At 41.9% G+C, this 57,671-nt stretch carries 54 protein-coding genes, 3 pseudogenes, 1 CRISPR repeat array and 1 riboswitch (2 of these 59 cut by a window edge); of the genes and pseudogenes, 16 read left to right on the plus strand and 41 right to left on the minus strand.

Going from position 1 to position 57,671, the window contains the following annotated elements:
* The 18 genes from NST20_RS13080 to NST20_RS13165 all read right to left on the minus strand — a co-directional run.
* On the minus strand, positions 1 to 12 hold the beginning of the coding sequence (locus NST20_RS13080; RefSeq protein WP_342399602.1) for a terminase small subunit. 414 nt of this gene lie to the left of the window's left edge; the window shows 12 of its 426 coding nt (coding positions 1-12); the start codon lies at positions 10 to 12; its stop codon lies off the left edge, out of view.
* A 75-nt stretch (positions 13 to 87) separates the two neighbouring features.
* Complete coding sequence (locus tag NST20_RS13085) at positions 88 to 510, minus strand: hypothetical protein (RefSeq protein WP_342399603.1); 423 nt, start codon at positions 508 to 510, stop codon at positions 88 to 90.
* A 181-nt stretch (positions 511 to 691) separates the two neighbouring features.
* Entirely contained in the window at positions 692 to 1,123 is a 432-nt protein-coding gene (locus NST20_RS13090) for a LuxR C-terminal-related transcriptional regulator (RefSeq protein WP_342399604.1), read from the minus strand.
* Between the two features lie 15 nt (positions 1,124 to 1,138).
* Positions 1,139 to 1,342 carry a hypothetical protein gene (locus NST20_RS13095; protein WP_342400428.1) on the minus strand — a complete coding sequence of 68 codons (204 nt, stop codon included), beginning with the start codon at positions 1,340 to 1,342 and terminating at the stop codon, positions 1,139 to 1,141.
* Between the two features lie 96 nt (positions 1,343 to 1,438).
* Positions 1,439 to 1,636, minus strand: coding sequence for a hypothetical protein (locus NST20_RS13100; RefSeq protein ID WP_265115054.1), 198 nt, complete (start codon positions 1,634 to 1,636; stop codon positions 1,439 to 1,441).
* 31 nt (positions 1,637 to 1,667) lie between these two features.
* Positions 1,668 to 1,847, minus strand: coding sequence for a DUF3954 domain-containing protein (locus tag NST20_RS13105; RefSeq protein WP_342399605.1), 180 nt, complete (start codon positions 1,845 to 1,847; stop codon positions 1,668 to 1,670).
* Positions 1,848 to 1,919: 72 nt separating this feature from the next.
* On the minus strand, positions 1,920 to 2,444 hold the full coding sequence (locus NST20_RS13110; RefSeq protein WP_342399606.1) for a Holliday junction resolvase RecU: 525 nt from the start codon (positions 2,442 to 2,444) through the stop codon (positions 1,920 to 1,922).
* 41 nt (positions 2,445 to 2,485) lie between these two features.
* The gene (locus tag NST20_RS13115) at positions 2,486 to 3,343 is read right to left on the minus strand and encodes a DnaD domain protein (protein ID WP_342399607.1); all 858 of its coding nucleotides are present in this window, start codon (positions 3,341 to 3,343) and stop codon (positions 2,486 to 2,488) included.
* Between the two features lie 13 nt (positions 3,344 to 3,356).
* A complete protein-coding gene (locus NST20_RS13120) occupies positions 3,357 to 4,163 on the minus strand; it encodes a PD-(D/E)XK nuclease-like domain-containing protein (protein WP_342399608.1) in 807 nt (268 codons plus the stop codon).
* Positions 4,132 to 4,998 (minus strand): hypothetical protein, encoded by an 867-nt coding sequence (locus NST20_RS13125; RefSeq protein ID WP_342399609.1) that lies wholly within the window; start codon positions 4,996 to 4,998, stop codon positions 4,132 to 4,134. The genes NST20_RS13120 and NST20_RS13125 overlap by 32 nt, the downstream gene beginning before the upstream one ends.
* Before the next feature lie 95 nt (positions 4,999 to 5,093).
* Positions 5,094 to 5,315, minus strand: a complete 222-nt coding sequence (locus NST20_RS13130) for a hypothetical protein (protein ID WP_342399610.1) — start codon at positions 5,313 to 5,315, stop codon at positions 5,094 to 5,096.
* Positions 5,312 to 5,572 carry a hypothetical protein gene (locus NST20_RS13135; protein ID WP_265115048.1) on the minus strand — a complete coding sequence of 87 codons (261 nt, stop codon included), beginning with the start codon at positions 5,570 to 5,572 and terminating at the stop codon, positions 5,312 to 5,314. Before NST20_RS13135 ends, NST20_RS13130 begins: the two co-directional genes overlap by 4 nt.
* Positions 5,573 to 5,740: 168 nt before the next feature.
* Positions 5,741 to 5,884 carry a hypothetical protein gene (locus NST20_RS13140; protein WP_342399611.1) on the minus strand — a complete coding sequence of 48 codons (144 nt, stop codon included), beginning with the start codon at positions 5,882 to 5,884 and terminating at the stop codon, positions 5,741 to 5,743.
* 78 nt (positions 5,885 to 5,962) lie between these two features.
* Entirely contained in the window at positions 5,963 to 6,226 is a 264-nt protein-coding gene (locus NST20_RS13145; protein WP_342399612.1) for a hypothetical protein, read from the minus strand.
* Complete coding sequence (locus NST20_RS13150) at positions 6,223 to 6,747, minus strand: XRE family transcriptional regulator (RefSeq protein ID WP_342399613.1); 525 nt, start codon at positions 6,745 to 6,747, stop codon at positions 6,223 to 6,225. The genes NST20_RS13145 and NST20_RS13150 overlap by 4 nt, the downstream gene beginning before the upstream one ends.
* A 65-nt stretch (positions 6,748 to 6,812) precedes the next feature.
* Positions 6,813 to 7,115 carry a DNA-binding protein gene (locus tag NST20_RS13155; protein ID WP_342399614.1) on the minus strand — a complete coding sequence of 101 codons (303 nt, stop codon included), beginning with the start codon at positions 7,113 to 7,115 and terminating at the stop codon, positions 6,813 to 6,815.
* Positions 7,115 to 7,813 carry a Rha family transcriptional regulator gene (locus NST20_RS13160; protein WP_342399615.1) on the minus strand — a complete coding sequence of 233 codons (699 nt, stop codon included), beginning with the start codon at positions 7,811 to 7,813 and terminating at the stop codon, positions 7,115 to 7,117. Before NST20_RS13160 ends, NST20_RS13155 begins: the two co-directional genes overlap by 1 nt.
* Positions 7,813 to 8,040 (minus strand): helix-turn-helix transcriptional regulator, encoded by a 228-nt coding sequence (locus NST20_RS13165; RefSeq protein WP_061574395.1) that lies wholly within the window; start codon positions 8,038 to 8,040, stop codon positions 7,813 to 7,815. The genes NST20_RS13160 and NST20_RS13165 overlap by 1 nt, the downstream gene beginning before the upstream one ends.
* Before the next feature lie 162 nt (positions 8,041 to 8,202).
* Between NST20_RS13165 and NST20_RS13170 the strand changes: the two genes are divergently transcribed.
* From NST20_RS13170 to NST20_RS13195, 6 genes are all read left to right on the plus strand, one after another.
* Entirely contained in the window at positions 8,203 to 8,628 is a 426-nt protein-coding gene (locus NST20_RS13170) for a helix-turn-helix domain-containing protein (RefSeq protein ID WP_342400429.1), read from the plus strand.
* A 12-nt stretch (positions 8,629 to 8,640) separates the two neighbouring features.
* Positions 8,641 to 9,057 carry an ImmA/IrrE family metallo-endopeptidase gene (locus tag NST20_RS13175; RefSeq protein ID WP_342399616.1) on the plus strand — a complete coding sequence of 139 codons (417 nt, stop codon included), beginning with the start codon at positions 8,641 to 8,643 and terminating at the stop codon, positions 9,055 to 9,057.
* A gap of 103 nt (positions 9,058 to 9,160) precedes the next feature.
* Positions 9,161 to 9,916 carry a hypothetical protein gene (locus tag NST20_RS13180; protein ID WP_342399617.1) on the plus strand — a complete coding sequence of 252 codons (756 nt, stop codon included), beginning with the start codon at positions 9,161 to 9,163 and terminating at the stop codon, positions 9,914 to 9,916.
* A 214-nt stretch (positions 9,917 to 10,130) separates the two neighbouring features.
* Positions 10,131 to 10,397, plus strand: a complete 267-nt coding sequence (locus tag NST20_RS13185) for an excalibur calcium-binding domain-containing protein (protein ID WP_342399618.1) — start codon at positions 10,131 to 10,133, stop codon at positions 10,395 to 10,397.
* 88 nt (positions 10,398 to 10,485) lie between these two features.
* Positions 10,486 to 10,626 (plus strand): hypothetical protein, encoded by a 141-nt coding sequence (locus NST20_RS13190; protein WP_328196970.1) that lies wholly within the window; start codon positions 10,486 to 10,488, stop codon positions 10,624 to 10,626.
* Positions 10,627 to 10,699: 73 nt separating this feature from the next.
* Positions 10,700 to 11,857, plus strand: coding sequence for a tyrosine-type recombinase/integrase (locus NST20_RS13195; RefSeq protein WP_342399619.1), 1,158 nt, complete (start codon positions 10,700 to 10,702; stop codon positions 11,855 to 11,857).
* A 306-nt stretch (positions 11,858 to 12,163) separates the two neighbouring features.
* Here NST20_RS13195 and NST20_RS13200 read toward each other — a convergent pair whose 3' ends face one another.
* The gene (locus NST20_RS13200) at positions 12,164 to 13,699 is read right to left on the minus strand and encodes a response regulator transcription factor (RefSeq protein ID WP_342399620.1); all 1,536 of its coding nucleotides are present in this window, start codon (positions 13,697 to 13,699) and stop codon (positions 12,164 to 12,166) included.
* Between the two features lie 288 nt (positions 13,700 to 13,987).
* Between NST20_RS13200 and NST20_RS13205 the strand changes: the two genes are divergently transcribed.
* The 3 genes from NST20_RS13205 to NST20_RS13215 are packed head-to-tail and all read left to right on the plus strand — an operon-like array spanning position 13,988 to position 15,955.
* Positions 13,988 to 14,590, plus strand: a complete 603-nt coding sequence (locus tag NST20_RS13205) for a DUF6230 family protein (protein ID WP_029142364.1) — start codon at positions 13,988 to 13,990, stop codon at positions 14,588 to 14,590.
* Between the two features lie 24 nt (positions 14,591 to 14,614).
* Entirely contained in the window at positions 14,615 to 15,037 is a 423-nt protein-coding gene (locus NST20_RS13210; protein WP_342399621.1) for a DUF6114 domain-containing protein, read from the plus strand.
* A 27-nt stretch (positions 15,038 to 15,064) separates the two neighbouring features.
* Entirely contained in the window at positions 15,065 to 15,955 is an 891-nt protein-coding gene (locus NST20_RS13215; RefSeq protein ID WP_342399622.1) for a hypothetical protein, read from the plus strand.
* A 22-nt stretch (positions 15,956 to 15,977) separates the two neighbouring features.
* Here NST20_RS13215 and NST20_RS13220 read toward each other — a convergent pair whose 3' ends face one another.
* The gene (locus NST20_RS13220; RefSeq protein ID WP_328013379.1) at positions 15,978 to 16,892 is read right to left on the minus strand and encodes a DUF1002 domain-containing protein; all 915 of its coding nucleotides are present in this window, start codon (positions 16,890 to 16,892) and stop codon (positions 15,978 to 15,980) included.
* Entirely contained in the window at positions 16,804 to 17,118 is a 315-nt protein-coding gene (locus tag NST20_RS13225) for a hypothetical protein (protein WP_265114816.1), read from the minus strand. The genes NST20_RS13220 and NST20_RS13225 overlap by 89 nt, the downstream gene beginning before the upstream one ends.
* Before the next feature lie 109 nt (positions 17,119 to 17,227).
* Between NST20_RS13225 and NST20_RS13230 the strand changes: the two genes are divergently transcribed.
* Positions 17,228 to 18,079 carry a MurR/RpiR family transcriptional regulator gene (locus NST20_RS13230; RefSeq protein WP_342399623.1) on the plus strand — a complete coding sequence of 284 codons (852 nt, stop codon included), beginning with the start codon at positions 17,228 to 17,230 and terminating at the stop codon, positions 18,077 to 18,079.
* 155 nt (positions 18,080 to 18,234) lie between these two features.
* Here the strand turns inward: NST20_RS13230 and NST20_RS13235 are convergent, their stop codons facing one another.
* A complete protein-coding gene (locus NST20_RS13235; RefSeq protein ID WP_342399624.1) occupies positions 18,235 to 19,380 on the minus strand; it encodes a metallophosphoesterase in 1,146 nt (381 codons plus the stop codon).
* A gap of 227 nt (positions 19,381 to 19,607) precedes the next feature.
* Positions 19,608 to 20,909 carry a cation:dicarboxylase symporter family transporter gene (locus NST20_RS13240; RefSeq protein ID WP_061566115.1) on the minus strand — a complete coding sequence of 434 codons (1,302 nt, stop codon included), beginning with the start codon at positions 20,907 to 20,909 and terminating at the stop codon, positions 19,608 to 19,610.
* Between the two features lie 204 nt (positions 20,910 to 21,113).
* Positions 21,114 to 21,261, minus strand: a riboswitch (cyclic di-AMP (ydaO/yuaA leader).
* Positions 21,262 to 21,489: 228 nt separating this feature from the next.
* Here NST20_RS13240 and NST20_RS13245 point away from each other — a divergent pair.
* Positions 21,490 to 22,110, plus strand: a complete 621-nt coding sequence (locus tag NST20_RS13245) for a histidine phosphatase family protein (protein ID WP_013860391.1) — start codon at positions 21,490 to 21,492, stop codon at positions 22,108 to 22,110.
* 681 nt (positions 22,111 to 22,791) lie between these two features.
* Positions 22,792 to 23,211: a helix-turn-helix transcriptional regulator gene (locus NST20_RS13250; protein ID WP_013860392.1), complete on the plus strand. Its 420-nt coding sequence runs from the start codon at positions 22,792 to 22,794 to the stop codon at positions 23,209 to 23,211.
* A 338-nt stretch (positions 23,212 to 23,549) separates the two neighbouring features.
* Here NST20_RS13250 and NST20_RS13255 read toward each other — a convergent pair.
* Positions 23,550 to 24,107: pseudogene (locus NST20_RS13255) on the minus strand (transposase); the annotation flags it as partial.
* Positions 24,108 to 24,306: 199 nt separating this feature from the next.
* On the opposite strand from NST20_RS13255, the gene NST20_RS13260 reads away from it, so the two are divergent.
* The gene (locus NST20_RS13260; RefSeq protein WP_013858128.1) at positions 24,307 to 25,617 is read left to right on the plus strand and encodes a transposase family protein; all 1,311 of its coding nucleotides are present in this window, start codon (positions 24,307 to 24,309) and stop codon (positions 25,615 to 25,617) included.
* Between the two features lie 194 nt (positions 25,618 to 25,811).
* Here NST20_RS13260 and NST20_RS13265 read toward each other — a convergent pair.
* The 11 genes and pseudogenes from NST20_RS13265 to NST20_RS13315 form a co-directional block, all read right to left on the minus strand.
* Positions 25,812 to 26,819, minus strand: a pseudogene (locus tag NST20_RS13265) (transposase); the annotation flags it as partial.
* Between the two features lie 386 nt (positions 26,820 to 27,205).
* Positions 27,206 to 28,648, minus strand: a pseudogene (locus NST20_RS13270) (IS5 family transposase).
* A gap of 118 nt (positions 28,649 to 28,766) precedes the next feature.
* Positions 28,767 to 35,305: direct repeats of the CRISPR family, unit length 30 nt; unit sequence ATTTAAATACATCCAATGTTAAAGTTCAAC.
* Between the two features lie 180 nt (positions 35,306 to 35,485).
* The gene (gene cas2, locus NST20_RS13275; RefSeq protein ID WP_017554269.1) at positions 35,486 to 35,779 is read right to left on the minus strand and encodes a CRISPR-associated endonuclease Cas2; all 294 of its coding nucleotides are present in this window, start codon (positions 35,777 to 35,779) and stop codon (positions 35,486 to 35,488) included.
* Positions 35,779 to 36,780, minus strand: a complete 1,002-nt coding sequence (gene cas1b / locus NST20_RS13280; RefSeq protein WP_026104851.1) for a type I-B CRISPR-associated endonuclease Cas1b — start codon at positions 36,778 to 36,780, stop codon at positions 35,779 to 35,781. The genes cas2 and cas1b overlap by 1 nt, the downstream gene beginning before the upstream one ends.
* Positions 36,781 to 37,216: 436 nt before the next feature.
* Entirely contained in the window at positions 37,217 to 37,711 is a 495-nt protein-coding gene (cas4, locus tag NST20_RS13285; protein ID WP_017554267.1) for a CRISPR-associated protein Cas4, read from the minus strand.
* The gene (locus NST20_RS13290; RefSeq protein WP_013860397.1) at positions 37,708 to 40,254 is read right to left on the minus strand and encodes a CRISPR-associated helicase/endonuclease Cas3; all 2,547 of its coding nucleotides are present in this window, start codon (positions 40,252 to 40,254) and stop codon (positions 37,708 to 37,710) included. The genes cas4 and NST20_RS13290 overlap by 4 nt, the downstream gene beginning before the upstream one ends.
* 18 nt (positions 40,255 to 40,272) lie before the next feature.
* Complete coding sequence (cas5b, locus tag NST20_RS13295; RefSeq protein WP_013860398.1) at positions 40,273 to 41,022, minus strand: type I-B CRISPR-associated protein Cas5b; 750 nt, start codon at positions 41,020 to 41,022, stop codon at positions 40,273 to 40,275.
* Between the two features lie 14 nt (positions 41,023 to 41,036).
* Complete coding sequence (locus NST20_RS13300) at positions 41,037 to 41,984, minus strand: type I CRISPR-associated protein Cas7 (RefSeq protein ID WP_342399625.1); 948 nt, start codon at positions 41,982 to 41,984, stop codon at positions 41,037 to 41,039.
* Complete coding sequence (locus tag NST20_RS13305; RefSeq protein WP_342399626.1) at positions 41,971 to 43,866, minus strand: hypothetical protein; 1,896 nt, start codon at positions 43,864 to 43,866, stop codon at positions 41,971 to 41,973. The genes NST20_RS13300 and NST20_RS13305 overlap by 14 nt, the downstream gene beginning before the upstream one ends.
* 162 nt (positions 43,867 to 44,028) lie before the next feature.
* Complete coding sequence (locus NST20_RS13310; RefSeq protein WP_342399627.1) at positions 44,029 to 44,736, minus strand: CRISPR-associated protein Cas6; 708 nt, start codon at positions 44,734 to 44,736, stop codon at positions 44,029 to 44,031.
* A gap of 663 nt (positions 44,737 to 45,399) precedes the next feature.
* Complete coding sequence (locus NST20_RS13315) at positions 45,400 to 48,645, minus strand: DEAD/DEAH box helicase (protein ID WP_342399628.1); 3,246 nt, start codon at positions 48,643 to 48,645, stop codon at positions 45,400 to 45,402.
* A gap of 149 nt (positions 48,646 to 48,794) precedes the next feature.
* On the opposite strand from NST20_RS13315, the gene NST20_RS13320 reads away from it, so the two are divergent.
* The 3 genes from NST20_RS13320 to NST20_RS13330 all read left to right on the plus strand — a co-directional run bounded on the left by NST20_RS13320 (position 48,795) and on the right by NST20_RS13330 (position 50,397).
* Positions 48,795 to 49,382, plus strand: a complete 588-nt coding sequence (locus tag NST20_RS13320; RefSeq protein ID WP_342399629.1) for a nitroreductase family protein — start codon at positions 48,795 to 48,797, stop codon at positions 49,380 to 49,382.
* 279 nt (positions 49,383 to 49,661) lie between these two features.
* Positions 49,662 to 50,156 (plus strand): DoxX family protein, encoded by a 495-nt coding sequence (locus NST20_RS13325; RefSeq protein WP_017554259.1) that lies wholly within the window; start codon positions 49,662 to 49,664, stop codon positions 50,154 to 50,156.
* Positions 50,157 to 50,274: 118 nt separating this feature from the next.
* On the plus strand, positions 50,275 to 50,397 hold the full coding sequence (locus NST20_RS13330; protein ID WP_013860405.1) for a hypothetical protein: 123 nt from the start codon (positions 50,275 to 50,277) through the stop codon (positions 50,395 to 50,397).
* A 54-nt stretch (positions 50,398 to 50,451) separates the two neighbouring features.
* Here the strand turns inward: NST20_RS13330 and fni are convergent, their stop codons facing one another.
* From fni to NST20_RS13360, 6 genes are all read right to left on the minus strand, one after another.
* Positions 50,452 to 51,483, minus strand: a complete 1,032-nt coding sequence (gene fni / locus NST20_RS13335; protein WP_026104850.1) for a type 2 isopentenyl-diphosphate Delta-isomerase — start codon at positions 51,481 to 51,483, stop codon at positions 50,452 to 50,454.
* Between the two features lie 93 nt (positions 51,484 to 51,576).
* The gene (locus NST20_RS13340; protein ID WP_342400430.1) at positions 51,577 to 52,200 is read right to left on the minus strand and encodes an N-acetylmannosamine-6-phosphate 2-epimerase; all 624 of its coding nucleotides are present in this window, start codon (positions 52,198 to 52,200) and stop codon (positions 51,577 to 51,579) included.
* Between the two features lie 66 nt (positions 52,201 to 52,266).
* A complete protein-coding gene (locus NST20_RS13345) occupies positions 52,267 to 52,497 on the minus strand; it encodes an excisionase family DNA-binding protein (RefSeq protein ID WP_013860408.1) in 231 nt (76 codons plus the stop codon).
* 223 nt (positions 52,498 to 52,720) lie between these two features.
* Positions 52,721 to 54,760 carry a Na+/H+ antiporter gene (locus NST20_RS13350; RefSeq protein WP_342399630.1) on the minus strand — a complete coding sequence of 680 codons (2,040 nt, stop codon included), beginning with the start codon at positions 54,758 to 54,760 and terminating at the stop codon, positions 52,721 to 52,723.
* A 296-nt stretch (positions 54,761 to 55,056) separates the two neighbouring features.
* Entirely contained in the window at positions 55,057 to 56,955 is a 1,899-nt protein-coding gene (locus NST20_RS13355; protein WP_342399631.1) for a fructose-specific PTS transporter subunit EIIC, read from the minus strand.
* Positions 56,956 to 57,083: 128 nt separating this feature from the next.
* On the minus strand, positions 57,084 to 57,671 hold the 3' portion of the coding sequence (locus NST20_RS13360) for a DeoR/GlpR family DNA-binding transcription regulator (protein WP_017554287.1). Its footprint extends 171 nt past the window's final position; the window shows 588 of its 759 coding nt (coding positions 172-759); its start codon lies off the right edge, out of view; its stop codon occupies positions 57,084 to 57,086.

The raw sequence follows: 57,671 nt of genomic DNA on the forward strand, positions 1-57,671 counted from the left end.
TAATTTCTCCATTTTACATCACTCCTCCACCCCCAATTTGAATTTTTAAGCAAAAGAAAAAGCACCCCGAAGGATGCTAATAAAATATTATTGATTCGCTTTACCTGGTAAAATCCCAATAATTTGGTCTGTAAATAGAACAAAAAGATCTGTCTTAATAACTCCATTAGATCCTATAATAGTTACATCTTCTAATGGAATTATTGCATCTTGAATTATTGTATCTTCTCGATAAGTTTCTTCTTTGTTACTGATTTTTCCATATACTGAGTTAGCAATTGAAATAATATCTATACCTTCTGAATCACCCATATATTTCGCTAAATCTTCTTTAAAACTCTCTATTGATGAAAAATCTAATTTTTTTGTATTAAAAATCCTTCCGCTTACTAAACCAAAAGCCGTTACATATGTCAAATAACCTATTTCTCCTTGTTTTCCTTTATACTCATCATGTGCATCTTTAGCTATTTGTAAAGACTGTGCATACAAATTTTTGGATAAACTCATTTCCTCACCTCCCTTCGTCATCACACTTCGACAAAAGGAGTCTATTTTCCTACAACTTTAGTTCGACAAAGTTCAACAAAAAAACACCACCGAAAGGTGGCGCTTTGATCAATTAGATGGCTTACCAACCTGGTGGAGATTTTTCCGCTCCGTCCCGCCCCCCATTATAAACAAATGGAATTTATGAGCGCATCTTTCCGGACATCCCGGACAAACCGGACATTTCGGACATTTTATCCACTATGCTGTTTTTGATCCTTTGCACATGCCTTACTGATAGCCCCATGTGCTTAGAAATGGCAATCATACTCATTCCATCAAGCAAACATTCCAGAACAACCTTTTCACGCTCATTCGTAATACAATCCATATGCTCTTGAATGAACATAACCTTCTTCTCAAGCTTCTCGATCCACCTTGACTTCTTCTCTCTGCGAATAACTTCACGAAAGATGGGATCTCCATTTTGCCCTTTTGGTAAAGATGCTTCAATGCCATATTGTGCAGTGAAGTTGCCGTTAACTTCGTCCGATAACATTTTCCGCTGCCGTTGAATTTCATTGATCATCCAATGATAGTCACGTAAAATGCTAGCAATCTCTTTTTTATTCATACCAATCACCCCGAACTAATATTTTCGTCTGATTGCCCCTCTACGGCGCTCATATACAGGTCGATTCATCCCCATAAGGTCTTTTATCTCACGTTCACTTAACTGCTCTAATTTGCCCTTCTCCGCCTTCTTACGGCGTTTCTTTTTCTTTCCAAATCCGGTCACTTCCCGGTGCTCCCGTTTCCACTCTTTAATCTGGTCTTTTAGGTCTGGCCGCATCTCCTCATCTCCCTTTTTACAAAATAAAAAGGGCACCGAATAACCGCCATAATAGCGATTAATCAGTGCCCCGGTTGTTCCGGTAGCGTATTAAATTTAGTCGTTATTGCACTCGCAACTTTCCGCAATGTTGCGCCAAAACTCCACTTCCTGTTGTAATCTTTTAATTTCATCTACCAGCTCTCCAAAAGCTCCGCCAATAGTAGCTGCTGCACCGTAATCCATACGCATATGATATTCTTCCATGACGCGTTTTACACGTTTCCAAATTTTGTCAATATCTTTATCTGTCATTTACAAATTCCCCCATTCCACCAATTATCCCCTACTTTTCTGTAAAACTGATCTCGCAGTGCGACGGTTTTCCCGCCTGCCATGTGATAATTTGCTTTCCATATCCAATCCCCGGCGTTGTGACTTTAATCAGCCGGCCGTCAACAACTCTGTACACCGCATTTTCCATCAAATCTATTTCAGCTGTCATTTTTTCGACATTCACTGCCATCAGGATTCCCCCTATGGTAAAATATTCTTGTCGAGATATTACCACGCCGGGGGAACCCGGTTTTTTTATTTTCTACTCAGCTAACATTCCCGGTCTTTCACGAATACTTTCAATCATCTGGTCCACACATGCTAGGTAATCCATTGGCGCCCGGCCTGTGTCTTTTACAAGCAATGCTTCGTATTCAAATGCCTCTCTAGGTATTGATTTCCGCCCTCCTGTAGCGCTTAGTTTTACGTATTTCCGCACCATGCTCATCGGGCAAAGGAAAACATCCTTGCTGTCTTTAAACTCAATGAGAACGAACGCCAAGGCCCCATTTTGTTCCACCAGATTCAAATATTCGTATTGGTGTTGGTGCAGATTACTTAAATCGAATCTGGTAACGGTTTGAACTGATTTTGCTTCAAAGTAAATCGGCCGGCCGCGGTAGACGCCGTCATAATCGACCGTGCTCTTTTCTTCGTAATATCCACTTAAAACCTTAGTGCCTTTCGATTTCAAAACCTTTACAGGTGTCGGACGCTTGTTTATTAACGCGATTTTTCTGCTTTTGTACAGCTGATTGACGAGGTTGATGGTTGCTTCAAATGCCATTCCTCGATTCCCCGTATACACCATGTCAATGCTCCCTTTTTTCAAGATCCTGATTTTTTATACTGCTCTCGAATTTTTTCGAGGCGTCTTCGCTTTTCTTCCAACGTTTCCCCGTCTTCAGATGCGGTTTCAGGAGTGTGGTCTTCGGGCTCCTTTTTAAACCAGTCAGGTAGTTTTTCAACCCTTCCCTGCTTACCACGCCTATATTGTTTAGGCTTGTTTTGTTGCCGCTGTTCAAATTCTTGCTGCTCACGCTCAACATCCGCAGCTGTCTTAATACCAGCGTCGGCCCATGCATTTAAGATTGACCTAGCATACGGATATTTCGCTCCAACCTCAGCTGCTTTTTTAAACGCGATACAGACAACCTCTCCGCTGAGGCCTTTAGTGTCTATCAGGTAATTAATCTCTTGAATCTGTATCGCACTTGGTTGCCCGCCAAAGCAAAGCATGTACGCATCAAAGTAATTTGCGCGCTGATCAGCAGCAGGAGATTTAGTTTTAGTTTCTGTTTTGTTTTGTTTATGTTTAGGTATGGTCAAGCTTTCGTCAGCTGATTGGTATTGATATTGGTATTGCGATTGGTCACCAGATTGGTATGGATATTGGTCAAGTGAGTTGACCAATGAGACAATTTTATAAATAGGGGCTTTCCCCTTTTTACCTTTCTCATATTCAATCAGACCATTTTCAATAAGCTTTCTTCGAGCATCGACCAGTCCTTGTTTAGACAACCCAGTCAATTTCTCTACTGTGGAATTTGGCGCATTAAATCGTTCTTTCCAGCCAGCCATATTGTTTATGGCCATCAGAGTATGCCATAACGCAATTGCGCTTGTGGGAAGATCGTTTAGTAGCAGCCAATCCCTGAAAGCTTTTAATTCTTTTAAATAATTCATGCGGTCACCGCCATCAAATATAAATCAGCTCGCCAACCTCAATTGTATTGTCAAGACGTTTAGTTGCTCGGCAATAGTCGCATTTCTCGCACCTGGTTGGCTTCGCTTTTTCGTTCTTCACTTCAAGTACACGCTCCATTTTCATTTCAATGTACTCATATTCAAAATCAAACCGGCTTTCATCAAAATGGATGACTGCTTTATTTGGCGGATTTTCCTTGGTTACAGCCACGATATATGGCGTGAAGGTAAATCCCAAGCACTCCTGCAAAACACGCCGGTAAACGGCCATCTGCAACACATAGTCCCATGATTCAACGAACGAAACCCAACCATCGTATTTGTCTGACCAGTAACGCTTGTGCAGGTCCTGAGTTGTTTTGATGTCGCTGAAGAACTTACGATCATGGTTAATGTTGTCCACTTTGATTTTCCACTTAGCGCCGAATAGATCGGCCGTATAAATTTGTTCTTTGTCACCTTCGAGAGCAAAATTTACAAATGGATCAGATTTCAGCGTTTCAATCATCCTGTCGGCCGTTTCAAAATCTGAATATTTTCCGCCCCGGGCTTTAAAAATGGAACCGTTATGCTCTTCAATAAAATTTTCAAATGCTTCTTTACCCTCAAAATAAGAATGCAGATAGGATCCAACCAACAGAGCGTTGGAGTCGGGCCTTTTATAAGACCCGTCCAACTCCGCCATCGTTCGTGCTTCGCAGTCCATGAAGCTTTTAAATTGGCTGACCGACATATACTGCAGGTTCATTTCTTTAGAGTAGTAATTCTCATTGCTCAGCTTGTCCTGCGCCAGCTGCATCTTGTTTCACTTCCTCTTTTTCTTTTTCTTTTTCAAACGATTTGACAAGATCGCTTTGTTTTGATTCTTTTTCTTTTTGCTCAAACCAATCTTCCGGCTTGCTCATTCCATCTTTAAGAGAATTAAAGATTTTAATAAGCTCCAAATAATCATACTCAGTAAAGGATTCAGCATTATATCCAAACCTTGCTTCAATCATTTCTTGCGTTACTCGGTACTTGTCCTTAAATGCTTTTAGAGCGTTTCCTACACGGTCTTTTAAAGGACCCTTGCTGTTACCCTTTAACGTTTCCTCACACTGTTTTACTGCCGATTCAACAATGTCACCCGGGATGATACCAAGGATGCAAGCGCGGAGCCTGCGGGCCCCATCATTCGCAACTTTTTCATAAATGTCGCGTGGATCATCAAGCTTTTTTAATTTTCCTTTTGCTTTCATTGAATGCTTAACAGTGAAAGTCTTTTCTTGGCGTGTATTGGTTTCAAGGTCCCAAGCATAGGCCATGGCAACTGATTCACCTTCACGCTGTTCCAATTCCTTCACGCCAAAGCTGATGTTTCCCCAGTTCTGTGCCAATACTTCTGCAAGCCGGATAGATGGGCCTGTTACCTTCGTTCCTCCGCGTGGATATTGATACATTGCCGTTTCCGCCAAACTTGGCCGTTTGCAAGCGTCCAGAATACGTTGTTCTGCTTGGAACACGTTCCGTGGGAATTGCTTAGCCATAAAGATTTGGCCCTTCACTTCCTCTATTTCGCGGCTGCTGGATGCTTGAGCCATTACCATTGGCTGCGCCTGCTGTTGATATTGTTCGGATAAACTGTTCATTGCCATCAATTGTCACCTCTTGATAAAATTTTCAAAGATCAGTACAATAAGATTAAAAGTAATGTTCGTAACTACCCAACTCCCTCGGCAAAGGGAGTTTTTTATTGTGCTGTGAAAAATCGGGCCTGCAGTACTTCGTCAACGTATCGATCCCAATTTTCTTGTAAAATAATTTCTCCATCGACCTCAACGACATCATCACCGACCAGGATCTCATCACCGAAATAGTCATAGCCCCAATGTTCCATCTGGCTGACCACATTCGGGTAGCCTGTACGAATTGCCCGTGTAATTTCAGGGTGTTCCAGCCCATAATTGATCATGAGATAAACTCCTTTCTGATTTCATTTCGCGAATCCAGGTATGCGAGAACGCCTTCTTTTTTCAAATCCAGACATACTGGATTTGAAGAATATTCACCATTAAATTCTTCTTCTGCGATAAACCCTTTTTGGAAAATAGGCTTATACTTGTTCCCAATTCTGATTACGACAGAAGTCACATCCCCATTTCTGTCATCGAAGCTGATTTCAGCAATAGGGAAAAGCTGTCCTTTAAACTGAAGAAATGGCTGTTTCATCCTACTCCCTCCCTTCCGATGGATAATGTCCATCATCATGGCCAGGATCCGGATGGGGAAACGAGGGGGATAGTTTGGATCCTGACCATGATGACAGGCACTAGGCCTATCATTTTCTGTGTGGTATAATAGAGGTAATTCCAACATTGCAGTGAATTAAGTGCCAGCTTAGTTCGCTGCTTTTTCTTTTTTGGCGATCTTTATAAGAGCCTTGTCGATTGCCTTAAAATAAATATCTTTAAAAGCCCAATCAATTTGGATGAATTCTTCCAAGCTTTCCAAGATGATTTCTGCTTTTTGTCTATTCGTCATCTCCAAGCCACCACCCTAATAGAATTCTGCCTGCCAGTAGTGCTGGTAAATATAACGCCATAAACACCAACTCGCCCATTACCGCATCACTACCTTTTCAACATCAATCCCTCGGTCTATCAAGGCCGTTATGATTGCATCCATCTCAGCCTTCTGCTTCTTCCTCTGCTTTAATCGATACAGGACATTTAAGCTGCGTTTAAAATCTTCCATTCGTTTTTCCGCAATTTCGAGGTTATCAGTCACAAGTGCTTGCTCAGCTTTTGCTAAGCACGTATAGCAGCATTTGTAGTGCTCGATAGCCGTGTCTAGGTCGTCCGGAAGAAAATCCGTGTTATTCATTTCACCCACCCTTTCGCTTTTAAAGTGGCTTGCCTTGATCGTTTTTCTTTTATCAGGCTGACGTGGTATTCTTTGGCCAGAATCATTTTGAAGTTTGCAATGGCAATCTCAGCGTCATCTAGTTCCCAGATCAACTGCTTGATCTGTTCAATGTCGTTTTTGTCAGCCTGGCTCGGAGACTTCAAAAGATTGATCTCTTTCAACTTTTGAAAAGCTTCCTTTGCCTCGTTCGCTAAAAACTCTTTGAACGCCAACCGATGTTGCTCGATTGCATTTCCATCCAATACCGGCGAGGTCAGCCCGTCGCTGAATTCGTAAAGAACCTGCATTTGGAAAATTGGATTGTCGTACATCTTAAGCGACTCCCGTGCCACTTCTTGATGCATCGTTCTTCTGTTGTTTTTATAGTGGCTTATCATTCCCGGGGACACATTCAAATCAAAAGCAAGCTGTTCCTGGTTAAGCTCCTCCTGTTCCTGTAGTGTTTTGATCGCATCCCCTACATAAGCCTTCTCTTTCACCTTTTCTCCCCCGTTCTGTATTCAGTTGTGGATTTTTAAATACTTGTAAATCTATTAAGCTTAAGTCAGATGGCCTGATTGAAATATTTTGAGTTATCCTCAAGCCATCGCGTGTTTTTCTCGATCCACTTAAACAGCAAGTGGGTCGGGATCAAGACACCTGCTTCACGAAAAACTGGGAAATCAGGACGGTTGAGCAGCTCTGAAGCTTTCGTGTCTTTAATCCGGAGAAGTTCCATGAATTCTTTCTTGGTTAGCATTGGCGGAAGCTCGTTTTTTCGGATCACATCAGCCATCGCCTTATCAATTTCCTGGCGAAGGATCTCACGGAACTGCTCGTCAGCAAAATCGACATTGATTTGAATCATTATCCGACCCTCCTTGGAATCCAGTTTTCAACATAATTGATGGCAGACTGGAGTTCTTTGCGTTTGACGTCTTTGTAACTAGCAACTGCAAAACGGTCTTTGATTTCCCGGTAGATTTCGCGGAACAGTTTAGATCGTGCGGCCGGATCACTCTCAAGCTCGTACACTTTAGAGGCGATCGCTTTTTGCAAACGGCGCTGTTCGCCGTGGTCCAGGGTAATCTGTTCTTCGACTTTTTGCTCGATTTCGTAAATTTTTTGGCCATGTTGTGTAATGACTTTTTGCATTTCGTCCTGACGTTCTGCAGTTTCAACTGTTAATTTCATTGATTGTATGAGTGCCGTGCGGTCATCTAGGACATGGACCCTTGATTTTTCCAATTGTTCTCGCATACGCTTGAACTCTTGAATAAACATGACTTTCATCTTCATGGCTTCTGGTGTGATATAAGCCATAACGACGAGCGTGAAGGCATCCTCAGTTAAATTGAATTTTCGATACTCCCGGCCGCGTTCGTTGGTGTAAGTTGACTCCTCAAAGTTGTGGAGTGAAAATTCTTGTTCACCTGCTTCCTGGAGCTTGGTTATTTGATTTTCAATATCCCGTAATACAATGTCATGACGTTTTTCAAAGACTTCAGCAACAGTCAAGCTGTCAGTTACCGGTTGATTGTTATGAAGAAAAACCAGTTTTCCCATTAACAGACCTCCTTCTTTGTTTGAGAATCTTGTACCTTTTTGCCGAATAAATAATCGACATCTCTGTCAAGAATCTCAGATATTTTTAACGCCATTTTTAAAGGTGGGTTAGAATATCCAGTTTCCCAATTGCTAACGGCTTGCTTGCTGCATCCAAGCTTCTCAGCTAATTCGCTTTGGCTTAGATTCTTCTGATGGCGGGCCTTAGCAAGATGATCATTTCTCAAATTGTTTCACCCCCTTTGTATGAGTTCCTTGAACTCTATGTCTTTATTATAGTACAAGATTCTTGTATGTCAATAGAAAAATATGATTTTCTTGTACTTTTATTTAAATATCCCGTTTTTGCTGTACAATAAACTTGTACATAAATGGAAGTGGTGATTAAGGTGCTAGCGAAACGGCTCCGTCAGGCGCGAAAAAATAAAAAGCTTACCCAAGAACAACTTGCCCACCTGGTTAAGACAACCAAGGGAACCATAAGCAACTATGAAAATGAATACAGTACACCATCTAATGAAATGCTTAAAGATCTTGCAAAAGCATTAGACGTTACCACTGATTATTTATTAGGTCGGTCTAGTGATCTCCCGAAACTGACAGAAAAAGACGAAAAAGACATTGCAAAAAAAATGGAAAGCATCCTGGAAGAAATGGACTCCGACACGGCGCTTGCATTTGACGGCGAACCAATGGACGAGGAAACAAGAGAACTTGTGCGAGCCGCGATCGAAAGCAATCTACGCCTTGCAAAACAAATTGCAAAGAAAAAATTCACTCCTAAAAAATACCGGGACCAAGATGATGGGCAATAGGGGTGAATTCCTGTGGATTGGATTAAGAATGCAATACATAAAGAGGTAAAAAAACATAAATCAAACGATCCATTCAAAATTGCTTCGAGTAAAAACATCCTGATCAGATACCTTCCATTGGGAAGCACACTCGGCTTTTACGAAAAGGTTTATCGACAAAAGATCATTACACTAAACCATGATTTAAATGACTATCTGATGAGATATGTATGCGCTCACGAATTAGGCCATGCTGTTCTCCATGCAGACGCGAACACCCCTTTTCTGAGAAAAAACACGCTTTTTTCAACGGATAGAATTGAGTGTGAGGCCAATTTTTTTGCAACGCAATTATTGCTCTATGATAAGGTTTTAGAAGATTACGAAACTAAGTTCGATGCACTCCGAGAAAATGGCATTCCTTATGAAATGGAAAGGTTTGTCAACTGAATACTATTTTTTTACCGATGCATAGGTACTTTTGCCTGTGAATTTTAGTCTATGGTGTTAACTCACTTTGAGTTTACATAAAAATAAAAAATGGGGGATACTTATGGTACTTTTTTGGAATTTTCTTCAGTTCGTTTCCTTCGTTGCATTGATTATCGGTCTATTTTATTTGTTGTCTAAAAAGAGAAGAGCTGATCCTGATAAAAAGAAAAGAGGTACTTACTTTACAATTGGTGGTTTAGTAGCAATGATCGTTTTTGGCATGATCGGATCGAATTATAGCAAAAGCCAGGCTCAAACAGCTAAAGTTAATGGTGTCAAGGTTAGTTATAATCAGTTAAAACAAAAGGTATCAGATCTTAAGAGTGAGAAAAGTGATTTGGCAAGTCAGATAAGTGAAAAACAATCCAAACTTGACGATTTGAAAGCTCAAAATAAAGATGTACTGAGCGCAGTTAAAAATAAGAATGAACTTAATCAGCAAATCAAAGATGAGCAAGATAAGTTGGCCGATATAAAAAGTGACATTAGTAACGCTAATGATGAGTTAAAATCGGTAAATTCTAAAATCAGCTCAGCAAAAAACGAATTAGCCAGCGTGAAGGGTGAGGTTACAGCTGCTAAAGGAGCTCCAAAAACATTAAATGCCGGCCATTACACAGTCGGTAAAGATATACCCGCAAGCCGATATAAAGCTGTTCCTGTTGGAAGTGGAAGTAATTTTATTGTCTATGATAGTGGTGACCCGGTTGTTAATACAATTCTTGGTTCAAATGGACAATCTTCATATGTATTTGAAGCTACAGAAGGCGAAGAAATACAAACAGAAGCAACAGTAAAATTGATCCCGATAAAATGATAATCAAAACGACTTGAAAAGAGATTGATAATGGACTAAAGCTGGACCTTATCCTTAATCTGGCCAAAAAGTTTTTGGACAAGTTGTCAGAGCAATTCATGATCGGCAGGAAGAAATATGACATCAAAAATTACGATATGCCAATTAAATTCTAAGAAAATTTCCCAAAAGACCTTTTCTTAGAACATACCAGTGAACTTGGAGGAGAATTGTAGTGAGAAAAATCATTTCAGTTGCAGTTGCTTTCGGCCTAATTTTCGGGTTATCCTTTGCAAAGTCTCAGGATGCAGATGCTGCATCCGTAAAGCACTACGCCAACTGTAAAGCTTTAAATAAGGTTTACAAAGGCGGCGTTGCCAAGAATTCCAAGGTAAAAAACAAGGGCGGAAAAACACATTATAAGCCGTATGTATCAACTGCTTTGTACAATGCACACCATAAACTTGACCGCGATAAAGATGGAATTGCATGTGAAAGATAAGGAAGGGCCCCTCGGGGCTTTTTCTTAGATCATCAAACAGAACTTATATTCTAAGAACAAGCATTCTAATAATTAAGGAGCGATTTACATGGACAAGAACTATCAAGAAAAACAGGAACAAAAGACTGTACCGATTCCCGTATTATCCAAAATACACATCGTTAACGGCCGGATGATCGCCCTAGTGGAGGGTGTGATCGACACGCCTATTGAATGGGTGAAAGACTAAAAGTAATTGTATTATTCAACCCCTACCAAACTACAAACTTATACACCTATGATTAGGCAAGGAGGTATGTACCATGAGAGAACCGAAAATATACGAAACTGCTGGTGGATATGGATTTAGGTTAGATATAGGAACGGATCCAGTAACCGGAAAAAGACTTCAGCGCCGCTTCGGCCCGTATAAAAAAAAGACAGAGGCACGCCGGGCATTAAGCCAAAAACAGTATGAAATTTCGTCAGGGCGCTATGTTGACTCCCAAGATATTAAACTCGGTGATTTTTTAAAACGCTGGTTGGATCACAAAAGCAAGAATGTATCCAGTGGAACAATGGCTAACTACCGCCCATTCGTAATGAATCATCTAATCCCCAACTTAGGAAATATTAAAATGGACCAATTAAAGCCTGGGCAAATACAGGAGCTTTATGACGAATATGTCGAGGAAGAAACCCTGTCTAATCAATCCATTGTCCATATGCACAGGATTTTGAACAACGCTTATAAAAAAGCCATTGAATGGGAGATCGTTACTAAAAATCCTTGCGTGGCCGTAAAACCTCCAAAGCCCGAGAAGCATAGGTTACAGGTTTGGGATGAAACGGAAGTACAATTTTTCTTGGATATGGCCAAAGAAGACAGATTTTACATAGCGTACCTTCTCGCCCTGTCTACCGGGATGCGTAAAGGAGAAATACTCGGCTTGCGGTGGCAGGATATTGATTTTACCAATCAAATTCTTTCTGTAAACCAGGCAGTAACAAGAAAAAAAGGAGGCGGACACGAGATTGGCCCGCTAAAAACCGAAAAGAGTTACCGTAATATTTCTCTGTTTGATTATGTTGTAACTGAGTTAAAAAAATACCGGCATGAACAAATGAAATTCAAGATGGAAAATAGAAAAACATACAAAGACCAAGACCTTGTGCTTGCGAGTTCCACAGGCTCTTTCATCTTGCCGAGAAATTTAGACCGAAATTGGCTGGATCTGATCGAGAAATCAGCCTTAAAACCAATCCGTTTTCATGATATGCGCCATACACATGCGACCATCCTGCTTAAGCAGGGAGTACACCCAAAAGTCGTTCAGGAGAGATTAGGACACTCCTCAATTACGGTTACACTTGATACTTATTCGCACGTTTTGCCAAACATCCAAAAGGCAGCAGCTGAAAAATTTGGAGAACAGATTTTCGGAAATAAGCCGGATAGTAAACATGATATCCTTGGTTAATCCCGTCACGAATTTGGCACGAAAAAAATAAAAGGATATAAATTTTTGTGAATATTTTTCAGCTGTACATTTTGTAAAATGCTTTTAAAATCACGATTGCGAATGGGTGTGAATATACCTGAATGCTTCCAAACGGTTTCCTAAACCGTGCGTCGGAGGTTCGAGTCCTCTCGGGGCCGCTAAAAGAAGCGCCCGCAAGCCTTTAATAATAAGGGGTTGCGGGCGTTTTGCATTTTTTTCGTGCAAAATGAGTGCATCATTACTTTTCCCTTAAAAAAGTGCGGAGCGGAGGAAAATGAACAAAATTCAATGAATCAGTCCGAGCCGCATTGCTTTTACGGCGGCTTCCGTCCGGTTTCTGGCGTGAAGACGTTTCATCAGGCTTGAGACATAATCCCGGACCGTATACTCGCTCAAATGCAGCATTTCCGCTGCTTCCGTCGTCGAGGCCCCGTCCGCCAAGAGCTGCAGAATATGGATTTCCCGGGCGGACAACTGGACAAGTTCCGGCTGCTTTTCGTCCCACTGGTTCGCTTTTAAAAACTTGGCCAGCAGTTCACCTGCGCTCTGGCCGAACTTCAACAGCGCTGTAAATGTGCTGCTGTCCACTTCAAAAAACTTTCCAGGCCCCTGGTCCAAAATGGCACCGCCAATTAACACCCCTTCTGACGGCACATAAATCGGGGCGACCACGACCGATTCCAGCTCAAACTCCTTCACATACTGCATCGGAAACTCTTCTGAAGCTTTTGGGATATACAGCGGCTGGAAATGCTGTACCATATTCACCTGCTGCCCCTTTCCTAGCAATATTTTAGAAATGGACGGAAAACGGTCGATCGTCTCCTTTATATTCCGAATTGCCGTATTGTTAAAATGGTAGCCGAACAGGCCGAATCCCGCCGCATCGCTCTGCGAATAACGGAACAGGGCACAGCGCTCGAACGGCAAATATTGTGCGTAACCGAAAGCGATGTTTTGGATCGCTTCATTTAAATCCTGGGAGCGCATAATCCATTCGTTAAACAAAATGACTGCGTCTTTCCACTGGTCGCCCGCATATACTTTTCCGTTCCGTTCCTCCTCCATCTGCAACAAATGCATCGCATATGTCAAAAACGGGATGGTGGCCGAAACATCCTGGTCGCTCATACAAAAAATCAACGTCTCATTTTTCCACGGCACCGGAAACACATCCCGCCTTTCATCCGGTTTCCGCCGCGGCGTCCGCTTCAGCAGCGCTTCCGACAGCCAGAACCATGAAGGATCCACCCGTTCAAAAAGCCCGCTGTCAATCGCGTCCTCCTCCATCCCGATCACTTTCTTCAGCCGGTATCCCCCGTCCACATGGCTGACCCTTGCAATCCACTCAATCCGGAGCTGTTCGGATTTGGTGAGCTGCTCACAAAATGAATCCATATGAAAAGTTTCCTGTTTGGAAATGAGCAGCATTTCTTCACAAATTTTTGAAAACAGGTACTGGACGGAAGGATGCAAGTGAAAAGACCGGGTCGTGCTTTCTTTTATGGCTTTATGAACAGAGTTTTCAATTAGGGTTAAAATAAAAATGAGAACATGCGGTTCCGGCGGGCGGCGGAATTCCTTCACCCATTGCGACCGGATATCGTCAATCAGCGTTTCAACCGATTGCTGGCCGGAACGGAAAAAGGCGACAAAACAATTGAAAGCGAATTCAAAAGCATCCGCGCTGCCTTTATGTGTTTCTCTCAAATACTGCAAAATTTCCGTGCATTCCGCAATAATTTGCGGCTGGTGCGACCGCAAAAGATCTACCCCGTGTTTCATGACCATGTTCATATGCGCATTTAATGACAGCGACACCTTTCTCCCTCCTTCGTCTAAACCCCCTTGCCAGTCTTTTTTCCTATAATATTATCATAATCGGGCCGGGTTTTCGCGTTAAAAATCAAACCGGTTTTCCGATACGATATTTGTAGGCCATAAGCCGTTGAATTCCCTACAATAATAGGAATATATTTTTTTGTCTAAAATGAATAAAATAAAGAAAAATGTAAGCGATACCATTCGGAGAGGAGGAACTTTTCCCACCAAAACATTTTGCATGCCATCTTTTTTAAATGATCAAGTATTAAAGGGGAGGATTGTTACATGAACGAAGGGGCATTAGTCTTACAAGGGAGAACTTCAAAAAAATGGTTTTTTACCGCTCTGCTTTCAGGCCTTATTTTTCTGGGGGGACTTTTAGCGGTACTCGGCATTAACGGGGTTGCCGTTGCAGCAACTGTCGGCGGCATCGGCAAATTCAATGTTTCATTCAAGGAAATGCAAGGTACCGGGTTTAAATTATACGGGAGTTTATATGGGGACCCTTCCAAAGGGCAGGACCATGTCAAGCCGGTCTTTGTCAATGAAATTGATAAAGTGACGATTCAAGACTTGGTTATTAAAAAAGATGTTAAGATTCCGGTTCTCGGCGATTACCAGGTAAGAATTACGGCAGGCGACGGAAGCACACCTGTACACCTTGACGGGGTAATTCAAAAAGCTGCGCTTGTCCAGGGGGATGCAGTCTTCACCAATATGAATATTTCAGAAAATTATGTCACTGCCGATGACCCTCAAGCTGCTTCAAAGGCATTTACACAAGGGGCAGATACTTTAACGATCAAAGACGGCAGCCTGGATACACATTATCTTTTCCAAAAAGTCGCAAATCTGCCGAACCTCAAAGTGCAGTTTGTCAAAAAATAGGCTTTTCCTCAAGGAGTGATCATAATGGGCAAGTTCCATATGTTTCGCATGAATTTTAGAAACTGGAGAAGAAGCCGGCCATTCTGGGGGGCAACGTTTACGTTGCTCTCCGGGATGATCATTTTATATGTGCCGGTCCAACTTCTTGAAATTGCAGCCGCGCCCGGTAGCATGGTGTCGATCGGCCTTATTTTCGGCGGCTTGATTTTTCTGATCGGCGGAATGGGTTATTTTTTCCCGAAGTTTAATATGGTGTTCGGCATTTTGGCCATTTTCCTGTCTGTCCTTTCCATCATGGGGGCGATGGGCGGATTTTTCATTGGAACCCTGCTCGGTATCATCGGCGGGTCTTTATCTGTTTCATGGCGGGTGATCAGGCAGGAGGAAGTGCCGGCTGGTGTTGGCCCGATGGAAGAAATTGCCGCAGGGAGCGCAGATGAAAGATAAAGACTATATACAGAAATGGTGAGACAAGTGAAGAAAACAAAATCTTTCCTATTGACAGCCGCATTTATTGCATTTAATTTTTGCTTTTTTACAAACATTTCAGTGGCTGAATCCCCCGCAACAGACGGCTTCATCATTGAAGCAGACCGCGTGGAAGGCGTGATGCTTCCGCCCGGGATTACAGCAGGCAATACAGCAACAAAACAAAATCAGGTCATGCTCCGCCTGCAGTATGCGGATGTTACCATTTACGGCCTGAAAATCACAAAAGTGCTGCAAACGCCCGAGGGACCGGTGACGATCCATATGAATGCACCCGGCCCGATCCAATTGAAAAATATGAAGGACGATGCTACAAAGGTGGACTTTGGCAGCATTTACGTCCCGGAAAAAGCCGGACAAATCGGCATGAAAAACGTCCGCCTTGTTGCCCATCAACAGCTTGCCGACAATGCGGATCTGCCGGGCCTTGACCTTTCGATGGAAACCGGCGCAGCCAATATTGACACTTCCGGTTCCGATGAAGAAACGTTGCGAAAACAGGCCGATCAGCTGACACAACTGCTTAAGGGCGGGACTTCTGATCAAAACAAGGAAGAAAAAAACGGCAAGCCTGTTACGGCTGATAAAGCAAAGGCTGGCACGCAGGATAAAGCGAAAACAGAAACACAGGGTACAGAAAAACATCACGATGCGAAAACGGATGGCAAGGTTACGGATCAAAATAAAAATAAAAAACCAGAAAACGCGGATGATACAAAAACAAAGAATGCTGAGGGAACAGAATCGGACAACACTGGCACAAAACCTGCTTCCGGCCAGGAGACGGAAAAGAATGGCACCCCTGCAAAGACTGCTCCCAGCCAGAGCACAGATAAAAATGTTCAACAAAAAGAAGGCAGCAACGCCGGAAATTAGGGGCGCACTGCCTTCTTTGCCATTATTGGAATAATCCCCGGATCGCGTCAAAGATGTTTTGGAAAAAGTCTTTTACGCTTTGCCAAAAATCTTTGTCTCCGGCTGCTTTATTGATCTTATCGCTCAGTTTGTCCGACAAGGAACTCAACTCGCTTTTGACCGAGTCAAAATTGATGTTAAGCTTGCGCATCTGGTCAAATAAATCATACAGCAGCTGGCGGTCGGAATCGCTCAAATTGATGTTTAAATCTTTTAATTTATCATCGACGATTTTTTCAATATCTTCTTTTGTGGCCGGATGCTGGTCCGCAATTTCCTGCTTAATTTCCGTAAGAAGCTGGGTCACTTTTTCATTGCTTAACCCTTCCTTTTTCGCCAGATCCGTTGCGACACTCAGTTCCTGGCTGGCGACTTCCGTCCGGTCTGAATCAAGTTTATCCCCGGATTTACTTGAATCGTCGTAAGCTTTATAAATACCGACAAGCGCTGAATGGCCGGTTACTTTGAGCGGAGAAGCCACTTCCACTTCCGCATTTTTAATCCCGGCAGTGAGCAGCGCATTTTTATACATATCCGCTGTCACTTCTGTAATATTCTCCGGTGTGACAATATTCACCTGGACACCGCCGGAATCCGTTCTTGTAATTTTTGCGGATGAGTACATATTCGAATTGCGGTTGCCGTCAGGAATGTAATGGACAAGATCATCACCGGTTACGGTAATCTCTTCCACATTGTTTGCATCGTCCACGCCAAGTTCCTTTTCCACCTCTGCTTTTTGCGAGGCAGAAAGGGCCGCACCGGTTACAACGATCGGTTTCCCGTATTTTTCATCGATCACTGTACTATTATCGCCAGATGCTTTTGCCACCCCGTTCATGCTGAATCCAAGCGCAATCATAGCGATGAACCAAATCAAGCCCAATCTTTTTAGCATTCTTTTTACGCCTCCTTTTTTGAAATGTTGCGGGCTTGCCGCCTGCCATTTCAAAAGATGCCTGCAAATCAGCCCATCGTGATGCATCATTTTTATTATACACGATTGCACCGTCCGTTTTCCCTAAAAATATGATGAGAAAACCCGGGCCTGGTGCGGGGGGATGCAACTGGATTGATTTTTCAGCGGCAGCAAAAGTATCGCCGGTTGCCCCGTTTGCTGGCAAGAGCGAAGAAAACTTGACCCATTCCTTTTATGGCAGCGGTTTCAAAAAAGGAAGATTTTATACTAAAATAAAAACAGAAGGTACGACACAACAAGAAAGGTGTTTGAAGATGGGCACACAATTGCAGTCATTCCCGTGTCTTCATAGAATTCAAACGATGTACAGCGAATTTAGCGCAAAAGAACGGAAAATTGCAGACTACATCCTTGAGAACCCGCAGCGTTTGGTCCACAGCACGATCAACCAGGTGGCGGATCAGTTGCTTGTTGCCGATGCGACGGTCTTCCGGTTTTGCAAGCGCATCGGTTTCAGCGGATTTCAGGCGTTGAAGATTGCGCTCGCTGCGGAAGCCGCCCGCCCCTGGAAAAATATGGACGAAGCAGTGAAAGATACCGACAATGAAAAAGCAGTTGCCATAAAAGTGTTTGAATCCAATATCGAGACCTTGCGTGATACGATCCATACATTGAACCAAAAACATTTGCATGAGGCCGTTGAATGGATTTGCCGTGCGAAGCATATTGTGTTTTACGGCTGCGGAAGTGCGTCCGTTATTGCCCTTGACGCCCTCGAAAAATTTTTGCAGATGGATTTGGCTGTCACGGCTTATACAGACCCCCATCTGCAGCTGTTGAGCGCGGCAAGATGCACCAAAGAAGATGTGGCGGTTTTCATTTCTCACGCGGGCGCGGACAAAGAAGTATTGAAGTTGCTCCAGGCCGTTCAGAAAACCGGGGCGAAAACGATCGCGATCACGCAATTTGCAAAATCGCCGCTAAGCCAGAAAGCCGATGTCCCTTTATTTACAGTTTCACAAGAAGCAGATTTCCGCTTTTCTTCCTTTTCCGCGCGGATCGTACAGCTTAGCCTCATCGACACCCTGTATGTCAATGTCATGCTGAGATATAAAGATACGAACGAAGAAATTTTACAAAAAGGAAAAGAAACGTACACCGTATGACAGCGCCCCGTTTCCCGGCAAACGGAGCCTGCACGCCCGTTATAATTTTCGCCGCAAATTGTAGAACGCCACGGCTGGAACCCGGTGATGTTAAAATTTGCCCCCTTTTTCCTTCACTTAAATACCCATGCCGCAACAATGGCAGCATGGGCAAATTAGTTTCGGCTATATAAAGTAAACTTGGATCCCAGTACGTTTTTTTGCAGTTCGGCGGTCATCCGGACAATATCCGGATCCGGCTTGACAATGGATTTTGCCTGCTGATTGTGGGTGGCATATACCGGTTTCGCCTCGGATTGCGCCTCCGTCATTTCCCACTTCTCTCCCTTTTTTTCCAAAGTGAGACTGATCACACCGAGATGGCTCCCCCACTTGCCGGGCATCACCGCAGGCACGCCATTGATCGTCCCTTTCCGGATATCGACACCGGGAACGCCTGCAAAAAATTTGCTCGGGAACACCCTGTGCTGATGCCCGAACAGAATGGCATCAATCCCTTTTACCTCGCTTAATAAATATACGGCATCCCCTGTATAAAACGGTTGTTTTGCAGCCGGATCCACACCGCAATGGGCGAGCGCAATGATCAGGTCGGCTCCTTCCGCCTTCATTCTCGGGACAAACCAGGCAGCCGTATGCAGGATGTCCTTTGCTTTGACTTTGCCGCCAAGGCTCGGTTTTTCCCATTCAATGACAGAAGGCGTGACAAACCCGATGACCCCGATTTTCAAATGATGAGAATGCCCGTGCCGGTCTTCCACTTTTTTATTCAAAATCACATAGGGTTTAAAAAAATTTTGGTCATCTGTATCATTTTTTTCGAAATTATAGTATATATTGGCATTCACAAACGGAAACTTTGCTCCGCTGATCGTCTGTTTCAAAAAATCAAGCCCGTAATGAAAATCATGATTGCCCACGGTCGCCGCATCGTAATTTAAATGGTTCATCACACGAATAAACGGGTGAATTTCCCCCTTTTTTAACGGGCGCCGGGCAACATAAGCAGCCATTTCATTCCCTTCGAGCAAGTCCCCGTCATCAAACAGCATCGTATTTTTTGCCGCTTTCCTCTCCGCCGCAATGAGTGAAGCCGTGAGGGCAAGCCCGTAAGTCTCCGCCTCAGTGCGCGCGGCATAATCGTAATTCAGCATATAGCCGTGCAAATCCGATGTCTCCAGCAAACGCAAATCGACAGTGGCCCGTTTCGGCTGAAACCAAAAAGCCGCATCCGCATGTTCCGTCCGGGGAAAAAGAGCGAGGGACAGTACCGCTGCCCACAGCAGCATTTTTTTGCCCATCTTTATCCCTCCAAAAATCAATACATGCTGTGAATAGTTTGTGCTCCGGGGTGCTCATTATTGCAGCCCGGCCGGTAACAATCCTTGGAAACAGAGGCACAATTTTTTCGGGCCCATGCAAAAAGGGGACACTGCCGATGATCTTTCAACGGACAGAACATTCGCAAACAAAAAAGGCACCCCGCCCCTGTTCCGGCAGTGCACCTTCTTTAACTTCATAGCTGATTTTAAGATTCCGTTACATATTTGTGATCTTTGGAATCGTGCCCGCCGCCGCTGATTTCAGCAAGGTACGCTTCCCCTTTTTCTTTGTCATATTTTCCTTCCCATTTTGACACAATAATGGTTGCCAGTGTATTCCCAACGACATTGCAGACTGTTCTTGCCATATCCAGAATACGGTCAATCCCGGCAATAAATGCAAGGCCTTCAATCGGAATGCCGACCGTTCCCAGCGTCGCCAAAAGCACGACGAATGAAACCCCCGGAACACCGGCAATGCCTTTTGACGTGACCATAAGCACGAGCACCAGAGAAATTTGCGCACCGATGGACATATGAATCCCATACATTTGCGCAATAAACAGCGCCGCCAGCGACTGGTACAAGGTCGAGCCGTCCAGGTTGAAAGAATATCCGGTCGGAATAACCAGTGTGGTGATCGATTTCGGGCAACCGAATTTTTCCATTTTCTCCATGAGCCTTGGCAGTACCGCTTCTGAGCTTGCAGTGGAATAGGCAAGGATCAATTCGTCTTTCAGGATCTTGAAGAGATTGAAAATATTTACACGGAAAAGCCAGCCAATCAGGCCAAGCACGACAACCACAAAGAAAATAATCGTGCCGTAAACCGTGAAAACAAGCTTGCTCAGCGGGATCAATGACTTGAGGCCGAATTGCGCAACCGTTACGCCAATAAGGCCGAATACACCGATCGGGGCCACTTTCATGACCAAATTGGTGACATAAAACATCGCTTCACTGACACCCTGGAAAAAGCGGAGCACCGGTTTTCCTTTTTCCCCGATGGCTGCCACCCCGATCCCGAACATGACAGAGAAGAAAATGATTGGAAGCATGTTCCCTTGTGAAAGGGATTCAAACAAGTTCGTCGGCACAATATTTAAGATCGTATCGACTATGCCATTGTGCTGCGTCTCTTTCGTTGTTTCCACATAACTGCTGATCGATGTTTTTGCCAGCGAACCCATATCCACCCCTGTACCCGGATGGAACAAGTTTCCGGCCAGCAACCCGACTACAATTGCAATGGTCGTGACAATTTCAAAATAGATTAATGCTTTCAGGCCGAGCTTTCCAACCTGCTTCATATCTCCTGCACCGGCAACACCGACAATCAGGCTTGAAACGACAATCGGGATCACAATCATTTTAATCAAGCGCAAAAAGAAATCGCCAAACGGCTGGAGAATATGGGCCACGGTGTCATTTCCGTGAAAAATGCCGCCGATCGCAATACCGAGAATCAGGCCGATAAAAATCTGCCAGGCTAAACTCACTCTTTTCATGTAGGTCCCTCCCAGATGCCAATATTTTTTCAAAAAGCGCAGTACGCAAGCTGCATACCGGATTGTTTGTAAAACTCAAATTGCAGATACCACCGGTTTCCGGATTTCCATGCGGAAACCGAATTTGCGGATGAAAAAAAACCACGAAAGAGAGAAATTCCTTCGCAGCATTTTTGCTTAAAAGGCGTGTCCAAAAAACACACGCAGTTCTCTCCAGACGCTTACGAGGTTAGCTGACGGATTAGGGAATAAAGAGTTTCCCTACCTTTCAATGAAAGGTTTCACCCCTGGTGCCCAAAGCACCCGTTGGTTCCCCCGTTTACATAAACATGTAATTGAGCGATGATATGAAGTTTTTAAAAAATAAAAAACAACTCATCCTTCTCCAATGTTTTAGCGTCCTTTGCCATTATATAATATTTTAATATAATATAGCAAATAAATTTTTTTATAGCGAGAGGCCGGACGCATTCGCGTTGCATAGCCGGCATCAATTTGCTGGTCATCCGCGGGAGATAGCATTCCACGCTTCAATTTGCTAAAATAAAACCAGTTGATACTTTGTGAAAAGAGGTACATTATGACACTTTTTTATTTTGTGCGCCATGGCCAGACAGAATGGAACGCCGACCGGAACAGATATTGCGGGAGAAGCGATATCGGTTTGTCTGAGACCGGCGTGCGGCAGGCGAAACTGGCGGCAGGATTTTTAAAGGACATTCCGTTTGATGCGGTTTACGCATCAACATTGGGCCGTGCTGTCCGTACGGCAGAAATTCTCGTGAAGGGGCGGAATTTGGAAATACACCAGGATCCGCGTCTTGTCGAAACGGACTTCGGTGCCTGGGAAGGAGAACGGCAGGAAGACTTTTCCGTAAACTATGCGGATAATTGGGAGGCATGGCTACAAGATCCGGGCGCGACACATGCGGGTTATACGGGGGAAACGGCCGTCCAAGTCTATAACCGTGTCCGTGCCTGTATCAATGAGCTGGTGGAAAAACATCCGGAGGAAACCGTCCTTGTTGTGGCCCACAGCATGGCAATCCGCTTTTTCGTCGCCGGAACACTGGAAGTCCCGTTTAAAAATTACCGGATGATCCCGCAAGACAACACGGGCATTACAATTTACAAAGAGGCACCGGAAAACGCCGGATTTCTGGCCATTAATCTCAATACGCATTTATATGCAATAAAATGAGGGTTAGACATTTTCAGAATAACGATTGCCCATTGCTACAGGAACCCAGCCCATGCCGGTTGAATAACGGAACCGGCATGGGCTGGGTTATTTGAAAATGAACGTAAGCCATGATGCGTTTTTATAATTTGTTTCATCAAAAATCCGGGACAAGATTGGTGCATGAACCTGGGGAAATGGCAATTTTACAAAGGCATGCAGCTGCCTTGCCTGCTTGAGGGGTTGCGATCTCTGGTCTCGGCAAGAACTGGCCCCTTTGCCCGGACTCCTCTTTGCACGCGAAAGCTGGTTCATTGGCAAGCCAGAAACGGATTTGTTCATCAACAATGTGGATTAATGATGATGGAATGGCAGGGATCATTGGCCCGCCATTTTTATATGAAAGCGTTTACAATTTGAAAAGGGGTTAAAACCACACCGTTTTCATGCTAAACTGGAAGGGAGACTGTAAAAATAGAGCCTGGAGACCGTATTACTCTTACTTTGGATTTGGGAACTGCAAGTAAGAATCATGAGAAAATAGGGGGGATTTTTTGCTGAAGCTCTATTTTCTTTGTGTCTCCGGCTCTTTGTCAACTTTGTACAGACACTCATCAACAAAATAATTTCTATACACTTATATTATACACAATTATTTTGGAAGTCAACCATCTTTTTTGATTTTTTTAAGGAGCAGTAGCGATGGCCGATCACGGGAATGAAAACATGGATAACGTTAAAGCAATATTCGCAGCCCGTTTGAAAAAAGTGCGGGCAGCTCAAGGCTACAGCCAGCCTGAACTTGCGAAAAGGGTCGGGGTAAGCGACCGGAACATTTCGAACTACGAAACTGGATACAGTTTTCCTTCTATTAAGGTGTTATACCGGATCTCGCAAGTGTTAAAAGTATCCATTGATTATCTTTTAGGCCTTACCAACCATGTGGGCCTGAAAACAAATGAAGCGGTCAGTAATCCGGAAAAGAAACTGCTTGAAACGTTGAGCCATGAACCGGATTTATATCAAATGATGCTGAAAGATCCTGAGAAAATGGCAAGCCGGATTTATCAGACTTGGAATTTGATCAGGGAACTGGACGATGAGGATGACAGAAATACATAATCGGGGGGCGGGTGAATAAGGAAAAGCCCAGGACTCTGAAAGAATTCTAGGAACGAAAAAACAAAGGGGATTTTAGACCGAAAGTTGTTTGGAAGTGCGGCGAAATCGACATCAATCAGTTTTATGGGTGCTTTCTTCTGTTTGGATTTTGTTGAATGAATCGAATACAAGCCAAGTAAGGTTTGCTCAGCAAATCTTACTTGGGACTTACTAATAAACAAGAGTAGAGGCTTGACAAGAATTCGGACAGCTTGGCCAACTTTAATGTAAAGGTTTCATCAACAATGCAGGGAAAAATTTGCACGCTATATAGGGCTTGCTGAACGAATCAAATTTGGTCAGATACAAGCCAAATTCCGATTATCAAAATATAAAATAGTGTTGTGTAAAAATTTCAAAAAAAGAACCCTGAGCTTGCGCTCCAGATTCAGTATGAGGAATTGAAGGGCTACTACTGTTTCGCTGGTCTCCTGAAGGCGTGCTCGAATAAGGCCCAGCCCATACTTGCGCTTGCCTTCGCCAAATTTGCCTTCAACGGCATTACGTTCAGAGGCATCCTGCCTTGCGACGCGTTCCAAGGTTTTGTCTTCCGTTCTGGATGGGCGTCCTAACCTTGGCCCACTCAGACGAATGCCAAGAGATTTGCAGTATGCCAGATTATTACGGTTTCGGTAAATTTTATCTGCCAAGATCGCTTCCGGATAAAATCCGAACCGGTTGTAGTAGTTTTCAACAGATTCCTTGAGAGTGGTCCCTTCATTGTAATTTTCCCAGTCGAGGTGCTCAATCAAGGCATAACCATCTACGACACTGATGGCGACTTTTGAACCGAACTCCACGTTCGCTTTTGCCTTGCCGCGCACAATTGGACGGACATGTGGCTAGGAAATGCTTACAGCTCTGAGGAGTAAAAATTTTTCGTGATAATTTAACTATTCCCCCCCAAAAATGCGGCTAAATATGTAATAATTTAAATAATTAGAGCTTGCTGGACGAATATTTTGGCATGGCTTAGTGACAAGTCGAATACAAGCTAAAATTTGATTCGTTCAGCAAGCCCTAATTAAACTTGGCTGTTTTGAGGGGGTTTTTATTTTGGTTACTAGAAAAGAAAAAAGAAATCGTGAAAAAGAAGCAAATTATTTTTTCGAGTTCCTTAAAATTCAGAAGCATTTTTTCAAAGACCTGATGAATAACCTAAAAAAGGTAGCAGACCACCGACATCAAAGCTATATCACTTATGGTCCAGAGGTCCTTTTATTTACGATGATGTTGAAAAATATGACCGGCCTAAAATCCATGAGAAACATGAGTGAGAGTTTTAATAAAGAAGAATGTATTAAAAATGTAGGGAAGGTGTTAGGCTTAGATTCTCTTGAAGAACTTCCACATTATGATACAATTAACGACTTTTTATCTGGCTTAGATGTAAATGAATTAGAAAAAATTAGAACGTATATGATTAAAGAATTATTGAAAAAAAGGTCTCTCGAGTCTTATCGAATTGAAGGAAAGTACTGGGGTGTCATCATTGATGGAACTGGATTACACACCTTTCATGAGAAACATTGTAAACACTGCCTGAGACGGGCATATACAAATAAAGAAACAGGAGAAACGAACGTACTTTATATGCACCATGTACTTGAAGCCAAGCTTGTCGTGGGGGATATGGTCTTCAGTATTGCCTCCGAATTTATCGAAAATGAATCAGAAAATGTTTCTAAGCAAGATTGTGAATTAAAAGCCTTCGACAGGCTGGCAAAGAAAATAAAAAAAATATTTAAAAGACTACCGATTTGTATCTTGGGAGATAGTCTCTATGCATGTGAAACGGTATTTAATCTGTGCAGGGCGCACAAATGGAAATATATATGCAGATTTAAGGAAGGGAGAATTAAAAGTATCTCGACGGAGTTTAAGGCAATAAAAGAGCTGGAACAAAGTAAGGATCAGAATTCATTAGTTTGGGTGAATGATATTGCCTACAAAGACAGAACGGTCAATCTGATGGAGGCCACAATGAAAACAGAGGATGGGAAATCGAAAGAGTATGTATTTATAACGGATATTAAAATCACGAAAAAGAACGTGGAACGACTCATCGCTGCAGGAAGAAGCCGCTGGAAGATTGAAAATCAAGGATTTAACGAACAAAAAAATAATCGTTACAATATAGAACATGCCAATAGCCAAAACTACACAGCCATGAAAAATCATTATTTATTAGTTCAAATAACAGATATTATTAGACAGCTGTTTGAAAAAGGTTCGTCAATCTTAAAAGCACTCAAAAAAACGGCAAAAGAAAAATCCTCAAATCTGTTGGAATCGTTTCGGACACGCATTTTAACAGACGAGGATTTCACCCATTTAAGTAAGCCAATACAAGTAAGGTTTACTTAATGGTTATATTATAGCAAAGGATGTGATGTAAAAAAAGGTTTTTTTGAAGTTATCCACAATTTTAAAAAAGAAATTTGCAAATTCGGCTCTTTTTGACTTTGAAAGCAGAAAAAATAGATGGAAAAATTTTCTAAATGTGGATAAGTCATTTTATCATAAAACATCTAAAAATTGATGAATTTACTCTTCAGAACTGAAATGCTTACAATCCGGTGGTCAACCCGGTGTGTTTTCTTTTTGTACATTTCTGCCTGTTGGCGGTAAAGTTCATGAATCACGAGAAGTTGCCTGTATTCATCTTTGCTTAAAAGAGACAGAGAGCTTTGGGAAACAAGATTTTTAATGATCTCCAGATCTCGTTTCACATATCCGAGCTGTTTGCCTACAGCTTTCCGGATTTTCCGGGCGCCAGCTTTACGTTGCTTAGCGACAGAAAGATAGTCCTTGCGGGCTCTTTTTCTGTAGGTCCGTGGCTTACGTAATTTCCCTTTGTGTGGTTCATGCAGGACATCAATGATATGTTCCAATTTCTCACGGGCTTCGTTCAACAACCCGAGGTCTGTAGGGTAAGCAATATCAGCCGGTGCACAGGTTGCGTCCAAAATGAGCTTTCCTCTGTTCTTCGTTTTGGGAGAAGCCGATTCAGTTGAATGCTTTTCTGAATCGGAACCGGAAGGCTGAAGATCGCCACGATCATGATCATGATCATTACGATCTTCATCATCATGATCTTCATCGTCGTGATCCTGATCATCATTGTTGTCGTTTTCCTTAGATGCTTCTTCCAATTGGCGTTTTTGTTCTTCCAGAACGATCCATTCATTCAGTTCGTTGATGATATTTGCGCCCAAACGTTTTCTAAAACGAGTCATCAGAGAATGGTCGAATGGGGCTTTTTCCTGGAATTCAGGCAAGCCGATAAAATACTGAAGATACGGGTTTTCTGTGATCTGTTCGACTGTTTCCCGGTCAGACAGCCCAAGCCGTTCTTTGATATAAAGAGCCCCAAGAGCGATTCTGACAGAATAAGCCTTTTCGCCTTTGAATTTCTTCTTGAAGGACTTGGCATACTTTTCTTCGGCCATCCACCAAGGAATCATTTCAGCAAGACGGACCCAGCGATTTTCTTTATTTAATTTCCCACCGAATGGTAGAAAAAAATCATCTACAAAAGTTAATTGATGTTCGGTCTTTTTGTACATCGTAACAGCCTCCAAGTGCAAGGTTTTTTACGTGTTTCCTTTGAAATCCTTACACTTTATATTCGACAAAAGTAGCCAAAATCCTTGTCAAATCTGGAATTTTTGCTTATTCAGCAAGCCCTATATAAGATGGTTAGTTCATCTTATATGGTAACCAAAATAAAAACCTCCTCAAAACAGCGAAGTTTAATTAGGGCTTGCTGAACGAATCGAATTTTAGCTTGTATCCGATTTGTCAGTAAGCAATGCCAAAATATTCGTCCAGTAAGCTCTAATTATTACATATTTAGCCGCTTTTTTGAGAGGTATATTTAAATCATCTCGAAAAATTTTTACTCCTCATATCTGAAATAAGATTCAGTCATCTTCAAGTTCAAATCCGATTATTATAAAAAAGTGTTGTATAAAAATTTTAAAAAAGAACCCTGAGCTTCCGCGCTCTTCATGATAAGAATTGGTGCTACTACTGCTTCGCTGGTATCATGAGGGTGTGCTTAAATAAGTCTTAGCCCATACTTGCGCGTGCCTTCAACGGCATTACGTTCAGAGGCATCCTGCCTTGCCACGCGTTCTAAGGTTTTGCCTTCCGTTTTGGATGGACGTCCTAACTTAGGCCCACTCAGACGAATGCCAAGAGATTTGCAGTATGCCAGGTTATCATGGTTTCGGTAGGTTTTATCTGCTAAAATCGCTTCTGGATAAAATCTGAACCGGTTGTAGTAGTTCTCAATAGATTCTCTAAGGGTGATCCCTTCATTGTTATTTTCCCAGTCAAGTTGCTCAATCAAAGCATAGCCACCTACAACACTGATGGCGACTTTTGAACCGAATTCCCTTTTGCATTGCCACGCACAATTGGACGGACATGCGGCTGGGAAAAGCTCACAACCCGGTGGTCAATCCGATGTGTTTTCTTTTTGTAAATTTCTGCCTGGTAAAGTTCATGAATCACGAGGAGTTGTCGGTATTCATCTTTGCTCAAAAAGGACAGGCAACTTTGGGTAACAAGATTTTCAATGATCGCAAGATCCCTTTTCACACATCCAAGCTGTTTACCGACAACTTTCCGGTTTTTTCGGGCATCTGCTTTGCGTTGCTTAGCGACAGAAAGATAGTCCTTGCGGGCTCTTTTTCTGTAGGTCCGTGGCTTTCGTAATTTTCCTTTGTACGGTTCATGCAGTACATCGATGATATGTTCCAGTTTCTCACGGGCTTCGTTTAAAAGCCCCAGGTCAGTAGGCTAAGCAATATCAGCCGGTGCACAGGTTGCGTCCAGAATGAGCTTTCCTTTGTTCTTCGTTTTAGGAGAAGCCGATCCAGTTGAAGTCTCTTCCGAAGCAGGACCAGAAGGTTGATGATCACCACTACTATGATCGTCAGCATCATGGTGATCATCATTTAGATGCTCTTCCGATTGGCGTTCTTGTTCTTCCAGAGCAATCCATTCATTCAGTTCATTGATGATGTTTGCACCCAAACGTTTTCTAAAACGAGTCATCAGAAAATGATAGAATGGGGCATTTTCCTGGAATTCAGGTAATCCGATAAAATACTGAAAATACGGGTTTTCCGTGATCTGTTGGACTGTTTCCCGGTCAGATAGCCCAAGCCTTTCTTTGTATAGAGCCCCAAGAGCAATTCTGACAGAATAAGTCTGTCTATTCGCTCTTGAATTTTTTCTTGAAGGACTTGGCATACTTTTCTTCAGCCTTCCACCAAGGGATTAATTCAGCAAGACGGACCCAGCGATTTTCTTTATTTAATTTTCCACCGAATGGTAGAAAAAAATCTTCTACAAAAGTTAATTGATGTTCGGTCTTTTTGTACATCGTAACGGCCTCCAAGTGCAAGGTTTTTTACACGTTTCCTATAAAATCCTTACACTTTATATTCGACAAAAGTGGCCAAAATCCTTGTCAAATCTGGAATTTTTGTTTATTCAGCAAGCCTTAAATACATCCAATGTTAAAGTTCAACCTTACTTTGGTACAAGTTATTATGGCGCGACAGCGAATTTAAATACATCCAATGTTAAAGTTCAACTAGCATTACGTCCGGGACGTTAAAAGCTATTAAGATATTTAAATACATCCAATGTTAAAGTTCAACTAGAAACAGCAGTTTTAATAGCGCCCCATACTCTACATTTAAATACATCCAATGTTAAAGTTCAACTTGAGCCAAGCGAGTTTGTTGGCGTCGTGCTGGAATTTAAATACATCCAATGTTAAAGTTCAACTACGACACATACATTCGATTACCTTGCAAAAACGATTTAAATACATCCAATGTTAAAGTTCAACAAGAAGGAATCATTTTTAAAGATCCGACTTTTAAAGATTTAAATACATCCAATGTTAAAGTTCAACGTGCTTGATACGCTCGTCAACTAAGCATTTCCCACAATTTAAATACATCCAATGTTAAAGTTCAACTATCGACAGGCGCGGGTACGGTTTTAGTGTATTTGTATTTAAATACATCCAATGTTAAAGTTCAACTGCTAGCGTGTCGCTCCCTACTTGGGGGCGTGGATATTTAAATACATCCAATGTTAAAGTTCAACGCGTGATCAACTGTAAAGCCTTTTTGCTTTACGGTAATTTAAATACATCCAATGTTAAAGTTCAACCTACAACTAAAAGTAAGTGTGCATTTCGTCCAGCTATTTAAATACATCCAATGTTAAAGTTCAACGCGATAGGTTGGCATTACACAATTACGAATGATCAATTTAAATACATCCAATGTTAAAGTTCAACAAACAGCCATTTGAAGCACATAGTCCCAAGATTCTAATTTAAATACATCCAATGTTAAAGTTCAACTTGTTTGCTAATTTGTTCAATACTTTGCAGAACGGATTTAAATACATCCAATGTTAAAGTTCAACGCTTTTTCACTTGTTGCGGATCGTGTTTTGTAATAGATTTAAATACATCCAATGTTAAAGTTCAACGATATCACCCAGCACATCTGACGGATGCTTGTCCAGATTTAAATACATCCAATGTTAAAGTTCAACAAACAAAGGTTTTGGGGCAAGCAACAGGCTGTCTGATTTAAATACATCCAATGTTAAAGTTCAACATGTGGTTAGTTTGGCTATACGGAGGCTTTACGAATTTAAATACATCCAATGTTAAAGTTCAACTCGCAGACCACCGTGCTTTTGATCGGGATGTCCGCTATTTAAATACATCCAATGTTAAAGTTCAACACAACCCTGTCAACGATCGCCTCTTGCATCCAACTTATTTAAATACATCCAATGTTAAAGTTCAACTAAAGTACAGATACAAACTTGAGGCTGTCGTCAAATATTTAAATACATCCAATGTTAAAGTTCAACGCAAAGGTCATGAGCGCGTCAATGCAAAGCCCGTATTTAAATACATCCAATGTTAAAGTTCAACAGCGGATCGCGCGTTTTGGAAAAATGGACGGATGTAACATTTAAATACATCCAATGTTAAAGTTCAACACATTACATAAAAATTTTTAAGGAGGAATTTAAACAATTTAAATACATCCAATGTTAAAGTTCAACGCCTGTGTTGCATCTCTATCTATTTCGGGAATCAACAAATTTAAATACATCCAATGTTAAAGTTCAACTGGGGATATTTATGCTCGAACAGCTTTTTCTTTATCTATTTAAATACATCCAATGTTAAAGTTCAACGTCCACAGAGGACGCAGCAATCCGTATGGCGGACTTATTTAAATACATCCAATGTTAAAGTTCAACTGATCATGCAAAAATAGAAAAATTACGGGCAACAAATTTAAATACATCCAATGTTAAAGTTCAACAAAACAAAATTTTAAAAATATTTTTTCTGTATCTGCATTTAAATACATCCAATGTTAAAGTTCAACGCCGAGCAGGAAGAAACAGCACCAGAGATAAAAAAAATTTAAATACATCCAATGTTAAAGTTCAACATGTTATACACGTTTGTAAACTTCGATGTGCATCGATTTAAATACATCCAATGTTAAAGTTCAACTCCCAGTGCTTTCGCAAAGACAAAGCAAAGAAAACGATTTAAATACATCCAATGTTAAAGTTCAACCATGTTCATGCTTTGTATATTCGCCTTTCAAATATTATTTAAATACATCCAATGTTAAAGTTCAACAATAATTTTTGTAAATTCATCAACGCTCTCCCCTTATTTAAATACATCCAATGTTAAAGTTCAACTCTTCCATTTCAGTCGGTTGTTGGTTCCACCCATTAATTTAAATACATCCAATGTTAAAGTTCAACGAAAGTGACCCCAAAGCCGTATGGTCAGGATATCTATTTAAATACATCCAATGTTAAAGTTCAACCGAGAGAGAGGCATTTATTCTAAAGTACATGGGAGAATTTAAATACATCCAATGTTAAAGTTCAACGTCTGCGACTGCAAAAGATGCTTTTAATGCGTCTCTATTTAAATACATCCAATGTTAAAGTTCAACGGTTTCACGATGCCTCACCGTCCTGGTCACGCTCGAATTTAAATACATCCAATGTTAAAGTTCAACGAACCGGGAGAAAACAAACATCCTAACGGTTGCCCGATTTAAATACATCCAATGTTAAAGTTCAACTCAAAACCTTAAAATACGCTTGATTGCGATAAGCATATTTAAATACATCCAATGTTAAAGTTCAACTATGTACCGCCAACACGCCAACACGCAAAAAATGTTATTTAAATACATCCAATGTTAAAGTTCAACATGAAGAGCAGATTAAATCTATTTTTACATTCTTTGATTTAAATACATCCAATGTTAAAGTTCAACGATTAGGCTTGCGCAGTCTGCACCGGATCGCACTCTATTTAAATACATCCAATGTTAAAGTTCAACGGGGCTACCCAATCACCTCGTTGTTTGCGTAAAATTATTTAAATACATCCAATGTTAAAGTTCAACAACATATTCGCATGTTTTGGATGAGATGGAGCAGACATTTAAATACATCCAATGTTAAAGTTCAACCGGCGGGCCACTGCAAAACTTCAAGGAATTAATGCTATTTAAATACATCCAATGTTAAAGTTCAACGAATATTGACGATGAATTTGGCACAATCGGAAACAAATTTAAATACATCCAATGTTAAAGTTCAACTAAAAGGGGGGCGGCTCCACATGTACCCGCCGGGCAATTTAAATACATCCAATGTTAAAGTTCAACGTTCTACATCTGCCAAATAAGCCGACAAATAAGCCCATTTAAATACATCCAATGTTAAAGTTCAACGATCCCCGGCACCTTCCCGCTCTGCGACTTTTGCCATATTTAAATACATCCAATGTTAAAGTTCAACGTGTTTTCAAATTGAGATGTTGACTAATTACAACCGATTTAAATACATCCAATGTTAAAGTTCAACGCGTTCTCCCGTCGACATGCTCTGGGATCAGATAAATTTAAATACATCCAATGTTAAAGTTCAACAATCATCCGGGACATTAAATTTGTGGATCCGATGAAATTTAAATACATCCAATGTTAAAGTTCAACTATCTGGTTGCGGGAATTCTATCCAAACTATTACGAATTTAAATACATCCAATGTTAAAGTTCAACCTGGAGAATGAAGTGAGAAGCAACATCACATCCCATTTAAATACATCCAATGTTAAAGTTCAACCTTTAATTTCGTTTCAGCTGCATCTAATTTTGCTGCTATTTAAATACATCCAATGTTAAAGTTCAACTTAGATACCCCTCTTGTGTTTCGTCGTAATCTTGTAATTTAAATACATCCAATGTTAAAGTTCAACATATTGTGTAAATAAGGGCGCAGGATGGCACTTAAATTTAAATACATCCAATGTTAAAGTTCAACTCAGCTAAAGCGTTAGAGCAGCTTTTTAAATACGAATTTAAATACATCCAATGTTAAAGTTCAACTTTCGAGCCGACTTTCCCATTGTATGTCGTATTTTTATTTAAATACATCCAATGTTAAAGTTCAACAATGAACCATTACCGTTTAGAAACTATTTACACATATTTAAATACATCCAATGTTAAAGTTCAACGATATAACATACCAAAAGCACAATTGGTTATTGCATTTAAATACATCCAATGTTAAAGTTCAACACGTGTGTCCAGCAGTCGACCGATCTTTTGGCGTAATTTAAATACATCCAATGTTAAAGTTCAACGGAAAAGGAAATGGTTTGGAAGTGTTCCAGAGTGAATTTAAATACATCCAATGTTAAAGTTCAACATGCAATACAGCTTAAAGCCGATAAATCGACCGTATTTAAATACATCCAATGTTAAAGTTCAACGATCCATATTAAATCATGGACAAGTTCATCAAAATAATTTAAATACATCCAATGTTAAAGTTCAACGGAAGAACAATTGAAGGAGGTGAATGAGAAAAAAGAATTTAAATACATCCAATGTTAAAGTTCAACGACGACGATTCGGTCAGGCACCCCATCGTTCCCCGGATTTAAATACATCCAATGTTAAAGTTCAACCGGACGCATTTTAAGGCCTTGAAGCGTTTTGCCTGGATTTAAATACATCCAATGTTAAAGTTCAACAAGACCATCCTCATACACGATCGCACCGCCTACCGTATTTAAATACATCCAATGTTAAAGTTCAACTTAGTGCGGGCGCCGAACGTTGCACTTTTTCCCTTATTTAAATACATCCAATGTTAAAGTTCAACGTCGAAAGTGGTTGACGGTAAAACCTCTCCAAGGCATTTAAATACATCCAATGTTAAAGTTCAACGCTTGTTGGCTGTCATGCTATCGATCATTGCATCTTATTTAAATACATCCAATGTTAAAGTTCAACCGTTTCCCATGCCTTTATGTGCATCGGCCCATTCTATTTAAATACATCCAATGTTAAAGTTCAACAACATACCGGGGCCTGCTTCCTCTGTGGAAAGCAAAATTTAAATACATCCAATGTTAAAGTTCAACAGATATGGCCAGCACCTGCACCCTATCCCCATGGTATTTAAATACATCCAATGTTAAAGTTCAACCTTTAACAGCTGGTTTTAATGTGTCTGATACACTAATATTTAAATACATCCAATGTTAAAGTTCAACAGATCGTCGCCCGTCAACGCAAAGTAATGTTTACCTATTTAAATACATCCAATGTTAAAGTTCAACATCCGAAATCCGGGTGGGGAACTGCTTCTTTACCCGATTTAAATACATCCAATGTTAAAGTTCAACTTGTTTCCAATTAATTTTATTCGCGGGCTGATGGTGATTTAAATACATCCAATGTTAAAGTTCAACTATCCCTTGTAATGATCTTTATGAATAAGCGAATATATTTAAATACATCCAATGTTAAAGTTCAACCACGATCGAAGGCATCAACGCCTAAACTGCACGCTGATTTAAATACATCCAATGTTAAAGTTCAACTTGTTTCCAATTAATTTTATTCGCGGGCTGATGGTGATTTAAATACATCCAATGTTAAAGTTCAACTATCCCTTGTAATGATCTTTATGAATAAGCGAATATATTTAAATACATCCAATGTTAAAGTTCAACCACGATCGAAGGCATCAACGCCTAAACTGCACGCTGATTTAAATACATCCAATGTTAAAGTTCAACGATTTCGGCTGCTACTTCCTTTACCGCCAATTCCTATTTAAATACATCCAATGTTAAAGTTCAACGCTCCTCAATTATGGATAAGCGTTCCTTATGTCCATATTTAAATACATCCAATGTTAAAGTTCAACTGAAACTGTACTTTGCAATCCGCTTGTTGTTTGTGATTTAAATACATCCAATGTTAAAGTTCAACAAAGGCAACTGACAACGTATTGTCTGTCTGCACTCGATTTAAATACATCCAATGTTAAAGTTCAACTTGTGGATAGGCGCTTTTAATATAAACAGAATAGGTATTTAAATACATCCAATGTTAAAGTTCAACGTTGTTTGGGTCATCCCATCCTGCCCAAATAAAACAATTTAAATACATCCAATGTTAAAGTTCAACCATCCGCGCGGTAAAATATGCAGAACAGTTAATGCCATTTAAATACATCCAATGTTAAAGTTCAACCTGTCGAGAACCGATTTATCTGTCACGTTTAACAAATTTAAATACATCCAATGTTAAAGTTCAACGTTCAAAATCAATCTCGAACCAGACGACATTAAAGCATATTTAAATACATCCAATGTTAAAGTTCAACTGGTTAAACCGGAAGCCTGCCAGCCTTTATTTGATGATTTAAATACATCCAATGTTAAAGTTCAACAAAGTTTTTGAATACGACATAAACGCTGGTGAAGATATTTAAATACATCCAATGTTAAAGTTCAACTCAAGATCATACAAAAAATTAATAATTGTTAAGGCCATTTAAATACATCCAATGTTAAAGTTCAACAAGCTGTTCCACCGTTTGGCAGCCAGCGATCAGAAACATTTAAATACATCCAATGTTAAAGTTCAACCCCAGTATTTTCAACACTTACTGCAAGTATACCTCAGCTAGAGACTTTGGTACAAGTGGATTGTTTGTTTTTTCCCAACCGTTATCGTTTTTTTGATATGTCCATCCAAATTCCCTCAGAAGCCTTTTATACCAAGTGATCGCCAGTTGTGCCGTATTTATTCGGTTGGGAAAAAGTGAGTCATAAAAATATCGATTCTCCATCTCCCGGGTTTTTGCCGATTGTTTCTTCATCAAAGTAGAACTCACTTAAAAACTTAACAATAGAAATGAAGTCTTCATCTTTATGAATTACTTTATTAAGCTCTTTTTTAAGAGAAATTAGCTGTGATGGTGTAATAGCACCGCGAAAAACAGATTTTTGATGATGATATAAATATTTTTTACAAATTTTAAAAACCTTTTGTACTCTTCTTTCGTTTATATCATAAAATAAAAATACATAGTTAAAATTAAGCGACTTTTTTGCCCCCACTATACCATCTCCTTTGCATTAAAAGGGATAAAGGGTTGATCCTCCAAAATATATTTAATTAATTTATAGGCATCCAACCGTATTGCTGTCTCTAATGTTACTTTTCTTTTAAGGCGCGGATGAAGAATTACACTTGATAACCTTTCTTCCAATGCTTCAATAAACACTTTTCTTCCGGCTTCATTTAATAACGCATAGTTCAAATCTTTGTCAAAATGCTTCCCGACCTGTAACTTCCGGTTATTTACAGTTTCAAAAATTGTTTTAAAAACAATAATTGGCTTAAACACCTCACATAAATCAAGTGATAAAGAAAATCTGCTCTCCCCAGGTTCATGCAAATAACTGATGGTTTGGTTTAAATGCGTACGGTATATCTGTGACAATGTTTTACTATATAAAATAGTATTTCCAAAAGAAATTAAGGCATTTATCGGATTATCCGGAGGCCTTCGTACACGCTTATTCATTACAAAACTTTCAGGTAAAAACAGGTGAAAAGTACCATAAAAATTCCGCCAAATTTCTCCTTCAATAAATAATATTTGTTTGACTGAAATTTCTTTTTTTAGTAACTTTGGTACTTCTTTTTTAAGCCAATCAAGGTAAGGCTTCAAATCCGTTTTTCCATGCTTATAATAATGATACAAAACATAATGGATATTTTTCGCTATCCCGTTTACAATTGACTTAGCAACATCCAATCTTTTCGTCTCAAATAACTTTGCCTGCATTACTGTTAATTTCCCACTTACGAGCTGCTCTTTCGGATAAAAAGTGCCGGCATACTGTTGATAATAATTAAAAAAATGAACAATGACACCAGCGTTAGATAAAAAATGAAATAGTTTGCTATTCAAAGATATTTCATTTAAACAATAGATTTCTCTTACACTTTCAATAGGAATATAGGTATGGCCCCGTTCATTTTTAAAAACAAGTGAGTTATCTTTCTTTTTAAGCTCTCCCATGCTAAGTAAATATTTTGTAGATTTTCTCATTTCCCCCTCGTCTCCTTAAAGCAGATTTGCTTACAAATCAGATTTTAACTTGTCCGTCATTCGTTTCAAATAGCAGAATAATTGACTCTCTTCTATACACTGAAGGAAACAGATTTTGAAAGAAAGATTTCCTTCGCTTCCTAAAAATAGCTGTAAATGCCCACTTATAATTCCGCAAGATTTAGGACAATTATTTAGGGCTTGCTGAACGAATCCGATTTTGAGTTTGTCTGCAAACTCTGTCTCAAAATATAGCAGAATTTTTTTGCGAAAATTGTTGATTTTATCTTCTCCATACGACGAATTGACTTTCGAGTGCAAGCTTTTCACTGGATATGTTGTAAAATCCTAGTATTTAAATGGTGCCAAAGCTGACAGCAACCTTTCTAAATCCAGGCATTTTACTTATTCAGCAAGCCCTACTTATTGAACAAGTCTACACATAACAGTACTCAAAATATGCACATTTCTTGCACTTTTTGTCATTGAGGGGAGCTATTGGATATTCTTGCTCGAGATACGTATTCATATCCTTTAAAATTTTTTCTAGTTGTGTCTCCATCTCTTCATTCAGTTCAACATAAATCACTTTGTGGTTTTGTTTATTTTTTTCTTCAAAAGTAATCTTCCCTTGCTTCTCAATCCCCTTATCTTTTAATACTTTAAGATAATAGAGAACCTGCCATCTCACTGCTTCCACATCTGCATCGGATTTCTTCATTTCCACGAGATACTTATCTGTAATCTTATCCACTTTAATATTCTCGATCAGCACTTCGGTATTTCTTTTTTCCTGAAGTTTAAGTTCATGAAGTACTTTTCCGATACGGACGTTCTCACTGTTGTCCTCCATGTTCACCCTGTTTGCAAATAACCAGCACTGACGTTTGCAATGGAAATAATAGTTGACCATTGTTCCCGTAATATTCATATGAAAATATCCTCACTCGTCTTTTGATATTTTTGCGGGTTAAACCGCTGCATGTGTGTAAAAGGATCAATTTCCATATACAATTCCCCTTTTTCAACAAAATAAAGATTGCCAAGTTGGTCGTCATTTATAACAGGTTCACCAAAAATATTAAATGTAAAGTAATCCATGATTTGCCGCAGTTCGGATAATTTTACTTGGCGTTCAGCATAGTCCGGTTGACTGTCTTTTAAAACACTTTTGTATTGGTTCCATATTTCTCTTCCGTCTACTTTCTCCTGATTATCAAGCTCCAGCAAATATGCAATAAATAATGTATTGGTCTGTTGTTCGATAAGTTTCATTTGATCTGCTACCCCGCCAAAATTTAGGCTTTGAACCATATAGAGAAAATGTTCGATGTTATGATTATTCCTTTCCTGGCTTGTTTCTATCAATCTGCGAAAGACATTTTGATAAAAGCGATGAAAATCTTTATTGATCAAGTCATTTTGATATTCACGATCCCGCAAATCTTTTTCAAGACGGTAGTCATTACTGTTTTTCAATTTTTTTGAGACATCATCCAATAAAAAGAAGTAGGCATGGCAATCCTCCCTCAGGCAGGATCTGTTGATTCTTCCGAGCAGCTGCTCATCACTATCCAATGTTGAAATGTTTTTAAACCCGATATCCATATCAATATCCACCCCGGCCTCTACTACCTGGGTCGCAATTAAAATCACATCCTGTAATTGAAATACTCCTTCTTCTTTTTTATTTATCGCTTCAATTACTTTTTTTCTGTAATAGCTATGGTCGTCCCCGGTCAACAGTATGACAGGCCGCTTCTTTTCATATTTTTCAAGAATCCGGCGATGAAATTCACGGGCGGACCGTTTTGTTACAAATTCAAAAAGGATTCGTTTCGGCCCTTTTTCAATAATCAGTTGGTCGAGGAACTCTTCCAATTCATCTAAATCCATCGTTCCTTTCTCTAAAAGTTCGAAATGAACGTGAACCCGGTCCTTAAAAATGGGATTTTCATAATATTTTCTGGCATTTGGCAAAAGTTCAGCTGCTACTTCTTTTCCATGCAGGAGCAACCGGTCTAGCTTTGGCAAAGTGGCTGACATAATAATGATTTTCATATTTAACAGTTCACTTAAAGACTCCAGGAAATGAATAATTTCTATCCACCGATCATTCCGGTAAGACTGAATTTCATCTAAAATGACAACACTATTACAAAGATGGACAAATGGCAAATTGGATTCACGCCCCTGTCCGAAAAGATAATTAAAAAAATTAACATGGGAAGTGACCGTGATCGGATACTGCAACATCTGCCGCATAAGCACTTCTTCTTTTAAATCTATTGGTTTTTCTCCATGATTCCGCTTGTCTTCTTTTGTAATAATGGGTGTTACTGAATTTACCACTTTTATGGGGACTTTTGTCTGAAAGTCGTCCGGAAAAATCTGGTCTAAACTGGCCTTTGTCTGCTCTACTAAAGTATTAAACGGAAATACATAAATTATTTTATTCAGCGACTGACCACTTTCCAGTAACCTTAAAGCAAGGTTAATTGACATATTTGTTTTCCCGCTGCCGGTCGGGCTCTCAAGATAGAAAATATTTTTATCCAGTCGATTAAGCAGTTGTGTTTCAGCTTCCAAAAAAATTTGGGACCTGAGCGAATTGATGGGGATATTATCAAAGCTGGAAGGATCTTGTTGAAAGCGCCGAATACCTTTTAATACTTCCGTATCTTCATATGTTTTTCTTAAGTCCTTAATGTGATGCTCTGTCAAAAACCGAAAGCCGGGTTTCTGGCCTCCGACATTATACGTATAAGTTGCATAAAAGTCGCATGCTACAAGTGCAGAGTAAAACAATTTCATTAAGATATAGAATGAAAAAGGTTCGTGGCTGTCCTGTTCTCTTTGGTAGTCCTCTACACCAGTAAGATCAAATTCGGCAAATTTTTTTGCCTCCCGATAAAATTGAATATAGTACGGATGTCGTTGGACACGGCTGCAAAGTTCCTCCAGTGCATCAAAATATTTATCATCGCTTACATTTTCTAGATAAGTATGGTGTCTTGATATCAAATAGGTAAAGCAATACAATACATGTGCCATAAAGGCTTGGTAATTTCTTGGAACCTTTTCTTCTATTTCTGAATAAAAAATATCTAAAAACAGTAACGAAGAAAGCAACGAATGTTTTGAATCCATTTCTTTTTTTTGAATATCAACTTGCTCATTTTTCATTTTCTTACTTTGAAATGCCGGATTAATTTTTCCAAGGTCATGCAGATAAATTCCTTGATAAAACCATTCCGTGACCAAAGATTGCAGTGTTTCTGGCAAAGACTCACCTTTAAAACGCAAAGCATTAATACACCTCTCTACAGCCTCCTTCAATCCGTTTTCTTCTTCCAACAAATGCACAAAATCCATCACCAGCTTGGAATGCTCTTCCAATGTTTCAGGTTCTGCTCCTCCAATATGGGCCAATATTGGAGGAGCAGCATCTATATATTCTCTAATACGACGCAATGCCGCTCCCCTCCTCGATTAAAAGAAAAATAAATTTTTTTCTTCGGCACAATAAATTACATTGCTATTTTGTATCTTATTTACAACTTGATTTGTAAAAAACATTTGTTCAAAAACATAACTATTTAATATATCATCCATTTTAATAGGCAAAAACTCCTGATATAGATAAGGCTCCGTTCTGCTTCTTCCAAGGTCTACCCCCTTAGAACAAAATAAAGAATCGATACATGAACCCGGTGCCCATGCGTTTTCCAGTTCAACTTCACGTACTTTAGTAATAGAAGCCGGATGATCATTTTTTCCCAAATAAGGTAGATATACTGATTGATGGGATTTTAAGCGGTTAAAAAGTTCCATGCAAATCTCAGTTCCGTCATCCAGCAAATAAACAGTCCAATGTGGATTTTCTAGCCATTGTTCCTTTATAATAAGGTTCTGCCCCTGTTCAAAACTGGCATATCCAACACTATTATTAAAAACCTGGATTTTTTTAGAGAAATAACCCCGGTCTCCATGTGGTACTATGCTTACTTTTAAATCCTTCAGTTTTTCATAAAACTCAGGATACCGGTTTGCCTCATTATCGCCATTCGCTTTTATATCACGGCTTTGTGCTTCATAACCTTTAAGCCCGAGAATCGCCCCAAGCATTCCTAGAAGAGCGATCTTGTGAATGTGGCTGTAAGTAAAATAAATATTGGCATTCACGTCGGGTTTTTTAAAAAAGGCAGTTCTCCCCCTCAATTCAAATGCGAGCGCTCTCAATATTCCCACATCCTTTACAACTGCTCAAAGGTATAGATGTTTTTTTCTGCAAATAAATTTGTTTCTTTTTTCACAGCAATTCTTACAGGATTATAAAATACTTCAATCAATTCTATGTCGTCACCAAATTGGGAGAGAAATTGTTCTAAGGCCGCCAAATTATAAATGATTTGGCTGCCTTCCTTCCAAACTTCCACATAACTGTCCAACTGCGGCAAAAACAGTTCACTACCCTCACGGCAAGTCACAAAAAGGGCCAGTTCGTTTTCACAGCCTGCTTTACTGTTTGTGTTTAACGCTGTCGCACCGCGCAGAAGTCCTTCCTTTAATTTTTCGTATGCTTCGATAGTATAGCCCTCAAATCCATCGAGAAGGGAAATATACTCATCATAATGATTATAATTTACGCTAAACGGATAGACGTAATGGGCTTCATTACTGACAATTTTTTTACCGAGAGAAGAGGCATCCGCATCAGACTTATTCGCGTTACGGAAAGGTGATAAAATATCCTGAATTTCCACATTTGTGTCTTCGTATTTATTTAGGCCCTGTCCAATCTGAACCGCACCGGTCAGACCAATATTTTGTTTTTTAACGGCGAAAGTAGCTCCGAAATTCATTACATCAACAGCGGAAAAAAGATTTTTCAGCACTTCTTTAGAAGGTGTTTTTTCGGTCAATTCTGTTTGAAATACTTCCTGATAGCGTTCTGTCAAATCTTTTGGCTGCAGTTTCGCTTTGTCACCACCTTTATCCTGTACGATATAAGATTTATAATAAAGCACCTTGTCACCTTGATTTACCCAATACCGTTTAATACTGTATTTCAGTGCCTTGTCACTGCCAAACACAATTCCTGTGCTGGTTGTCTTTGGCCGTCCTGTAAAATCTGCATTCCAGTTCGACATATAAGCGCCAATCCCGGCAATTCCATAAATTCTTTTATTAAACTTCGCCATTTTGTTTGTCCTCCCCTTTTTTACTTGATTGCAATAATAAATTTTTCCCAATTAAGCCAGCGAACAAATAGTCCTTGTTCGTCTCGTCTATTCTTTCTCTAGAAGTTAAATATCCAAGCACCATGGACATTGCATTTTTAACAGTCATATAATTAAATCCAATTGCGTGGCTGTATGTTTCAAATAAATCTCTTAAATGCCGTTTTAATTGATTGGCATATTTTATCTGCATAATCGGTTCAGCCATCCCGAAGTTTTTGTCTTTTGCCTCGGATTGGAAAAGCAAATAATACCCGAGCTGCCCGGCAAGAAAATAAAATTCCGGATCACTTTCGCATTCTACAAATGTTTCTTTATCTTTTAGCTTTATGCTTAATTTTTCGTATAACGCTTTTGTCGTTTCAACCAAAATGCTCCCCTCCTCATATCCTGTATATTTCATTAAAGCAGCCCGCAATAAAAAGGCTTCGGCCGTTTTTTTGAAATTAAGCCCTTTGCACGTTTTACGTATTTGTATTTCTATAAGCTGCCGTGAGAACTTTTTTATAAACGGCTTGATTGTTTGATTTGTTCCTTTAAAGATAAAATCATACAACGCTTGCCTTGCCATGACATAAATTGTCTGCATTTCCCCCGGAAATTCATTTTCTTTTACCTTTGGGATATCTGAATTAAAAAATCCGTATGTTAAATAATTATTAAAAAACAACTCATTAATCTGGTGGTACAATTGTCCCGTTGATTGTATTGGGTCATAATATTTAATATATTTCTGTCCCTTATCTTTTTCTTCGATTTGCAAAAAATTTTCAATTTTTACTAATAGCTTTTTCCTGTTTTTAAATGGCACTTGTTCAAAATACTCAATACTTCCATTTTTATCCACACGCAAATGAATACTTCCAGGATCTCTCCGAAGCCGCCTCTCCCTGTCAATTGCAAAAGGATTGCTGCCCGGAAGTATATGTTCTTTAAATTTCCCTTGTTGTTCCAACCATTTAGAAAGATCTTTAATCACAAGTGCCTCCTCGACTGTCACACGGGTTGGCACCTTTGCTTTCATCGACTTTAGTTCTAAATAAGGTTTTTTTGCATTCATACTCACGTCATAGGCTGGCAGGCCCAAGATTTTTCCGTGACTAAGCTGATTATAATCATTTACATTAAAGATTCTCGGGAGCACATATATTTGGTATTCTTTCCGATAAATATCCTCATCAGCATCAAAAAAGATTTTGATATAGTTATCAATCTTATTTTCCCGGATAATCTCTTGAATGATTAATAAAAATTGATCGCAGTATTGTCTCCAAAAGTCTTGGGCTTTCTGATAAAGTTGTTTACGAGTTTCGGAGTGCAGATATTCAACTAATTCACCGTATTCCCTTTTAAAAAAATCCTGTCTATCAGCTAATTCAACGGTTTTGGTATTTTTGCTTTTTGACTTTATCGGATACAAATCAAATAGTCTTTCCCCTGCTTTTGGTAAATAATCTGTATAAAACTTTTGCAAATGCGGATATATTTCAGAAACCGGAAATTTTGCTTCCTTGCCCATAATAATATTCGACTTCACGAACAAGGTTAAGCCATTGGTATTATGAAACTTTTTTTGATTGTCCACCGCTTTATTAGTGCTGTCATACAGCAAAGAACTGTAATAATCCCTGATTTTAAACCACTTTACAATATCTTTTTTTGCTGCATCAACTTCTTCTTTCTTTCGAATGATAACATATTCGGGATTCTTGAAATTTTCTTCCAGCGTCCGATCTAAAAAAAGGCGAAAATAGGCTCCTTCTTTTAGATCATAGTTGTCCAGAATCAGGCCTGGATGCTCATTTAACTCCTCAGAAAATTTAGGTACAAGATCTTTTAGCATAATTCTCCCCCTTTCCATCAAACCTCTCACGACCGCAAATATTAGATTGCTGTGATCATTGCTTCAGCTACAAAAGTAAAACAGGCTGGCCCAGCATTTCTCAAGTTAATCGGACAATCGCGCCAATAGATATAAAAGGTACGCCTTGCCTGATAGTGAATCTCAGTTTAATCTTAAAAAGTTTGCAAAGCAAAACGAAGTACCAAGCGAGCTTCCTTTCTCCAACAACCCTGCCCCCAAAACAGTAAAAGCCAATTTTTGAGATGCCTCATCTAAATTAACAAGGATTCTTGCTTTATGTCCAAGCAATCGGATGTTTTTATACGTCATCGCAATCGGTTTACGGTTTGTAATTTCCACCCTCTGTACAAACTGCGGGCAATTAGGCTCTTCTTTGTAAAACGCTTTATATTTTTTTTCTGCATTCATATGCATTCTTTCCATTAATAATCCAATACTGTGTTGATTGGGCATCCATGGTTTATTGTCAATCGTGGCAATAAACGGTGTAATTGTGACCAATTCTGTTATCAGCTTATACGCCACTCGCTTTCTTTCTGCCGCGAGTACTTGGAACGTTTCGCTGCTAACTTCCTTCATGCAAGAAATCAGCGAAGTAATCATTTTTTCATCCAATGAGCGGATACGGAAAACATAGACCTTTCCCGCTTTATATAATTTTGACTGCGTTTCAACAGGATAAAGGCCTGAAAAGACATATAGTTTCGGCCTTCTCTCCTCATGAAATTTCTTTAATCCTTCTTCTAAAAGCATGCTTTGATTGATAAATTTCCCAAGTGTTTCTTGCAATTCAACAGCACGAATATTCCTTTTTAGCAGGGTAGTAATAATGTATTCAGTATAATTCATTTTCTCACCACCTTTCCAATTTTCAATGAACTATAATGGTATTTTAAACCACTTCAAAAAAATTGTAAAGGGATTATTTAATAAAAAATATACTTGATAAAGGTTTGTGAATACTTGACATTTACTTTCATGCCGCTATCCAGTAGAATAATGTTATCGTCTTGAACCATAACCTTTTATGTATTTAAACAGTATTTTTTTTATTAACTAACAATATTGTTGAACTTTAACACGTTGTGTATGGAAGCCGCTCGTAACAACAGGTAGCTTAAAAAATTGCATTTCACTCCAAGAATAGTTCTCCCCCATCCCAAAAACCCCCGCAGCCAAATAACTGCGGGGGTTTTTCCATCAGGCTGGGAAAGTTCCAACCAGGTAATTCTCTTTTATACACCCAGCCATCTCCCGGGGAAGGGAAAGCCTCGCAATCGGGAGGCCTGAAGCATCCTTGCTGAAAGCTGCGAAAACTTTGTTTAGGGCGTCAGCAAAGGCTTCCCGTAATCGGGAAACCTGAAGCATCCTTGCTATCCTTGCTGAAAGTCCCAAAGTTTCAATTCTTGGCCAGCTGCTTGGATTTTCAGAAATGCCGATCTTTGAATGTTCAAAGCCTCCTTACATACCGGTCCCCACCAGGCCGTAAATGCAAACGCATCAGCATTTTCTTTACATGCCCAGCAGTTCTTTAATTTCCTCTTCATTCAGGCTGTTCAGCATGGTTTCGCCCGGCTGGATGACTTTTTCGATCAGTTCTTTCTTTTTCTGCTGGAGTTCGTATATTTTTTCCTCGATGGTGCCGCGGGCGATCAGGCGGATGACCTGGACGACGTTTTTCTGGCCGATGCGGTGGGCGCGGCCGGCTGCCTGTTCTTCAACAGCCGGATTCCACCACAAATCATACAGCACAACGGTGTCGGCGCCGGTCAGGTTCAAGCCAGTGCCGCCCGCCTTGAGCGAAATCAGAAAGACATTTTTCTCGCCGCTGTTAAACCGGTCTGCCATTTCGACCCGTTCGCGTGACGGTGTCTGGCCGTCAAGATAAAAGGAATCGATGCCCTCGTCGGAAAGCCGTGTCCGGATCAGCTGGAGCATGCTCGAAAACTGCGAGAAAATGAGCAGCCGCTTTCCGTTTTCAATCGCTGTATGCGCCAGTTCAACGAGCTGCTCGAGTTTTCCGGACTCGCCCCGGTAATTCTCCACAAACAGGGCCGGATGGCAGCACAATTGCCGCAGACGGGTAAGACCCGCGAGAATCTTAATCCGGTTCCGGTTAAAATCCCCTTCAGCCAATGTTTGGGCGGTTTCATGCCGGATTCTGTCCAAATACGCCAAATAAAGTTCTTTTTGCGGTTTCGTCAGCTCGGACAATTGATTCGTTTCGATTTTATCCGGCAGCTCTTTCAACACCTCTTTTTTGACGCGGCGCAAAATGAACGGCCGCACCATCCGCGAAATTTTTTCCTGCTCCATTTTCCGGAATTCGGATAGCGGCGGGAAAAAGCCCGGGAGAACCGCCTGAAAAATCGACCATAATTCATCAATAGAATTTTCAATCGGCGTTCCGCTTAACGCAAATCTTCTCCCTGCCTGCACATTCCGGACGGCGGCGGCTGTTTTTGTCGCATAGTTTTTAATCGCCTGAGCCTCATCCAAAATAAGGGTGTTGAATTCCATTTTTTCATACTCCCCGATATCCTGGCGCAGTGTCGGGTATGAGGTGATCAGCACATCCGGCAGCTCGCCCGCTTCAAAAAAGGCTTTCCGCTCGGAAGGCGTGCCGGCAATAACCACTGACGACAGCCCCGGTGCAAATTTTTCAATCTCGCTTTTCCAGTTGTAGATCAAGGATGCCGGCGCTACAACCAAGAACGGCTTGATATCCGGATTTGCTTCTTTTTCCGATAACATGTAAGAGATGCTCTGCAATGTTTTCCCGAGCCCCATATCATCAGCCAGAATCCCGCCAAGACGGTAAAAGGCGAGCGACTTGAACCATTGGAACCCGGTCACCTGATAATCACGCATCTTCGCCTGAAGCCCTTTTGGCAGTTCAAAATCCGTATCTTCCGGATTTTTCAGCTGCTGGACAAGCTTCCGGAACGCTTTGCCAAATTTAACGGCGTATTTATCACGCGTTTTCATCAGCTCTTCCACCTGGAGCCCGCGGTAAACCGGGACTTTGAGGCGGTTGTCTTCAAGCTCTTTTTTCGAGACATGTAGTTCATTAAGGAGCTGCCCGATATGTTCGAATTCATCGCTTTCGAGGGAGACAAAAGCCCCGTCCGGCAGCCGGTAATACCGTTTTTTCTCGATGACGGACCGGAGCACATTGCGGATTTCTTCTTCATCAATGCCGTCCATGTCAAAATTGACTTCCAGAAAATTTCCGCTCGTATCCATATCCACCGATGTAACCGGCGTGTAGCGGCTTGTCTGAAAATACGATTTTATGCCGCCTGCAATATACACTTCCGCTTCTTCTTCAAGCTGCGGTAGAATAGTAAAAATAAATTCGTACAGCGCTTCTTCATCGTCTTCCAAATACAGCTGTTTGCCGTTATATTTGAGCGGGGACTGTTCAATCATCGTCATGATTTTCTGTTCTTTTTCCACATCGCGCAGCAAAATTTTATCATCATCGGCGGTCTCTTCGTCCGTAAACGGATCAATGACACGGGAGCCGTAATGATGTTCAATCCGCAGCGTAATCTTTTCGTCTTCGTTGTCCATGAAAATTTTCGTTTGCAGTTTTGGCTGGACGATTTTCCCTTTGATTTCATTTGTAAGCTTTACTTTTCCGATCCGCTTCAGGCCCGGCAGCACATTGGAAAGGAACGGGCTCATCTGTTCTTGCTGGATCTCTACTTCATCGCCGCTGTTTTTGTTAAAATCTTCGAGCGCCTTTAAGAGAACAAGTTGCTCATCGGACGTTTCATAAAAAACCCCTTTGTAAAATGCAAGCCCGTATTGTTCAAACAAAAGCAGGTCCCTTAAGCTCTTCAGCTGCAGTGAAAAGCCCGGGCCGCCCTGTCTGTTGCCGTCAAGCCGGAAAGAAAGCGGCAGTTCTTCTCCCGGTTGCACCGTAATCGAGTCTGAGGCATAACGCCCATATTCAAATTTGCACTTGCGGTTTGCCAGCTTTTCTATGAGCGGCCTTGCGATAAACGGAGGAATAACCAGTTCCCGCTCAAATGTATATCTGTACCAATTATCGATAGAAGCCTCGTACAGTTGCTGGGTGGAAAGCATAAAAAGCAGCATCTCCACAATTTCATGATCTTCTTTTTCAAACTCATATTCATCCGGATCATAAGTGAAGTTTTTCGTAAATTCATGCGGGTTCCCGTGGCTGACATGGCCAAGGAATTCTTTTATGTTACGCACCACATATGTCCGGCCAGGCCCAATTTTAAATTCAATGGTTAAAAAGTGGTCAGAGCCAAAGCCGGAAATGTTCGTAGCTTTTAAAAAATATTCAAGACGAAGCGGCTTTCTCGCGGCATGGTGTTTGGTTTCCATCATGCTTTGCTGAAGGCCGGAAAAAATATTCATCAATTGTAAAGTTTTCATATTCTGGTGCATCTCCGGAACATCGCCAATATCCGGTTCCGCCACCTCTTCCTCCCTATTTGCAATCGCAAGCATGGCCGCCACTTCATGCTTGCACTCGCCGTATTGTGCAAATGCCGGGCACGTGCATTCGTTTGCAAATCCCCCGAATTCTTCGTCATACCGAACGGTGACGTAATAGGTTTTGGATCCTTTTACGATTGCCGTCCAGGTAAATTCCATAGTAGAATCAGGTATCAATTTTTTTACCCGTCCTTCAAGGTAATACCTCATTCCTCTGCGGAAAATAGCGGGGGAATACATATCTTCAACATCTTCTTCAAAAAGCAAAAGCTCAACCAATTCAGATCATCCTGTTCGTATTTTCTCCTGAGTACCATTATACAATAACAGACACATAAATACATTTTTTGCCCGAGTTGAATCGTTTGTAGTTCGGATTGAATTATTTTAATATAAAAAAGATATGACATCAATAAGGAGGAATCCCCATGGTAAAGACAACATCGCCGCGGGAAGCGCACTATGATATCGATCCCGTCTATTTGGAGAGATGGTCACCGCGTTCTTTTTTGGAAAAAGAAGTACCGGAAGAGGTGCTTTTGAGCTTGTTTGAAGCAGCGCGCTGGGCGCCGTCCGCTTATAACCACCAGCCCTGGCGCTTTATTCTCGCCCGTACACAGGAAGACAGGGAAAAAGTTCTGTCTTTTCTTGGGGAGTACAACCGGATCTGGTGCAAGAACGTTCCCGCCTTTGCGCTCATTCTCTCGAAAACGGAAAGTGAAACCGGCCCGATCGGTTCACATGCTTTTGATGCGGGCGCAGCATGGGGATATCTTTCCCTTGAAGCCGTCAGAAAAGGGCTCGCCACGCATCCGATGACGGGCTTTGATTTTGAAAAAGCACGTGAAGTATTGAACATCCCGGCCGATTATGCAATTGACGCCCTTATTGCCATTGGGTACCGCGGTGAAAAAGAGGCACTGCCTGCTTCCCTGCAGGAAAGAGAGACGCCTTCTGCACGCAGGCCTGTGAAAGAATCGGTTTTCGAGGGAAGTTTCGGAAATCCGGTAAAATAAAGTCGGCAGAAGGGATCCGGAGCTTGACCAAAGCAACAACGGATCCGGCAACGGCCGTGGGAAAGCTGTTTGCAAATGGAAATGGAACATCGAAAAAAAGCGGTGAGCCTGGCTTGCCGCTTTTTTAATGTTTTGTTCACAAATGTGAAATGTATCACAAACTCTTGACAACTAGCCGGAATCCATTGTAATTCCGTTGCAAACGCTGTATTCTAAAAATGTAAGATATGTGAAGGAATTCACATGAAATGATCATTTTATCTTGAGGAGATGTTCAAAATGAAATGGTATCATGATTCCAAAGTCAGCATTATCTGGGCAATCATCCGCATTTGGCTCGGCATTCAATGGCTGGAAGCAGGTTTCCATAAATTGACAGGAGGGTTTGACGCTTCCGGATTTTTAAAAGGAGCACTGGCAAAAACGGCTGGCGAAAATGCCGAAGTTCAAGGCTGGTACGCAGCGTTCCTCGCCCATTTTGCCGTACCGAATGTCCATGTTTTTAATGTGCTGATTCCTTATGGGGAATTGCTGGTCGGCCTTGGCCTGATTGTCGGGCTGGCAACCATCCCGGCATTAATTGCAGGCGCGTTTATGAACCTGAATTTTATGCTTGCCGGCACAACGAGCACCAACCCGGTCCTTTACACCGTCGCCATCATTCTGTTGTTTACAGGCAGCGCATCTTACTACTGGGGACTTGACCGTATCGCCATCCCGGCAATAAAAAATTATTTCCAAAACCGGGCCCATAAACCGCGCCCTGCCCATTAACCGGTCCATTTCAAAGCAAACCTTTTCCGGGTTTGCTTTTTCATTTTGGCTTTAAACTGTTTAATTCCGCATACAAGGGGAAAAGTACAAACATACGAAAAAAGAAGGGATGTGATGGATGATGAAAAAATCAATGGCCATGACAGCAGTCGCTTTAGGTGCTGCCTATTTATTGCGGAATAAAAGATCACGCAGTAAACTGATGGACCAACTGTCTAACTTTGCAGGCGCGAAAAAATAAAAAATCCCGGCCTCCCAAAAACGGGAGCCGGGATTTTTTATGCAGCCGGATGGTTTACATTTTTTTCAAAAGCGGTGTTTGTTTCAAAGCGGACAAGTCTTTTGCCCCGATTCCGAACATGGCAATCTTCAGCTCAAGCTCTGTTTGTTCATAAGTAGAAAGCAGCGCATCCACTGAATGTACTGCGTCGTGCAACAGTTTTCTTCCGAATCCCGCCAAGTCGGCTCCGAGGGCGATGGCTTTGGCGGCATCCACCCCGTTTTTCAAGCCGCCGCTTGCGACCAAAGTGCCTTTTAGGCCAAGGTTGCGGGCCTGGGTAAGGCACTCTGCCGTCGGGTTTCCCCAGCCCGAAAATGCCTCTGCTGCCGCTTTTTTCAACGGATCGGACGTTAAATATTTTTCCACCTGGCTCCACGATGTCCCGCCTGAGCCGGCAACATCAACAAAAGAAACGCCAACGGAATAAAGTTTTTCAGCGAGGCGGCCGTTGATGCCCCAGCCGACTTCTTTGGCGCCGACCGGGACTTCCAGGCGGCTGCAAATGTCTTCAATTTTCACAAGCAGATCTTTAAAATTCGTATTGCCGCCCTTTTGGAAGACTTCCTGCAAGGAGTTAAAATGCAGGATCAAGGCATCCGCCTCGGTCAGTTCCACAATCCGGCGGCACTCGTCAATCCCGTAGCCGTAATTCAGCTGGACGGCGCCAAGATTGGCCAAAACCGGAATATGCGGCGCAACATCCCGCACCTGAAAAGTATACGCCTGTTCCGGGCTTTCCAATGCAGCCCGTGTCGACCCTAACGCAAAGGCCCAGCCTCTTTTCTCTGCCGCCTGCGCCAGGTTCCGGTTAATGGTGCGGGCCTGGGCAGTGCCGCCGGTCATGGAACTGATCAAAAACGGGGCTTTCAACGGTTTGCCGAGAAAAGCCGTTTCCGTCGAGATTTCTTCAAAATCCAGTTCAGGCAGCGCCTGATGTTCAAAACGATATTTTTCAAAGCCGGTTGTTATATCTTTCCCGGCGACATTCTCCTCAAGCACAACACGGATATGTTCCGCTTTCCGCTTTGAGATAGATGAATCTTCCATTTTCACGTCACCTTTCGTATGGAAGCCATTCCTTCCTGTATCGGTTTGCAACCAGAAGCCGTTTCTGGCTTTACCCGGCATTTTCATCAAGCTCTATGCCCTCATCGCCTCTGCGAATTTTCTTGTAATCAGCTGCGGCCTTGTAATGGCTGAACCTACCACAACTGCAAACGCCCCGAATTCGAGCGCTTTTTTCGCTTCAGCCGGCGTATTGATATGCCCTTCTGCAAAAACGGGAATCGCCAAGGCTTCCACAAGCTTCTTGAGCAATGCAAAATCGAGCCCTCCCTGTTTCGGAGAATAGGAGGTGTAGCCGGAAAGCGTTGTGGAGACACAATCCGCACCGAGCCTTGCAGCCTGTAATCCTTCTTCATACGTCGAAATGTCGGCCATCACCGGTAGGCCGGCTTCATGGATATATCCGATTAAACCGGAAAGCGTTTCGCCGCCCGGGCGTTTCCGGCCGGTTGCGTCAAGCGCGATCATATCCGGTTTTACGGCAAACAGCTCGTCAATTTCTTTTTTTGTTGGGGTAATATACACTTCTGAACCTTCGTAATCCCTTTTGACAATGCCAATGACAGGCAGCCCTGTTTCTGCTTTGATGGCCCGGATATCGTCAGCGCTGTTTGCCCGGGTGCCGGCCGCTCCGCCTTCTTTTGCTGCGAGCGCCATTTTTGACATGATGAACGGGCTATGCAAAGGTTCATCCTCCAGCGCCTAGCATGACACAATCAGCTTTCCTTTTACCTTGTCAAACATTCCAAATCCTCCAATATCCGTTTAGTCCTCGTCTTTGATGTCCGGATCTTCCGGAAGCGGTTCATTCAGCCATTCTTCCACAAGCTGCCTGTATTTTTCGAGCTGCTGCAAATAAATATCAAACTGATCCCGGTTAATCAAATACTGCTCTCCATCATGCACGGCGCGTATGCGTCTTTGCAGGATCAGTTTCTCAATCACCGGTTCCGGCAAAGACAGATATTCCGCTGTTTCCTGAATGGTTAAATACATTGCAGGCACCCCGATTCATCTTTTTTTGGAATACGGAAAATACAACGAGGCTTTCAATCCCGGATCATATTCCCTACACAAAATGAAGCCGGATTAACAATAGAAGGGGCCAGATTACGCCATTTTATATCAGCCCGTGTGCGGAAAAAGCGGCACAAAAGCCTGTCCTGATTAATTTGCGGATGCCGCATTCGTTCCGGCACGGCCTTCTAAGATTATTATATCATGCATGGAGTTGATGTTCTTCCATCCAATACACTTCCCGGATATTGATTTGCCTGCGGAGTTTGCGGGCAGTCTCCCTTGAAATTTCCCCCCGTTCAAACAGCGTCTGCACAGCGTTTCGCTCGGCCTGAAAAGCCTTTTCCTGCAGCTCCCTTTCCATCTGGGTATACTTCAGGGATGCCTCCATATTTTTCGGCTTGTTCAAAATCCGGATAAACTTCCGGTATTCACTGATGACAAGAAACGAAATTTCCCTGTTTTCCTCTGTCATTCCCGATTTAATGGCCCGGATCGCCGCTTCCGCCATTTCAATTTTAATTTGCCTGATTTTCGCATAACGGTTAATCCGCTGTTTGCGGCGTCTTTCCTTATTCGGGTAAAAGAGGAAAAGGAACAGGGTGGCGCCTTTCCGGAAAAGGGTCCATAAATTCAAAAACCTGAACTTCATTTTATCGGTAACGGCAATTTCCATCCGGTGAATATATTCAAGGAACAAAAAAGCCATCTCCTGGTCAATGCGTTTTGATTTCATCAAAGCATGAATATAATCCGTTTCCGCCTCCAGCGCCTTCATCCTTGTCTCCGTTTCAATCCGTTTGAATTCAAGTGAATCTATTTCACTTTTTTCCGCTTTTAATTGATGCAGCATATTTTGATAGTTGTCAATCACAGCCGCTGCCGCTTCCCGGTTCTCGTCATTCACTTCCTCGCGCACAGACTGGACTGCCGCTTCCTTGATAAAGATTGAAGCATTTTTTTCCGCTTTACGCTCTGAACGATCTGCCTCATTTCCTTCCCGCTTCGCCAAAAGAGGCAGGAACACACTTGCGATCACAAGCGTCAGCAGGATGACACCGGCCGCAATAAAAATCAGCAAAGAACGATACGGAAAAGGAGCTCCGCTTGCAATGGTGTACGGAATAGAGAATGCGCCGGCCAGCGTAACCGCCCCCCGGACGCCGGATATCGTTGTAATCGCCGTATGCTTTAGGGAAGGCTTTGCAAGGCGCTGTTTTTTTGACTTCCATCCGACCCACCACACGGCGTACACCCAGAGAAACCGGAGCAGCAAAAGGGCGGCCGTGACCACAACGATATACAAAATCACCGTGCCGTTATTAAAATCCGGGCTTGTCCAAATTTCGCCGAGTACTGCCGGCATTTGCTGGCCTAAAAGGACAAAGACAAGGCCGTTTAAAATATAGGCTAAAACTGTCCAAGTACTGCGCGAAACGATCTGGTAGGAAAGATTTGGGGACTGTTCCCGTTCACGCTCAACGGCATGGACCATTCCGCCGGCGACAACCGCCAAAATGCCAGATAAATGAAAATGTTCCGCAGCAAGGTAAATGAAAAACGGAGTTAAAATTTGGATGAGCATATGGATCGTGACATCTTCCATCCCGAGGCGGCGAATCAGCACCCTGAAACGGATAATGAAAAATGCCAGCAATGCGCCGCCTAAAAAGCCGCCGATCGAGATGAGCAAAAAACTGGCGCCGGCTTCAGCAAGCGAAAACGACCCAGTGACCGCTGCCGCAATCGCAAATTTAAATGCAACAAGGCTGGATGCATCATTTAATAGCCCTTCTCCTTGCAGCAGGTGCATGATCACGCGTGAAATTTTTACCCGCTCGGAAATGGCGCTGACTGCTACAACATCGGTCGGGGATAAAATGGCGGCCAGGGCAAATGCTGCCGCAAACGGGAGTGAGGGAAGCATCAGATGGGTAATATACCCGACCGCAAACACCGTGACAAAAACAAGCCCGAGCGCAAGCAGCAAAATCGGATTCCGCAGCCTCCACATGGCTTCGCGGGATACGTTTCTTCCATCATGAAACAACAGTGGTGCGATAAATAACACGAAAAACAATTCCGGTTCAAGCGGGACATGCGCCCCGACCGGCACGGCTGCAAACGCAAGACCGAGGGCAATTTGAATAAGCGGCACCGGAATAAATGGGATAAAATGATTTAAAATATCGGAGATGCCAACAAGCAAAAGTAAGATCAATAAAATCAGAAACATGTTCATATGGATAATTTTCCCCTTATCCTCTTATGTTTATTAAATCCACTAATACAACTATACCCAAATATCCGTGAAAAGCGTGTAAAAAAACGAGCTGTAACGAAATTTTTGGCGGAGATGGCAATATCTTGATAATTTTATGTTAACGCGGACCGGCCGTTGCTTCAATCTTTTATCTGCCGAACAGGCCACCATCGCCGCACGTTAAAAAATATTAGAGAATGAAAAAAGACCGGCATGCCTGGCCGGTCTTTTTTTGTTACCTTATTTGCTTTATACAAAAGGCTTTGTTCGCTGCATTATCCGTTTTTCTGTGCAACAGGCCGTTTCCATAACCCGAGAATCAGGCCGGAAACAATTGCGCCAATGATAATGGAGACAAGGAACAAGACCGCATGGTTGGCAAGGAATACAACGAAAATCCCGCCGTGCGGAGCCGGTATGTTAATATGCCAGAATTGCGTCAGCCCACCGGCTATCGCCGAACCAACAATGCTTGAACCAATGACACGGAGCGGATCGGATGCTGCAAACGGGATTGCCCCTTCCGTAATAAAGGACAGCCCGAGCACATAGTTTGTAATGCCTGCTTCTTTTTCCTGATTCGTAAATTTATTTTTGAAGAACGTGGTGGCAAGCGCAATCGCAAGCGGCGGTACCATCCCGCCGGCCATTACGGCAGCCATCATCATGCCGTTCGTGTTACCGCTCGACGTAAATACACCGATCGCAAACGTGTAAGCCGCTTTGTTGAACGGGCCGCCCATATCGATGGCCATCATGCCGCCCAGAACGATGCCGAGCAGTACGGCATTGCCCGTGCCAAGGTTATTCAAAGCACCGATTAAACCGGTGTTGATCCATTTGAAAATCGGGTCAAAAATATAGTACATCAATCCGCCGGTAAGCAAGAGGCCTAAAACCGGGAAAATCAAAATCGGTTTTAATCCATTCAGCGCCTGCGGCAGCCCTGCAAATACTTTTTTCAAAAAGACGATCATATATCCGGCAAGGAAACCGGCTGCAAGTCCGCCGAGGAAACCGGCATTCGAGCGGGACGCAAGATAGCCGCCGACCATACCAGGCATGAGAGCCGGGCGGTCGCCAATGCTCGATGCGATAAATCCGGCCAGAATCGCAATCAGGAAGTGGAATGCCCCTGTATCGCCGCCTGCAATCGCACTCAGCATTTTGAAAATCGTGTTGTGTTCACCGGCTGTTCTTTCAATCAGGAACGAAATCGCTAGCAAGATCCCGCCGCCGACAACGAATGGCAGCATGTGCGAAATCCCGTTCATCAAATCTTTGTAAATGGTTCCCCATACCGACTTTTTCTCCGCCGGCCCGTCGTCCTGGCTGCGGTCCGTGCTGTCTGCATGGTAAACAGGCGCATTTTGTTCCAGTATCCGGTTGATCAAGTCTTCCGGCTTGCGGATGGCATCGCTGACAGGCGTTTGCAGGACGTGTTTGCCGTCAAAGCGCGCCATTTCAACTTTCTTGTCGGCTGCGACAATGACCCCGACAGCGCGGTCAATTTCATCTTTCGTCAGTTCGTGTTTGACACCTTCCGAGCCGTTTGTTTCCACCCGGATCGGAATGCCCATTTCTTCCGCTTTTTTCTTCAAAGAATCTTCCGCCATATACGTATGGGCGATCCCGGTCGGACAGGCGGTAACAGCAACAATCAATTTGTCATCCGAACCGTTGCCGGCACCCGTTTCCGCTGCTTCTTTTCCTTCTTTTTCCGCTTGTTTTTCATCGAACAGCCTTGCCACTTCAGCCGGCGTTTCAGCCTGTTTCAATTGCTGTACAAACTCCTGGTCGATCAAAAGCCTCGACAATGCCGCCAATGTTTGCAAATGCGTATCCGCTGCGTCTTCAGGCGCTGCAATCATGAAGAATAAATAGGATGGCTGGCCGTCCAGCGCCTCGTAATCGACGCCTTTTTTGCTGCGCCCGAATACGACTGTCGCTTTATTGACCGCTTTTGTTTTTGCGTGCGGCATTGCAATTCCGTCGCCGATTCCTGTACTCGACTCCTGCTCGCGTTTTAAAATCATTTCTTTAAAAAGAACCGGGTCATTGATGCGGCCGCTTTTTGACAGGCTTGCAATCAATTCGTCAATCGCTTCTTCTTTTTTCGTCGCCTGCATATCCATAACCATGGTCTCCTGGACCAATAAATCGGTTATTTTCATTTTAGTTCACTCCTTTTTCCAGTACAGAAAACAATACATCTTATCACGGCATCCAAACCGGGTGCTGAAGAGCCATTTGTTATTTTGTTTCAACTGCGTGCTTTTATCATGGCGGAGGAAAAACTTCCTTATGCTCCGCTTTGCTCACATATCACCTTCGTTTTGCTTAAAATGGAAGATTTTAAGGAATCCGGCAATTCATCCGTGATAATGGAAGCCTCCGAAATGTCAAACATCTTGCAAAAAGCCACTTCCTGAAATTTGCTGCTGTCTGCAAGCACATAACATTGTTCGGAAAGTTCTTTTGCCCGCCGCTTGATCAATGCTTCTTCCGGGTCCGGCGTGGTAAAGCCCATTTCAAGGTCTACGCCGTTTGCGCCGAGAAACGCTTTGTCAAACCGGAAACTGTTTAATGTCTGCATGGCGACACTGCCGATCACCGCCCTCGTCGTTCGTTTCATCATCCCGCCGAGAAGGTAAGATTTGATTTTTTTCTCGACAAGCGCCTCCACATGCGGGAGCCCGTTCGTGACAACGATTACATTATTCCCCTCTATATAAGGGATCATTTCAAGCGTTGTCGTTCCGGCGTCCAAATAAATGCAGTCATTGTCACTGATCATTTTTGCTGCCAATTGGGCGATGATTCTTTTCTGTTGAACGTTTTTGAGCGTTTTCGTATCCATATCCGGTTCTTCGCTTCTGCGTTGCAAAAG

Source organism: Weizmannia sp. FSL W8-0676 (assembly GCF_038593015.1).
In the GTDB taxonomy this organism is placed as follows: Bacteria; Bacillota; Bacilli; order Bacillales; family Bacillaceae_C; genus Weizmannia; species Weizmannia coagulans.

Coding starts and splice junctions, on each gene's coding strand:
- NST20_RS13085 (WP_342399603.1), bottom strand. CDS start 510: ATGAGTTTATCCAAAAATTTGTATGCACAGTCTTTACAAATAGCTAAA.
- NST20_RS13090 (WP_342399604.1), bottom strand. CDS start 1,123: ATGAATAAAAAAGAGATTGCTAGCATTTTACGTGACTATCATTGGATG.
- NST20_RS13095 (WP_342400428.1), bottom strand. CDS start 1,342: ATGCGGCCAGACCTAAAAGACCAGATTAAAGAGTGGAAACGGGAGCAC.
- NST20_RS13100 (WP_265115054.1), bottom strand. CDS start 1,636: ATGACAGATAAAGATATTGACAAAATTTGGAAACGTGTAAAACGCGTC.
- NST20_RS13105 (WP_342399605.1), bottom strand. CDS start 1,847: ATGGCAGTGAATGTCGAAAAAATGACAGCTGAAATAGATTTGATGGAA.
- NST20_RS13110 (WP_342399606.1), bottom strand. CDS start 2,444: ATGGCATTTGAAGCAACCATCAACCTCGTCAATCAGCTGTACAAAAGC.
- NST20_RS13115 (WP_342399607.1), bottom strand. CDS start 3,343: ATGAATTATTTAAAAGAATTAAAAGCTTTCAGGGATTGGCTGCTACTA.
- NST20_RS13120 (WP_342399608.1), bottom strand. CDS start 4,163: ATGCAGCTGGCGCAGGACAAGCTGAGCAATGAGAATTACTACTCTAAA.
- NST20_RS13125 (WP_342399609.1), bottom strand. CDS start 4,998: ATGGCAATGAACAGTTTATCCGAACAATATCAACAGCAGGCGCAGCCA.
- NST20_RS13130 (WP_342399610.1), bottom strand. CDS start 5,315: ATGATCAATTATGGGCTGGAACACCCTGAAATTACACGGGCAATTCGT.
- NST20_RS13135 (WP_265115048.1), bottom strand. CDS start 5,572: ATGAAACAGCCATTTCTTCAGTTTAAAGGACAGCTTTTCCCTATTGCT.
- NST20_RS13140 (WP_342399611.1), bottom strand. CDS start 5,884: ATGACGAATAGACAAAAAGCAGAAATCATCTTGGAAAGCTTGGAAGAA.
- NST20_RS13145 (WP_342399612.1), bottom strand. CDS start 6,226: ATGAATAACACGGATTTTCTTCCGGACGACCTAGACACGGCTATCGAG.
- NST20_RS13155 (WP_342399614.1), bottom strand. CDS start 7,115: ATGATTCAAATCAATGTCGATTTTGCTGACGAGCAGTTCCGTGAGATC.
- NST20_RS13160 (WP_342399615.1), bottom strand. CDS start 7,813: ATGGGAAAACTGGTTTTTCTTCATAACAATCAACCGGTAACTGACAGC.
- NST20_RS13180 (WP_342399617.1), top strand. CDS start 9,161: ATGGTACTTTTTTGGAATTTTCTTCAGTTCGTTTCCTTCGTTGCATTG.
- NST20_RS13190 (WP_328196970.1), top strand. CDS start 10,486: ATGGACAAGAACTATCAAGAAAAACAGGAACAAAAGACTGTACCGATT.
- NST20_RS13195 (WP_342399619.1), top strand. CDS start 10,700: ATGAGAGAACCGAAAATATACGAAACTGCTGGTGGATATGGATTTAGG.
- NST20_RS13205 (WP_029142364.1), top strand. CDS start 13,988: ATGAACGAAGGGGCATTAGTCTTACAAGGGAGAACTTCAAAAAAATGG.
- NST20_RS13210 (WP_342399621.1), top strand. CDS start 14,615: ATGGGCAAGTTCCATATGTTTCGCATGAATTTTAGAAACTGGAGAAGA.
- NST20_RS13220 (WP_328013379.1), bottom strand. CDS start 16,892: ATGCTAAAAAGATTGGGCTTGATTTGGTTCATCGCTATGATTGCGCTT.
- NST20_RS13230 (WP_342399623.1), top strand. CDS start 17,228: ATGGGCACACAATTGCAGTCATTCCCGTGTCTTCATAGAATTCAAACG.
- NST20_RS13235 (WP_342399624.1), bottom strand. CDS start 19,380: ATGGGCAAAAAAATGCTGCTGTGGGCAGCGGTACTGTCCCTCGCTCTT.
- NST20_RS13240 (WP_061566115.1), bottom strand. CDS start 20,909: ATGAAAAGAGTGAGTTTAGCCTGGCAGATTTTTATCGGCCTGATTCTC.
- NST20_RS13245 (WP_013860391.1), top strand. CDS start 21,490: ATGACACTTTTTTATTTTGTGCGCCATGGCCAGACAGAATGGAACGCC.
- NST20_RS13250 (WP_013860392.1), top strand. CDS start 22,792: ATGGCCGATCACGGGAATGAAAACATGGATAACGTTAAAGCAATATTC.
- cas1b (WP_026104851.1), bottom strand. CDS start 36,780: ATGAGAAAATCTACAAAATATTTACTTAGCATGGGAGAGCTTAAAAAG.
- cas4 (WP_017554267.1), bottom strand. CDS start 37,711: ATGAATATTACGGGAACAATGGTCAACTATTATTTCCATTGCAAACGT.
- NST20_RS13300 (WP_342399625.1), bottom strand. CDS start 41,984: ATGGCGAAGTTTAATAAAAGAATTTATGGAATTGCCGGGATTGGCGCT.
- NST20_RS13305 (WP_342399626.1), bottom strand. CDS start 43,866: ATGCTAAAAGATCTTGTACCTAAATTTTCTGAGGAGTTAAATGAGCAT.
- NST20_RS13310 (WP_342399627.1), bottom strand. CDS start 44,736: ATGAATTATACTGAATACATTATTACTACCCTGCTAAAAAGGAATATT.
- NST20_RS13320 (WP_342399629.1), top strand. CDS start 48,795: ATGGTAAAGACAACATCGCCGCGGGAAGCGCACTATGATATCGATCCC.
- NST20_RS13325 (WP_017554259.1), top strand. CDS start 49,662: ATGAAATGGTATCATGATTCCAAAGTCAGCATTATCTGGGCAATCATC.
- NST20_RS13330 (WP_013860405.1), top strand. CDS start 50,275: ATGATGAAAAAATCAATGGCCATGACAGCAGTCGCTTTAGGTGCTGCC.
- fni (WP_026104850.1), bottom strand. CDS start 51,483: ATGGAAGATTCATCTATCTCAAAGCGGAAAGCGGAACATATCCGTGTT.
- NST20_RS13345 (WP_013860408.1), bottom strand. CDS start 52,497: ATGTATTTAACCATTCAGGAAACAGCGGAATATCTGTCTTTGCCGGAA.
- NST20_RS13350 (WP_342399630.1), bottom strand. CDS start 54,760: ATGAACATGTTTCTGATTTTATTGATCTTACTTTTGCTTGTTGGCATC.
- NST20_RS13355 (WP_342399631.1), bottom strand. CDS start 56,955: ATGAAAATAACCGATTTATTGGTCCAGGAGACCATGGTTATGGATATG.